This window comes from Geodermatophilus sp. SYSU D00663 (genome assembly GCF_054050655.1).
Window position 1 is genome coordinate 229239 of record NZ_JBJGZT010000002.1, and the last position, 56774, is coordinate 286012.

Consider the following 56774-nt stretch of genomic DNA (forward strand, 5'->3'; position numbering starts at 1 on the left):
GCCGGCGCAGCGCCTGAGCGAGGCCGGGTCGCGCGGAGCTGAGCAGACGGCGTGACCGTTCCCCCGGCGACGGGGGCGAGCCCAGGTCGTCCGGAGGCCCCGCCAACAGCGCTGTCGGCGGGGAGGAGCCCACGGTCTCGTCGTCAGGTCCACCCCGACGTGCCGTCGCCACGCCGATCACCGTGACGAGTGAGGCGGCTGCGCCACCTGGCCATTCGGAACGGTGCGTGACTAGGCGATTGCGAAGCGGAGCCCTAGGCTCAGGTCGGTGCACGGCCCACCGGGGGCCCGCAGCCCCAGGAGGTCGACCATGGAGCCCGCTCGCCGCGCCGAGTTCACCGGCAACACCGCGCTCGCCCAGCCCGAGGTCCGGCCGGCGCCCGCCCCCACCCCGAGCGCCGGCGTGGCGACCTGCAGCGACTGCGGCCACGGCCGGCAGGCGCACCAGCACTACCGCCGCGGCACCGACTGTGCGCTCTGCGACTGCGACCGGTACCGCCGCTCGCTCCTCGCCCGGCTCCTCGGCGCCCGCTGAGCACCGTCCGGCGGACGGTCGGCTGACCGCCCCGCCGGCCAGGCGGCGCGAGCTGCCGTCGGCCCGGCACGCCGGGCGCCGTCAGCGCGGCGACCCCGGCACGCCAGGCACCGTCAGCGCGTCGACTCCCGCAGCGCGGCGTCCATGCGCGCCGCCAGCTCGGGCGTGTGCTCCCCACTGAGCAGGACGTGGTGGGAGCCGGGGATGGAGACGACCCGGAGGTCCGGCGCGACCCGGCGCCACACGTACAGCAGGTTCGCGATCACCGGCACCCGGAAGCGTGCGCGGAAGTACGTGACCGGCCCGGCGTACGGCTCGAGCCGGTAGGCGTTGAACACCCGGTAGGCGGCTGCGAACGTCTGCTTCTCCTCGTCCAGGGGCGTCACCGTCCGGCCGAAGCGCCGGCGCAGCACCCCCAGCACCGTGTCCTCGACCATGCCGGGCACCAGGAGCGCTATCCACCACGCCACGGTCCGCAGGGCGCGGGAGAACCGGGACAGGTGGTCGAAGGGCGGCTCGGTGTCGAGCAGGCCGAGGAAGGTGACCGTCCGGCCGGCTGCGGTGAGCTGCCGCGCCATCTCGTAGGCGACCAGGCCCCCGAACGAGTAGCCGGCCAGCCGGACGTCCCCCTCGGGGACCGTCTCCTGGACGGTGGCCACCAGCGGGGTGGCGATCTCCTCGATGGTGATCCCCTCGGTCGCGGCGATCCGGGGATCGGACGTCAGGCCGTAGACCGAGGCCGAGGTCTGCAGCGCGTCCACCAGGGTGCGGTAGATGTCGACGTCCCCGAGATAGCCGTGCACGAGGACGAGCGGGGTGACGTCCGGATCGCCGCGGCGCAGCACCTCGCACCGGGAGTGGGCCGTGGCCCCGGTGGTGACGGCCTTGGTCACACCGCGCACGGACGGGTCGACCAGGAAGTCCTCCAGGAGCACCGGGCGGTGCAGTTCCATCCGCAGGCGCCGCATCAGCGTCATCGCCTGGCGCGAGGTGCCACCGGCGTCGGAGAAGTGGACGTCGTCGGCCACCGGGCCGCCGAGCACCTCGGCGAACACCCGCGCCACGACGGCGTGGACGTCGTCGTCCCCGTCCGGGACGGCTGCGGCGGTCGCGGCCTCCTCGGCACGCCGGGCCGCCGCGCCGATCGACTCCAGCGACCGCGGGTTCTTCAGCGCCGACAGGTTGCGGACCGGCTGGCCCTGGAGCACGGCCCGCGCCGCGCTCTCCGACCGCTTGCCGTTGTGGGTCAGCGGGATCTCGTCGACCGCCAGGATCACCGACGGCACGTGCGCGGGTGACCCCTCCCGGCGCAGTCTCGCCCGGATGTGCCGGCTCAGCTCGTCGTCGAGCTCCGTGCCCTGCTGCAGCACGACGAGCAGCACCATGCGGCTGCTCCCCGGGGCGGCGGGGTCGTCGGTCTCGACGGCGATCGCGTCGGCGACGCCGGGCACCGCGCGGACGATCGTGTAGACCTCGGAGGGGCCGATGCGGATCCCGTTGACGTTGAGGACGCCGTCCGATCGACCGTGGAGCCGCGAGGAGCCGTCCCCGGCGATCTCGATGCGGTCGCCGTGGGTCCACGTGCCGGGGTGCTGCGTGAAGTACGCGGTCCGGAAGCGCTCCCCGTCGGGGTCCTGCAGGAAGCGGACCGGCCGCGACGGGAAGGGGTTGAGGCAGACCAGCTCGCCGACCTCGTCGAGGACCGGGCGCTCGTGGTCGTCCAGAGCGGCCACGTCCAGGCCCAGGCTGAGCGACTGGCAGCGACCCGGACGCACCGGGACCTCCGGGTGGCCGAGCACGAAGCAGCCGACGATGTCCGTGCCGCCCGAGATCGACTGCAGCGGCACGGGGCCGACGTTCTCGGCGACCCAGGCGAACTGCCAGTCGTGCAGGACCGCCCCGGTGGACAGCACGGCACGGATGGCGCTGACGTCGACGTCGGCCCGCGGGACGTAGCCCTCGTCCTGGCACAGCTGCAGGTAGGCGGGGCTGGTGCCGAGGACGGTCACCCCATACCGCGCCGCCAGGCGCCAGAGCGTCTCCGGGCCGCTGATCGGGCCGTCGTAGAGGACGACGTGCGCGCCGACCGACAGGGCCGACAGCTGCCAGTTCCACATCATCCACGCCGTGGTGGTGTGGAAGTACAGGACGTCGGTCGGGCGGAGGTCGACGTGGAGGCGGTGCTCCTTGACGTGCTCGAGGAGCGAGCCCCCGATCCCGTGCACCATCGCCTTCGGCGGTCCGGTGGTACCCGAGGAGAAGAGGACCCAGAGCGGGTCGTCGAAGGCCATCCGCGGCCAGTCCGGCCCGGGGTCGTCGGCCGGCACCGCCGACACGAGGTCGGTCAGGCGGCTCACGGGGAGCCCGGCCGCCTCGGGCAGCGGCCCGTCGTCGAGCAGGATCACCCGGCGGGTCGCCGGCAGCGCCGACACGACCTCCCGCAGCACCTCGTCGGCGGGCCTCTCGCCGCCCCCGAGGCTCGAGCGGTCGACCAGCAGCGTGGTGGCGCCGACCTGGCCGAACCGCCCCAGCAGGCTGCTGACGCCCATGTCGGGGGTGGCGGTCGACAGTGCGGCCCCGAGACCCGCCACGGCGAGCCCGGCGACGACGATCCGCGCGTTGTTGGCGGAGATCGCGGCCACCGTGTCCCCGGCACGCACACCGGCGTCGGCCAGGGCGCGCGAGGTCCGGCGGACCAGCGCGCGCAGGTCCGACCGGGAGAGCTGTTCGGACGAGCCGTCCCCGTGCACGGAGGTGAGCGCCGGCGACGCGTCGTCGACGCCGGCGAGCGGGCGCAGCAGGTTCTCGGCGTAGTTCAGCCGGACGTCCGGGAAGAAGCGGGCGGTCCACACGTCGTCCGACGTGCTCACCGTGTCCGCGGACCCCTCCCAGGCCAGGTCCGCCCAGTCGAGGAAGGTGCGCCAGAAGTCCCGGTACGAGGCCACCGACCACTGGTGCAGCGCCGTGGCGGTGGGGAGCCGGCGGCCGGCCACGGACTCGCAGCGGGTCCTGAAGTCCGCGACCTGGTGCACCGGTGCCGGCGCGCGCACCTCGTCCGGTGCGGTGCCGAGCTCCGTCATCTCCTACCTCCTGGCGTCAGGGCCACAGGGCTGATCACGTCCGGGTCCAGCGGGACACTCGTCGCCAGGCTGGCGACGTAGCCGGGTCGGACCGGCACCGGGGAGACGTGCAGGCCACCGACCTGCCCGCGGTCGGCGACCGGCGTCGCGAGGTCAACGGGCGACCGCCGGATGCCGGTTCCCCTGGCCTTGACCACGGCCTCCTTCTGCGTCCACGCGCGTGTGACGGCCTCCGGCCGGTCCTCGTCCCGGAGTGCGCGGAGCCGGACCCGTTCGGTCTCGGCCAACCAGTCCTCGTCCGCGGCGTCGCGGACCTCCTCGGGGCGGTGGCGCTGCACGTCCACGCCCACCAGACCGCGGCGCGCCACGGCGACCAGGGCCAGGTCCTCGCTGGCGGAGCAGGAGAAGCGCAGGGTGTCACCGGGCAGGAAGGGCCGGCCGTCGTCGGACCGCAGCGGGACGCCGGCCGGTCCCGTGCCGAGCAGGTCGCCCAGCACCCGTCGCAGGCAGGCCCGGACCAGGACACGTCTCCTCCGCACGGCGGCCGTGCCGCGCTCGGCCCGCGCCCGCTCGACGTCGTCGAGGCACCCGGCCTCCGCCGCGACGTCCCACCGGGGATCGGCGAGGTCGATCACGCGCAGGACGACGGGTGCGGGGCCGGAGGCGACGTCGGGGCGGGCGGACGCACCGCGGACCAACCGAATGACCATCACGCTCCGTGTGTGGCTTCGTCCACCCACCGTCAGGGGACGTCAAGCTAGTGGCTGGCCCGACCACTGCCAAGGGGACGGGGTCCGGCCGCTGACCACCGATCATGGGCTCCCGACGAGCCGCGGTGCCCCTGCGGGACGCGCACTCACCCCGATGGATGACCCCGGGGACGCGCCTCTGGGCGGCGCGAGGACGACGGAACACGATCGGAGGACCGAGGTACGACCTGACGGCGCCGGCCGCTACCGTCGTCGAGTCCAGACACGCAGAAGGAACGGTGTACATGTCTGCCCCTGCGTCCGGTTCGCCCGTGACCGGCCCAGCCCGCCGCACAGGCAGCGTGGCCCCCGTCTTCGAGGCGGTGGTGGCCCAGCGGGGCACTGCGACCGCGCTGTCCGGACCCGACTCGAGCATGAGCTTCGCGGAGCTCGGTTCCCGTGCGCGGGCCGCCGCCCACCGGATCCGCTCCCTCCTGCCGTCGGGCGCTGCGCCGGATGCGCCGGTGGCGGTCCTCGCGACCCCGACCCCGGAGCTCGTGGTCGCCATGTTCGGTGTGGTGCTCACCGGCAGGCCGCTGGTCGTCCTGGACCCGCAGCTGCCGACGGGGCGTCTCCAGCAGATCCAGGAGATGGCCGGAGCGGCGCTCGCCGTGGCCGAGGGCCGGCTCGCGGCGCGTGCCGCGGAGGTCGGGACCTTCCCGGCCCTGACGGACCTGGACGCCCTCATCGCCCTGCCGGGCCCGGAGGACGCCGCGGCGGCCGACGGGGAGCCCGGCGTGGAGCCGGGGCCGGACAGCCCGGCGACCATCGTCTTCACCTCCGGGTCGACCGGCCGGCCGAAGGGGGTCGTCCACGGCCAGGCGTTCGTCGTCGCGGAGGCCGCCACCACCGGCCGGCTCATGGGCCTGACGGCGGGGGAGCGGCTCGGGCTCGTCCTGCCGCCGTCCTTCGCCCTCGGTGAGCACGCCGTCTTCGGCGCCCTGCTCAACGGGGCGAGCCTGCACGTCTACGACCCCCGGGACCGTGGCATGCGGGGCCTCCCCGCCTTCCTGCGGCAGCAGGGGGTCACGGTCCTGTCGATGACGCCGTCCCTCCTGCGTGCGCTGACCGGTGCGCTGTCGCCGGGACAACGCCTGGACGACCTCCGGCTGGTGGTCACCGCGGGCGAGGCGCTGCACGGGCGCGACGTGCGGGCGGCCCGCGAGCGCCTCGGTGCGATCACCATCGCGAACCACCTCGGCTCCTCCGAGACGGGGCAGCTGACGTTCGGGCCCCTCCTGCCCACCGACCCGGTGGGCGACGGCCCGGTCCCCGCGGGACACGTGGTCGAGGGGAAGGAGATCCGGGTCCTCGGCGAGGACGGTCGTGCGGTCCCGCGCGGCGAGGTCGGCACGCTGCTCGTCCTCGGTCCCCACCTGGGGGGATACCTGGCCGGTGGCGTGGACGGCCCGTTCGGCCGCGCCGAGGACGGCCGGGCCACGTTCCGCACGGGCGACCGGGGCCGCTACGACGAGCGCGGCGTCCTGCACCAGCTGGGTCGCACCGACGACGCGGTGAAGGTCAACGGCTACCTCGTCGAGCCCTCCGAGGTCGAGGCGGCGCTGCGCGGTCTGACCGGGGTGGCGGACGCGGCCGTCGTCGCGGTGAAGAACGGCACCGGCACCGGGCTCGTCGGCTACGTCGCGCCCAACAGCGACCAGCGCACCCCCTCGCCGGCGCAGCTGCGTCGCGACCTCGTCGCGCTGCTGCCGAGCTGGATGGTCCCCGCCGAGCTGGTGCTGCTGGACGAGATGCCGCGCAACGAGCGCGGCAAGGTCGACCGCGCGGCGCTCCCCGCTCCCGCCCGGCACGATCCCGAGCCGCCCCAGGGGCACTGGGAGAAGGTCGTGGCCGGGCTGTTCGAGTCCGTCCTGCACCGCTCCGGCGTCGGCCGGGACGAGACCTTCACCGCCCTGGGCGGTGACTCGCTGAGCGTCGAGGAGATGCTGACCCGCCTCGGCGAGGAGCACGGTGTCGTGCTGACCTCGGGGGACGTGGCCGAGAACGCGACGGTGCGCCAGCTGGCGGCGGTCGTGTCCCGGTCCCGGGCGGGTGCCGACGGCGGCGCGCGGGCCGGGACCCGGCGCCGGCACGCCAGCGTCGTGGCGCTGCGGCAGACGGGCTCGCGCCCGCCGGTGGTGTGCTTCGCGGGCGCCGGGGCCGGAGGCCAGGCCTTCCTGCCCCTGACCGAGGCCCTCGGCGAGGACCAGCCCGTGTACGCCTTCCAGCCGCACGGCTTCGAGGAGTGGGGGCTGCCCGACTACTCGATCGGCATGGCGGCGCGCCGGCACCTCCGCCGACTGCGGGAGATCCAGCCGCACGGGCCGTACCGGCTGGTCGGGCACTCCATGGGGGGTCTCGTCGCCCTGCAGGTCGCGCGGCGCCTGGCCGCCGCGGGCGAGGAGGTCGCCTCGGTGACCCTCATCGACACCGTCCTGCCGCAGCGGCTGGTCGAGCAGGCCTGGTCCCCGGAGGCGACGGCGAACGGGGAGCACCCCGCGGTGGCCCCCCTGCCCGGGGACGACAAGTACGGCGCGCCGAAGACGACGCGTGAGCTGTGGCGGCGCCGTGTCCTGGCGCTCGCGGCCGGGGCACTGCCCCCGTCGGGCGCGCGCATGGAGGGCATGCTGGAACTCGGTGTCCGGGTGTCGCTCCTGCACCGCCCGCAGCCGTGGGACGGCCGCGTCGACGTCTACGTCAGCCACCTCAACGAGGCGAGTCTCGTCGTCTGGCGGCAGCTGCTGGTCGGGGACGTCCGGATGACCACCCTCTCCGGCGAGCACAACTCGCTCCTGCGGTCGCCGTTCGTGGAGCAGATCGCGCAGGGCTTCACCACGGCTCCCTGACCGCGCCCCTCGTCCCGGGGCCGATCCGCCGGACGGTGTCCACACGGACACCGTCCGGCGTCGTCTTGCCCGCCGTGACGGACGGCCGGTCCATGATCGCGGTCACGTCGCGGCGATCTCACAGGTGTGTCACAGTTTCACTGGGCAACATCCTCGCCGTGGTCGGAGCGGACGCGTGGGGGAGTGCTCGCGCAGCGACAGAGCGGTCGTCGCCGATCACCGCACGCGGGACGTCCCCGTCCCGCGCGTGACGCCGGCCCCGTTCGGGTCCGGGAGGTCGCAGGAGCCCTGCACCTCCCCGGACGCCGAGCTCTGAGCACTGCGGAGGACGCCCGTGCCGAACCTGCCATCCCCGTCGGCCTGCGAGTCGGTGGTCGCCGTGGCGCACCCGGCGGAGGAGCGCCCCGCCGAGCCGACGGTCTCGGTGGTCATCGCCTGCTACACCGAGGCGCGGTGGGCGGGGATCACCGCCGCCGTCCGGTCGGCGCTCGAGCAGGACCGGCGCCCGCTCGAGGTCGTCGTCGCCGTCGACCACGCCCCCGCGCTGCTGGACCGGGTCCGACGCGCGTTCCCCGAGGTCCGCGTCGTCCCCAACACCACCTCGCGCGGCGCCTCCGGTACCCGGAACGCCGGGGCGAGGGCCGCACGGGGCGACGTCGTCGCCTTCCTGGACGACGACACGCGCGCGGCACGCACCTGGCTGACCAACCTCGTCCGCGGGCTGAAGGAGACCCCCGGGGCCGTCGGCGTCGGGGGGCGGGTCGAGGCGGACTGGCCCGGGGGCGTCGTGCCCCGCTGGTTCCCGCCGGAGTTCCTCTGGGTCGTGGGCGCGTCCTACGAGGGGATGCCGACCGGGCGCAGCGAGGTGCGCAACGTGTGGAGCGAGAGCATGGCCGTCTGGCGTGAGGACTTCGCCCGGGTCGGGGGCTTCCGCGACGGCTTCGGGAAGCTGGGGGCCGCCTCCAGCCCGGAGGACACGGAGTTCTGCATCCGCGCGGCCGCCGTGACCGGCCGGTCCTGGCTGTACGTCCCGGAGGCCGAGATCGTCCACGACGTCCCCGCCGCCCGGGCGAGCTGGAGCTACTTCGTCCGCCGGTGCCACTCGGAGGGGCGCGGCAAGGCCGCGATGACCGCCCTGGACCAGGGGAGCGCGCTTGGGGAGGAGCGTGGTCACGTGCTGGGGGCCATCCCCCGCGGCGTGTGGCGTGACCTGCGCCGGTTCCTCCGCGGGGACGGGTGGGGTCTGGCCCGTGCCGCCACGGCCGGGGTGGGCCTGCTGGCCGCTGCCTCGGGGTACGCCGTCGGCCGGACCGGCGCGGTCCGGGCCGGCGCCTGACGACGGCGGCGCCGGTGACCGCCCCAGGGGGTGGTCACCGGCGCCCGGTCCCGGGTCAGGCCGGCGCGTAGATCGTGACCCAGTCGACCTGCATGGTCGTCGTCCGCGGGTTGCCCACGCCGCAGCCGAAGGCGCCGCCACCGCCCTGGCAGCCGCCCGGCTGGGTCTGGATCGCCAGGTGCATCGGCTCGCTCGGCACGCCCTGGTGGACCGTCGTCGCCCACGGCCGGCCGTCGAGGGTGTAGACGAGGCGGCCGGGGGACCACTCGACGCCCATGGTGTGCCACTGCGTCAGGTCGACGGCGACCCGCTCACCGACCATCGCGTCGTCCCCGCCGTGGTGCAGTGTCGCCGTCGTGCCGCTGCGGTTGCCGCCGGCGTCCTCGGCGAAGTCGATCTCCGGCGGCCAGTTCGGGCCGTCCGGCCAGAGCAGGGCGGCGTACTTGATCTCGTCGCCGGCGTCGATGCGGAACCGCATCTCCCACTTGCCGTAGGTCTGACCGATCCGGCTGGCCAGGCCGCCGCTGACCCACTGGCCGTTCAGCAGCTCGTTGCGCAGCTGGAGGAAGCCGCCGCTCACCTGGACCTGGGAGGGTGACCAGGTCCCGTACGGGGACCCACCGGGCTGGCCGGAGTAGGTGCGCCACTGCGGGCCAAGCGTCGAGCCGTCGAAGCCGTCGGAGAAGACCTGCCGCCACCCGGTGACGTCACCCGTGGGAGTCGGGGTGCTCGCCCCGCTCGTCGTCGTCGACGCCGGCGGCACGGCGGCCGGCTGGGGCGCGGTGGAGGACGGGGGCGTGGCCTGCGGCACCGGGGAGGTGGACGCAGTGGCGGACGGCGTGGGCGCGGTGGCCGGCGGCGGTACGGCGGCCGGCGGAGGCACGGCGGCCGGAGTGGTCGGCGGCGTGGTCGGCGTGACCGCCGGCGCAGGGGGGCCGGACCGCCGGGTGTCGCGGGGGACCTCGTTCCGGAGCCGGCGCTGCGAGGTGTCGCCGTGGCCCCAGGAGTTCCACCAGGAGGCGGCCTCGGCCAGCGGACCGGCGGCCGCGGCGTCCTCCGGCGCCTCCAGTGACAGGGCGACGAGGCTGCTGGCGGCCGTGAAGGCGGCCGTCAGGGCGATGAGGCGGATGGCGAGGCGCCTCCTCACGTCGCGCGGTCGGCCGGATGCACGGTGTGACGACATGGCTCTGAGTAAATATGTCGACACGGTGCGATGTGAAGAGTGCACAGGCGATGGGGACTGGTTCGTCTCTCCCAGGCCCCCTGCGCACCACTGGTCACACGCGCCCCGTCGACCGAGGCCGGCCACGACGACCACCCGGGCCCGCCCGTCCTCCGATCCGGTTGCGTCCACCACATCCGCTGATCTCGCCTGTCCGGGCCCGTATCCTGGACTGACCATGCCGTCGCACGCTCGAGCCGCCGGGTCGCACGCCCGGACCGGCCGGCCCCGCCACGCCCTCCGCAGCCGGATGGGTGGCTGGCTCGCCGCCACCACCGTGCTGGGTCTCCTGGCGTCCTGCAGCACGGACGGCACTGAGGCTCCGGCGCCCGGCCTGAACGACGGGGTGCCCCCCGCGTCGACCGCAGCCGAACGTCTCGGCTGGCAGCAGTTCGACGGCGACGAGTTCGACGGCGCGCAGCTGGACCTCACCGACTGGCGGCTCTACGGGAGCCTGGGCGCCAACGGCATCGGGGTCCGCAGCCCGGATGCGGTCTCGCTCCGCCAGGGCTCACTGGTGATCACCGCCTGGCAGCAGTACTCCGGTGGCCTCGCGTGGCACGGCGAGCCGGCCACCACCTACGGCAGGTGGGAGTTCCGGGCCAGGGTCGAGGAGGGCACGGGTTACGCGCCGGCCATCCTCCTGTGGCCGGACTCGGACAACTGGCCGATCGACGGCGAGATCGACGTGATGGAGATCGTCGCGGGCGACCGGGGGGTCAATCACACGACCGTCCACTACGGCGCCGACGACCAGCGGATCGACAGCACGGTGACCGGCGACTTCACCCAGTGGCACAACTACGCGGTCGACTGGCAGCCGGACAGCATCACCGTCTACATCGACGGCGAGCAGGTCTTCCGGACCACGGAGCCGGCCGCCATCCCGCACGGCCCGATGCACCTGGCGATCCAGCTCGACGTGGGACCTCAGGGCACGTGGATCCCCGCTCCGGACGCGACGACCCCGGAGACGGTGAGCCTCTACGTGGACTGGGTCCGGATGTACCGCTGACTCCCGGGGAGGCCGTGCCGGGTGGACCGGGTGCGGCCAGGCGTCCCTGCGGGCGTCGGCGCGCCCGTCGCGTCGCGGGCCTGGCCGGTGCCCTCGCCGGGCTGTCGGCGGGCATCGGCCTCGCCGCGCACCACCACCTCTCCGGCAGCAGTCTCCTGGTCGCGTTGAGCGCCTTCTCCACCCACCTCCTGGCCCTCGCCCCCGTGTCCGCCGCGCTGCTGGTCGCCGGCCGGCGGTGGATCGGAGCCGGCCTGGCCGCCGCACTGACCGTCGCCGCCGTCGCCGCCGTCGCCCCCACGTACGCGGGCGACCCGGTGGAGGCGCCCGGCGGGCAGCCGCTGACGCTGCTGACGGCGAACGTGAGGCTGGGCGAGGCCGACGCGGAGGGCCTGGTGGCCCTCGTGGAGCGCTCCGGCGCGGACGTCGTGTCCCTCCAGGAGCTGACCCCGTCGCTGCGCCGGCAGCTCGAGGCGGCGGGCCTCGACGAGCTCCTGCCGCACAGCGTCGTCCTGGCCGCCCCCGGCGCGGACGGGATCGGGCTGTGGAGCCGTTCCCCGCTGACCGACGAGACACGCCACGACGAGCTGACCTTCCCCGCGGTGTCGGCCCGGGTCGGCCTGGCCGACGGACAGCCCGGCCCCACCGTGCTCGGGGTCCACGCAGCCGGCCCGTGGCCGCAGGCGGCCGACGACTGGGTCCGCGACCTGGCCAAGCTCCCTGCCCTGCTGCAGCGGCTCGGCCAGGAGGCCGACGAGCACGACTCCGCCGTCCTCGTCGGCGGCGACTTCAACGCGACGTGGGGCAACGCCCAGTTCCGCGGGTTGCTGCAGGACGGGTACCGGGACGCGGCGGAGCAGCTCGGTGCCCGGTGGACGGCGACCTTCCCGGCCGGCGCGGCGATCCCCCCGGTCATCGGCATCGACCACGTCCTGGTGCGCGGCGCCGGTGCACGGGACCTGCGCACGGTGACCGTCCCCGGTTCCGACCACCGGGGGCTGCTGACCACCGTCACCCTGCCCGCGGGGTGACCCGCGCGGCGGCGAGGCCGGCCGACCGGGGCCGCCGGCGGGCGCGGTCCCGGCTGCGCGACGGTCCTCAGACCTCCGACGCGGCCTCGGACCGCCGGTAGCCCGGGTCGTCCACGCGGACCAACTCGGCGGGGACGCCGAGGACGACGCCCCACTCGGGGACGTCCCGCAGGACCAGGGACAGCGCGCCGACCCGCGCGTGCGAGCCGACGTGCACGGCGCCGACGACGACGCACCCGGCCCCGAACTCCACGTCGTCCCCGGCGCTGGCGACGCCCTTCTCCGAGCCGTCCCGCCGGACCACGTTCCCGATCGTGACGTGCTGCCGGAGCACGCAGTCGGCGCCCAGGCGCACGCCGGGGTTGAGCACGATGCCGTGCGGGTGGAAGACGCGCAGCCGGGGTCCCACCTCGAGTCCGGGCGGGAGCTCGACGCCCACGAACAGCGAGGTGAACAGCGAGTAGCCGAAGGCCAGGACCCTGCCCGGGAGACCCCACCGCCGCACCGCCCACTGCGCGGTGCGGAACGCCACGAGCAGCAGCTGCGAGTCCGGGTAGCCGGCGTTGGCCTTCCAGTCCTGCGTCGCCCAGCGGAGGAACCCCCCGCCGGGGACGGCGTCGCTCACGGCTGGACGCCGTCGAAGCGGACGATCAACGCGTCGTCGTTCTCGTAGACGGTGGTCCACCCCGGCGCGCCCGTGACGGCCTCCTCGAGCCGCTGGAAGGAACCGTCGGTCACCAGGCCGTAGTACTCGGCGTACGCGATCATGCTGCGGGTGACGACCAGGTACGGCCGCTCGCCCTGGGTCGCCATGAACTCCTCGACCGCGGGCAGCCCGCCCTCGTCGAGCAGCTCCCCGCCCAGGCCGGCGAACGTGACGAGGTCCGGGTCGCCGCCGGAGGACGGCACCCCGAAGGCGTTGTAGTCGGCTGTGAGGCGCCCGGGCGCGTTCTGGGCCGCGATGACCAGCGTGCGGCCCGGTTCGCCGTTGTCGTAGATCCACTGCATGGCCTCCACCTCGTCCTCCGAGAAGGTCGACCAGGCCAGGGTGCCGTGCAGCCCCTGGATGCTGGCCAGCGAGACGGCGACCAGGACGACGGCCAGCGCCGGGGCGACGACGCGCCTCCACCGGATGCGCACCACCGCCTGGGCGATCAGGAAGGCGGTGAAGGGCAGGGAGAACAGGTAGACGCGGTAGATGGCCTCGCCGCCGTAGCTCTGCCCGAGCAGGATGAGGAACGGCGCGAACGCCAGGGCGGCGGGCACGAGCACCCGGCCGGGCCTGCGCCAGGACGCCAGCACGGCGACGGCGCCGGCGAGCCAGACGCCGAGCGCGAGCGCGGAGGCGACGGTGCTCGTGAACACCTGGCCGGCGCTCCCGGTCGTCGTCGTCACGACGCCGCCGGCGTTCTCCCAGAACCGCAGGCTGTCGAGCAGGCCGTAGGCGCTGTTGATGAAGTCGAAGCGCGGGAGCAGGTAGGCGACGGCGATGAGCAGACACCCGAGCACCGTCCAGCGGGGCCGTACCGTCCCCAGCACCGTGAGGAGCACGAAGGCCACGACCAGCATGTACGGCGACAGCTGGTGGGCGATGGTGACGGCGGTGAAGAGCCCGTACAGGAGGGCCAGGGCGACCCACCGGCTCCTCCGCGACACCGGTGGCACCGGCTCCGCACCCCGCACCGACCAGGCCTTGAGCCGCCGCAGCCGCGACGGCCCGCGGCGCCACTCCGTCGGGGTCCGGCGCAGCCAGGTGAGCACCACCAGCACGCAGCCCAGGCTCAGGTGGAAGGCGTACGCCTGCGGCGACAGGTAGGCGGTACCCACCCACAGTCCCGCGTGGAAGAGGAAGACCGTCAGGAACGCCACCCGGCGGTCCTCGGACAGGGTCCGGGCGATGGCGAAGACGGGCAGGCACACCAGCAGGCTGGAGGCGAACGGGGCCCAGGTCGCCAGGGTCAGCGTGCTGACGCCGGTGAGCTCGCCGAGGGCGGCCACCGCCGTGAAGAGGGCCGGCCACTGCTGGTAGATGTCACGGGGGTCGGTGACGCCGTTGCCCTCGCGGAACCACTCGACGACGCCGAGGTGCTTGTACGTCCAGGCGTACTCGGGGTTGGTGTAGAGGATCGGCACCGTCGCGTCGACGACCGCCACGAGACCGACCACCCCCGCGACCAGCACCCAGGTGCGCCGCTGGTCGAAGAGCTCCACGACGAACCCGGCGCACACCAGCGCCAGGCCGACGTGGAACAGCGGACCGACCAGGGCCAGCAGGCCGTAGTCGGAGTGCGTCGCGGTGTCGACCTGCGTGAGGCTCACCGCCCACGCGACCAGGCCGGCGAGGACCACCAGGGGCGCCAGTGCCCGGCGGAGGAGCGACGGCCGGTCCCGGTGGGGGCCGCTCTCGTCGGGGACGCCGGGGAGGGCGTCGGGCGTCCCGGCGTCGGCGAAGGCGCGGGTCATCGGCCGGCCCCCCGCACCCGGAGCAGCGCGACCGCGCAGGACGCGACGGTGCCGGCGGCGAGGACCAGCAGGAGGGTGGTCGGTGACCAGACGTCGAGCCAGGCCGTGACCGCGGAGGCGATGCCCCAGACCGCCAGCGAGACCACGTCGGTCAGCGCCCACGACGTCGACTGCCGGGAGGTCGGCACGTGGGCCAGGACGGCCGCGCCGGGACCCGCGCAGACGAAGGCGAGCACGGTCACTAGGCGGACCGCCTGCGGGGCGTCCACGGCGACCGCCAGGGCCGAGGCCACGGACGTGCCGATGCCGGCCCAGGCGACGAGCGTCCGGGTCCGGGCGCCGGTGCGCTCGTCGGTCCGGAGGGACACGTCCGGCACTCCCGTCGGTGCACTGGTGGAACTCATGTGGTCGCCTCTCCTGCGCCGATCCTGCTGGGTCCGACCTCGCGGACACGACGGGCGGGGACACCGGCGTAGACGCCGCGGGGCAGGCAGTCGGCCGCCACGACCGCTCCCGCCGCCACGACCACGTCGTCGCCGATCGTCACGCCGGGCAGGACGGTGACGCGGGCGCCCAGCCACACGCGGTCCCCGATCACCACGGGCAGACCACTGGCCTGCGACCGCCACGTCCCGCCCGGACCGCGGTGGTCCGAGGTGATGATCATCGTCTGCATGCCGACGGCGCAGTCGACGCCGATCTCGACCGGCGCGACGGCCTCGATGTAGCACTGCAGGTTCAGGTAGCTCCGCGCCCCGATCCGGACGTTGCGCGGATCCCCCTCGAAGCGGCAGGCGGGGCTCACCACGAAGGAGTCGACCGCCATGCCGCCGAGCCGGTAGAGCGTGCGGCGCAGCACCTTGGGGACGGCGAAGGAGGCCGCCACCCGGTTGAACCAGAGGTTGCGCCGGAAGACGCGCGCGTCGAGGCGCAGCGACTCCACCAGCAGCCGGAGGTCGGACCGGCGCGGCGTCCCCCGGCCGGCGGGCAGCTCCGTGGTCACGACGCGGCCTCGGGCCGGGCGGGCACCTCGGTCTCCGCCTGCCGCGGCCGGCCCGCGCTCGCCACGAGCTCCCGGTACAGCCGCCGCCCGATCGGCAGGACGGCGAGCGCCGTGACGACCTCGGCGGCCAGGTACACCAGCGCGAGCCCCTCGAGGCCGAAGTCGGTGAGGCCCACGGCGGTGACCGCGAGGAACACCACCGCCTTGACCGCGAGGGCCGTCACCAGCGGCCGCAGCCGCTTGCGCGCCACGCTCAGGGCGGTGAAGATCACGAACCCGGCGCTGAAGGGGAAGGACAGGGCGATGATGCGCAGCAGCGTGGTCCCCTGGTCGGCGTACTGGGAGCCGAGGAGGGCGAGCAGCAGGGGCGCGGCGGCCACGGAGACCGTCGTCGCCGCGACGCTCACCAGCGCGGTGAGGCGCATCGACCGCTTGATCAGCCGGCGGAAGGCGGCCGCGTCGTTGGCGTACTCGACGACGAAGGCCATGGCGATGCTCCACACCAGCGTGCCGAAGGAGACGCTGACGTACCACGGGACGTAGAAGTAGGCGGCCGCCTCGCTGCCGAGCTCCGCGGAGACGAGCACGGGCGGGAGCAACGCGACGCAACTGGCCAGCGCGCTGGCCGCGTAGTCCCCGGCCACGAACCCCTTGATGGAGCTCCAGCCGACGTCGGCCGACCCGGTGGACGTCGCCACGTGCCGGGGGACCAGCCGGCGGAACACGAAGGTGTTGACCACCAGGACGGCCAGCAGGGTGGGCACCACCAGCGCGGCGAGCGCACCCCAGCGGCTGGACAGGAGCACCAGCGGGAACAGGAGGGCCACGCGGAGCAGCCCGGCCACCAGGTTCTCCAGGGGCACCCACACGGCTCCGCCGAGGGAGGTGAGCGCGCCGTCCTGGACCAGGAACAGGGCGTAGCACAGCGTCGCGCCCACGAAGACCAGCGGGACGAACCACTCGTCGCCGAGGATGGCGCTGCCGAAGCCCAGTGCGACGAAGCCGAGGGTGACCACCAGGCCCATGCCCAGCGCCAGGCCGTAGGCCCGGGCGATGAAGCCCCCGGTCGCGCGGCCGGCCTGCGGGACGAAGCGCAGCAGCACGCTGACGATGTTGAGCTGGGCCAGCCCCGCCAGGAAGGTGATGGCGGACAGGGCCGACGACGCCTGACCGACCGCCGAGGCCGGCAGCAGGCGGGCGGCCACGATCCAGAACACGATGCCCAGGACACCGGTGAGGACCGTGGAGGCCATCAGCGCCACGGCGTTGAGCTCCATGGCCCGGCGCTTGCGCGGGGCCGCGGTGGCGGTCACGAGGTCTCCTTCGCGCGGGCTGCGAGGTAGGCGCGCGGCCCGGACACCATGCCCCGGAGGCGCAGCCGGCGGAGCTCCGCCGGGAGGCCCTCGAGCAGGGTGGTCACGCCGGGGTCCCGGGGGCGGAGCCGGCTCCGTGCCACGGTGAGCGCTGCGTGTGCCAGCCCCACCAGGTGGCGGGGGTCGCGCGCGACGACGGCCGTCAGCAGCGCGGTGAACCCCGTTCCGTAGCCGGCCATCTGGCGGGCGAGCTCCGCGTCGGTGCGGCGGTGCGCGTGGCTGGTGATCGCCGAGGGCTCGTACCCGAGCGCGCGGCCGGACGTCAGCATCCGGACGACCATGTCGACGTCCTCGCCGCCGCGGCTGGGGGTCCCGGTGCCGAGGGCCTGGTCGAACGGCCCCTGGGCACGCAGGGCCGCGGTCCGGAAGGCCATGTTCGCGCCCATGAAGGTGCCCAGCTGGTAGAGCGAGTGCGTGCGGACGGTCCGGAGGGCGCCGTCCACGCGTCGCTGCACCAGGACCCGGTAGCGCGCCGGGTGCCAGGACCGGGCGCGCGGGCGCTCAAGGCGGAGGGTCTCGGCGACGAGCACCTTCGCCGCCCCACCGCTGTGCTGCTCGAACAGCTCCTGCGCCGGGGTCTCCAGCTCGCTGGGGACGACCAGGCCGCCCAGCCCGTCGAGGGCCGGCTCCGTCGCGAACCGCTCCGCCAGGGCCCGGACCCAGTGACGATCGGCCTCGACGTCGTCGTCGGTGAAGGCGACGACCTCCCCCACGGCCTCGTCGACGCCGCGGTTGCGTGCCGCCGAGATCCCGGGGACGGGCTGGCGGAGCAGGCGCACCCGCGGGTCGCCGAGCTCCGGCACGGCCGCGGCGGCGTCGCCGTCGGGTGTGCCGGGGCGGTTGTCGACGACCAGCACCTCGACCGGCGGGAGCTCCTGGTCCAGCAGGGCCCGCAGGCAGCGGGAGAGCCCGGCGGGCCGCTCGAGCATCGTCGGGATCACCACGGAGACGCTCGGCAGCGCACCCCCGGCCGCGACCGGGGCGTCCTCCGGCGCGGGCTCCACCAGCCGCTGCACCGCGGCGTCGCGGGCGTCGCGGTCGAGCGCCTCGGGGAGCGGGAGGGTGAACAGCCCCACCGGCCGGGCCCCGCGCCGGGCGACGACGTGCACCGCCCCGTAGCGGGCGACGTCCTCGTCGGCCAGGACGGGACCGTCGGTCTCGTCGAGGTCCCAGTGGACGACCTTGGTCGGCCGCCACCCGCCGTCCCCGGCGGGCGACGCCGCGGGGACGGCGCCGGCCTCCCGGTCCAGCCGCCGGTCCAGCCGCCGCTGCCGGATGTAGGCGCCGGGTCCGCGGAGCATCCCGGCCCGGTTCGCCGACAGCAGCTCGGCGGGGAAGTCCGCCGCGAGACCGGAGACGCGCAGGCTGTCGGAGCTGGTCATGTCCCGCACCGCCCTGCCGGCCAGCGCGGCCAGCCGGAGGATGACGGGCGGCGAGTCGACGACCAGGGAGGTGTAGAAGGCGGTGAGGCCCGTGCCGTAGCCCTCCATCTGCCGGCGGAGCCCGACCACGTCGCGGCGGTGGAAGTGCCGGGTGACCGCGCTGGGGCGGTAGAGGGTCGGGAGGCCCGAGCGCAGCAGGTCGGTGAAGACCCGCGTGTCCTCGGCGCCGTGCGTCAGGGTGCCGGCGCCGAGCGCGGCGTCGAAACCGCCGACGGCCCGCAGGGCCGACGTGCGGAACGCCATGTTGGCGCCGACCCCGAAGGGGGGCAGGGGGTACAGGGGGCTCTGGCGGTCCCCGCTGCCCGGCCCGAAGTCGGCCGGCGTGAACCCGCGTCCCTTGCTGTGCCCGCCGAACTGCTCGAACCAGACCTGCGCACGGGTCGCCAGCTCGGCGGGGACGACCAGCCCGGACACGGCGGCGGCCTGCGGCCGCTCGGTCAGGGCACGGGTCAGCTCCGACAGCCACATGGGGTCGGCGACCTCGTCGTCGTCGATCCAGGCGACGACCTCACCCTCCAGCGGCTCCTGCAGGGCCCGGTTGCGTGCCCGGGACAGGCCGGGCCGCGGCTCGACGACGTACCGGATGTCCAGGCGGCCGGCGAAGCCCGCGACCACGTCCGCGGTGGCGGTGGTGACCGGCGCGTTGTCGACCACCCAGACCGCGAAGTCGGGGTGGTCCTGCGCGGTCAGGCTCTCGAGGCAGCCGGCCAGCGCCTCCGGCCGCTCCCGGGTGCACAGGACGACGCTGGCGCGGGGAGCGACGGCGAGGTGGCGGGCGTGCACCTCGGCGAAGCCGGGACCCGCGGCGCGACGGCGGCGCACGACGTCGCCCCACCGGCTGTCCAGGAGCCACTGGAGCTCGTCGGCCCGCATCCCCTGATCGGGGAGCGGCACGACCTCCCACCCCACGGGCTCGCCGTCCAGGCGCAGCAGCAGCCACGCCTCGTCCGCGGTCGTCCCGTCCGGAGCCGTGCGCTGCAGCGGACCCACCGGGTCCGAGAGCTCGACGTCCAGGACGTGTGCCGCGGCGGTGTCGACCGCCGGGGCGGTGTCGTCGACCAGCGCCATCTCAGTTCGATCCGTCCGTTCCCCCGGTGGAGCTCATGTCAGCTCGCGGCCCAGCACGTGCTTGGCGGCGCGGCGAGCGGTGCGCCAGGCCGGCGCGGCGACACGCTTGAGGTGCGGCGCGAGCCCGGGCTCGCCCTTCTCGACGAGCGCCCGGAAGGCGTCGCCGGTGTCCCCCGGCCGGACGTGCAGGCGGGGAACACGGTACGGATCATCCGCAGACGTGGCGATCCTCCGCCCGACGATGCATCCGTTCGAGTAACCCGCCTCGGCGACCGCGCGCGCGACCCGGCGGCTCGAGTAGCCGTGGGGGTAGCAGAAGGAGACCACCGGCCGGCCGAGGGCGTCCTCGAGGGCCCGCCGGCTGTCGACCACCTCGGTGCGCAGGTCGCGGGAGGAGAGCGTGTCGAGCGTCCGGTGGTTGACCGAGTGGCTGCCGATCTCGACGCCGGCGTCCGCGGCGTCGGCCAGCTCCGACCAGCTCAGCCGTGACCCGTGCGGGTCGCCGGGCGGCAACCGGAGTCCGACGTCGCCGGTGGGGACGTACATGGTGGCGCGGGCGCCCAGCGAGACCAGCACCTCGACCGCGTTCGTGAAGTCGAGCAGGCCGTCGTCGAAGGTCACGCCCACGACCCGGGCGTCGGGGTCGGCGGCGCGGGCCGCGAGCGCCTCGGTGAGGCCGAGGAGGCGCCATCCCTCCGCGGCGAGTGCGCCGAGCTGCTCGGCGAGCTCACCGACGGGGACGGCGTGCTCGTTCGGTGCGGCCGGCGGTGTCGCCGGGGTCGAGTGGTACATCAGCACGGGCATCCGCCACCGCACCGACGGGCGCAGGAGGTCCCCGGCCACGGCGAGGGCGCTCACCGTGCGCCTCCGGCCCGGGGACGGCGCGCCGGCGTGGCCCTGCCCTCGTCCGGGGTCCCGCGGCCCAGGTCGTCGACGACGGCCACGGGGGCGGCCGGCCGGGAGGAGCCCGGCCGTGCGGTGAGGTACCCGAGCCCTGCCGCCGCGACCCCGGCCACGATGGCGGCAGCCCGGCCGAGTCCGCCGACGACGTCCCCCCGGAGCGCCGCGGCGAGGTTGCGGCCCACGCCGGCCAGCAGCACCGAGCGCACGTAGGCGGCCTCCTCGGCCAGGACGTGCTCGCCGGCGGTCGGGAGCGCCGCCATGTGCCGCTTGCCGGCGCCCTCCAGGTGGCTGCGGCGGAGGAAGAAGCGGAACGTCCGGCGCTCCGGCGGCACCTCGTGCCACACGACCGCGGAGGGGGTGAACCGCCAGCGGGAGCCCGGGCCGTTGTGCGCGTTGAGGCGGAGGCACAGCTCGGTGTCCTCGGGCTGGGAGGCGTCACCGACCTTGCCGAAGTCGTTGCTGAAGCCCCCGACCGCCAGGAGCGCGGTCCGGCGGACCAGCAGGTTGGCGCCCCAGACGTTGCGGACGTCGGTGCCCCCGCGCCGGGGGATCGAGCCGCCGACGACCCAGGAGAACTCCTCGGGGAACCACCGCGGCGCACCGCCCGGCCAGCGGGCCTCGATCGCCCCGCCGACCCCGGTGGCGAAGGGGGCCGCCCGGTGGGCCCGCAGCAGCTCCTCGATCCAGGTCGGCTCGGCCACCTCGTCGTCGTCGAGGAAGGCGATGAGCTCGGCCGTGCTGACCATCGCCCCGGTGTTCCGCCCGCCGGACGCACCCCGGGAGTACTGGTTGGCCACGACGCGCGCCCGGTCACCGATCTCGCGGCGCAGCCGGTGCAGGAGGGTGTCGTTGTGGTCGACGACCACGATCAGCTCGACCGGGACGGTCTGCGCTGCCGCGGAGTCCACCGCGCGCAGGATGTCGGTCCAGCGGGCCTCGCTGAAGCAGGGCACGACCACGGCGACGGTGGTCATGCCACCTCCTCGACGCCGACCACGCCGGCGCGCGGCCGCAGCGCCGCCCAGTCCCCGGCCGACGGCTGGTGCCCGGTGCCGAGCGGGGACGGAGCCGTCGTCGCGGACGTGACCGACGCCGGCCGGGTGACCGGTCCCCGCGTGCCGTTGACCCGCTCGACGAGCAGGGCGCGCAGGACCCGCAGGCCGTCCCGCCAGGTGTTGAGGTTGCTCTGCCCGTGCAGGCGGGGGAACTCGAAGCTGGGGACCTCGGCGATGGTCAGCCGGGCCTTCGCCACGCGCGTGTTGATGATCGTCTCGATCTCGAACCCGTCACCCCAGGCCTTGTGGTCGCGCTCGCCGTCGGAGGCGTCGAGGGCGAGCACCGGCAGGCAGTGCGTCCAGAAGGCGTTGTACCCGTAGCAGAGGTCGCTGTAGGAGGTGCCGTAGAGCACGTTGACGATCCGGTTGAGCCAGCGGTTGCCCCAGGCCCGCAGCTTCGTGATGTCGGCACTGCCGCCGCCCGGGGCGAAGCGCGTGCCCTTGGCGAAGTCGGCACCGGACGTGAGCGCCGCGACGTAGGCCGGGATCTCCCGCGGGTCGGCCGAGCCGTCGGCGTCCAGCATGACCACGATGTCGCCGGTCACCGCCCGGAAGCCGCACGCCAGGGCGTTGCCCTTCCCCCGCCGGTTCTGGCGGACCACCACGACGTCGGGACGGAGCCTGCGGGCCACCTCGACGGTGTCGTCGACGCTGCGCCCGTCCACCACGATGACCTCGTGCAGGTCCTCCGGGAGCAGGGCGAAGACGTGCGGGAGGTTCTTGGCCTCGTTGTACGTCGGGATGACCACGCTGATCCGGGGCGCGGTGCCGGGGTGGTGGTGCAGTGCGGTGCCCTCGTGTGGGCGCATGCCGGTCCTCTCGTTGCGGAGTCGGGTCCGGTTTCGCCTCTGCTCGCCGTCGGGTGGATGGCGACCAAGTCGCCCGACGGGTCATCGCTACCCGTGGTGCTGCTGCTGAGTGGTGTCCTCGCTGGCCGGTCAGTCGGCGCAGGGGAACCCGGGACGCGTGACGGCACATCGGTGTGCTGGTCCCCCGTGCCACCTGGCCGGCGTCGCACTCCCATGCTGACGGAGAGTCGTCGCCGTGTCCACAGAGTGATGGGTGCGTCACGTCATCGGGTGAACACCGCTGACGGTCGAGGACCCACGGTAGCCGATCGCCGGAGCCGTCCACCCACCCGGGTGGACGACCCCACCCGGGCGGGTGTCCCGGCCCCGGCGGGATCAGCCGAGTCGGTCGTCGACGATCTCGGCGGTCCCGGACTCCTCGACGGCCGACCGCATCTGCGTCAGCGCCTCCGGGTCGGCGTCGAGCGCCCACTCGAGGTAGTCGGTCGTGGCCTCGGCGATCACCGGCCAGGTCGGGGAGCTGTCGTCGTCGTAGGCACGGCTGTGGTCGGCGTCGGGGACCTCGATGAAGGCTTTCGGCTCCGGGGCCCGGCCGTAGAGCTCCGCGCCCTGCTCCAGCGGGATCGCGTCGTCGTTGCCGCCGTGGACGAACAGGACGGGGGTGCCGGCCTCGGCGAACGGCCGGGTCAGCTGCTGCCCGAGCTCCGGGACGAGGTAGGTCAGCTCGCCGCCGGCGAGGACGAGCGCGGCGTCGAAGCGGTCGTCGAGGTCCCCCTCGCTGCGCAGCAGGGCCGTCGTCAGGGCGCCGAGGGAGTGCCCGGCCGCGGCGAGCCGCTCCTCGTCGATGACGCCCTCCACGTCGCTGCCCTGCGTCCGGCCGAGCTCGAGGACCCGGTCGAGGACGAAGGACACGTCCGCGGGCTGCTGCAGCACGTCGGCGCGGATCTCCTCGGTCCCCTCCGCGCTCAGCGGGAACCGCGGCGCCGCGACGACCATGCCGGCCGAGGCCCAGCGGCTCAGCAGCTCCTCGTAGGCCTCGGGCGAGGCCAGGTAGCCGTGGCTGAACACGACCAGCGGGTAGGGGCCGTCACCGCCGTCGGGGTACCAGATCGTGGTCTCCAGCGTCCGGCTCGCCGCCAGCTGGTCGCCCTGGTCGTCCACGGTCGGCCTCGACGGGTCCTCGAAGGTGACCGTGGTGCTCGTCACCTGCAGCGCGGTGGGCTCGGCCGGCGTCGCGTCCTCGGGCGTCGCGTCGTCGGGCGTGGCGGAGGAGCAGCCGGTGACGAGCAGGGGAGCCACGAGTGCGAGGAGGACGCGGTCGCGCCAGCGGTTCGCCATGACCCCAGTCTCCGGCATCGGGCTGGAGCACCCCGGGACCAGGGCGCCCGGTGGGAGGTCTCACACGCCGCCGCCCGACCGGTCACCGGGGTCCGTGGTCCGCGCTCAGCCGGCGGTCCACTCCAGCAGCTCGTCGGCGGTCCAGGTGTTGACCACCCGGTCGGGGTCGACGCCGGTCTCGACGGCGCGCTCGCAGCCGTTGCCCTGCCAGTCGAGCTGGCCGGGGGCGTGCGCGTCGGTGTCGACGGCGAACCGACAGCCCAGCTCGACGGCGAGGGACAGCAGCCGCAGCGGCGGGTCCAGCCGCTCGGGCCGGGAGTTGATCTCGACGGCGGTGTCGTGCTGCGCGCAGGCGGTGAACACGGCCTCGGCGTCGAAGGCGCTCTCCGGCCGCGGCCGCTGCCGCCGTCCCTCCCGCTGCTCGCGGGGGATCAGCAGCCGCCCGGTGCAGTGCCCGAGGACGTCGGTGTGCGGGTTGGCGACCGCGGCGAGCATCCGCTCGGTCATGGCCGCGGACTCGGCGCGCAGGTCCGAGTGGACGCTGGCCACCACGACGTCGAGGCGGCCGAGCAGCTCGTCGGTCTGGTCGAGGCTGCCGTCGACGTTGATGTCGCACTCGATGCCGGTGAGGATCCGGAACGGCGCGAGCTCCGCGTTGAGCTCGGCGACGACGTCGAGCTGGCGCTCCAGCCGCTCCGCCGTCAGCCCGTTGGCCACGGTCAGCCGCGGGGAGTGGTCGGTCAGCGCCATGTACTCGTGGCCCAGCCCGATCGCCGCCTCGGCCATCTCGCGGATCGGGCTGCCGCCGTCGGACCAGTCCGAGTGCGTGTGCAGGTCGCCGCGGAGGGTGGCGCGGAACTCGGCGACGTCGTCGGCCAGCGGCACGAGCTCGGAGTGGGCCTCCTCGAGCCGGGCCAGGTACTCCGGCACCTCGCCGGCGTGCGCCTGCACGATCGCGGCGCCGGTCTTGGGGCCGATGCCGCGCAGGTCGGTGAGCGTGCGCGTGCGGATCCGCCGGTCGAGCTCCTCGGGCCCGATCGTGTCGACGACGGCCGCCGCGGTGCGGAACGCGGCGACCCGGTGCGTGGGCTCGCGGGCGCGCTCCAGGAGGAAGGCGATCCTCCGGAGCGCGGCCGCGGGTCCGAGGGGTGTGCTCAGCTGGCCTTCCTCGCCTTCCTGGCGGCCTTCTTCTGGGCCTTGGCCGCGCGCCGGGTCGCCTTCTCGTAGTTCTTCTCCGTCGACTCGGCGGCGCGCCTGGCCGCGCGGCGGGCCCGGTAGCCGACCGACGGGCGGCCCTCGGTGTCGACGGCGGCGATCAGCAGGCCGCCGAGCAGGCCGGCGTTCTTGAGGAAGTTCGACAGCTGGCCGAAGCGCTCCTCCGGGTCCTCGTGCTCCCAGAAGCGGTGGCCGGCGAAGGTGGTCGGGACGATGCTCCCGGCCAGCGCGAGCGCGCTCAGGCGGGGCAGCTTGCCGAGCGCGAACAGCGCGCCCGCGCCGACCTTGATGCCGGCGTCGATCTTCACCCACTGCTCGGTGTCGCGCGGCACCTGGACCGGCAGCTGCTGGTCCGCCGTCCTGGTGATCGTGTCGACCACCGGCTGGGCCCCCGGCACCCGGGTCTGCGGGTTGCGCAGGGTGTCGACGCCGCCGTAGAGGAACGACGCTGCGAGCAGGGGCCGGGCGATCCGGCGGACCAACATGGATGACCTCTTCCGTCGATGGGACCTCAGGCGTGTCCCTTGCCCAGGCAGCGGTTCGGGACACCTGATCGGAACCTAGTGATCAGCACCTCTCCGCGCTCGGTCAGTGCAGGGGCCGCCCGCAGCGCGGGATGATCGGCCGGTGCACCCGTCGGCCCGTCCGCAGTGGCGGCCCGCGTGGTGGGTGCTCCTGCTCGGGCTGGCCGCGATCGTCCTCTTCGGGACCGCCTTCGCGGTGCGGCTGAGCTGCGTTCTCGGGCACTGTGCGGTCCCGTCGGTGCGGCACCTGCTCGACCTCGACGCGGTCGGCGGGCTCCCGCGCCTGTTCACCACCGGCGTCTTCGTCGCCGTGGCGGCACTCGCGGGCCGCGCGTGCCGCTCGGCCACCGGCCGGGCCCGGCCGTGGTGGGCGGCGGTCGCGGCCGCGGGGCTGGCGCTCGCGGTCGTGAAGCTGGCGAGCGCGCACTCGCTCGCGGAGGCCGGGACGTCCCCGCTGACGACGCTGCTCCTCGGGCTCGCCGTCGCCGTGCCGTCGCTGTGGCTGCTCGCGGTGGCGGGCCGGGCGTGGGACGTCCCCGCGACGGTGCCGGTGGTGGCCGCGCTCGCGGGCTACGCCCTCGCCGCCCTGGGCCTCGACGTGCTCACCCACCTGGCCGGGCTGCTCGCCGGTGGTGCCGGGGCGGCGTCGGCGACGTTCGTCGAGGAGCTCGGCGAGGCGCTCGCCGCGGTGGCGGTCCTGGCGGTGGTCCGGTCCGGGACGTCGGCCGCTCGCCCCGGCCGGTGAGCGGACCGCGTGGGGGTGTTCCCCGTGCGTCGCGGGTGCCGCCGGGCCGGCAGGGCGCGAGGAACGCCCGCGACGGGGCGCGGGGTCAGGCCGTGCGGCTGCAGTACACCGTCAGCGGCGCGCGCTTGCCGAACACGAACGACGACGCCGCCTCGCCCGTCTCGCCGTCGTAGGCGACGCGCTGCGGGCCCGACCACAGGTGCACGTGCAGCTCCGGCGTCGCGGAGGTGGCGTAGCCGGAGCTGCGGTCACTGATCCCGAGCAGGGCGCCGAGCACCGCGCGGGTGCGGCTGAACGGGACGTCGGCGCGCAGGTACTGCACGTCGAGCAGGCCGTCCTCCAGCCGCGGCCGCCACGCCGGCGCCAGGCCGCGCGGGGTGTAGCGGCAGTTGCCGACGAACAGGATCCAGACCTCGACCGGCCGCCCGTCGAGCACCATCGACACCGGCGTCCCGGCGCGCAGCACCTGCGCCGCCGCCACCGCCGTCGCGGTCCACCGGCCGAGCCGCCGCTCGAGCGCGTCGCGGCGCCGCACGAGCTCCGGGTAGACGCCGATGCTCGCGGTGTTGAGGAACGGCACCCCGTTGACGTCGGCGACGTCCACGCGCACCGCCTGCCCGGCCGTCACCGCGTCGGCGGCGTGCTCGAGCGTCTCGACCCCGAGGTCGCGGGCGAAGTGGTTGAGCGTCCCCGCCGGGAGGACGGCCAGCGGCAGCGCGGCCTCCAGCGCCACCGCTGCGGCGGCCGCCACGCTGCCGTCCCCGCCGGCCACGCCGAGCGCCGTGGCCCGCCCCGACCGAGCGGCCTCCTCGAGCAGGTCGCCCACGCCGCACCCATCGGACGCCGCCAGCACCTCGGCGCGGGGCAGCAGGCGCCGGATCTCCTCGGCGGGGTCGTAGCCCTCCGGCCCCGACCGCGGGTTGACGGCGACGACGAGGCCCTCGCCGTCGGGCAGCGCGGGGGCGCTGCTCCCGGGCCGCACGCGCGCCGGCTCGGTCGGGCGCACGGGCCACCACCGCCGGCCGGCCAGCGCCACGCCGGCCCCGATGGCCAGCCCCGAGACGACGTCACCCGGGTAGTGCACGCCCACGTGCACCCGCGAGTACCCGACCGCCACCGCGAGCGGGGCCAGCGCGGCGCCGGCCAGCGGGTCCTCCATCGCCACGCCGGTGGCGAAGGCGGCCGCCGACGACGAGTGGCCGCTGGGGAAGGAGAGGGTGTGCGGCGCCCGGCGCAGCCGACGGTCGGCCGCCAGGTTCGCCAGGTCCGGCCGCACCCGGCCGAACAGCCGCTTGAGGACGGCGTTGACCACGCCGCTGGCCACCGCCAGCGAGCCCAGGCCCCGCACCGCGCCCCGCCGCGGCGCCCCGCGGCGCAGCCCGAGCACCAGGGCGATCATGAACCAGAGCTTGCCGTGGTCGGCCGCCCGCGACAGCCGCCGCAGCCAGCGGTCGGCCGGGCTCGCGGGCAGCGCGCCGACGGCGGCGTGCAGCCGGGCGTCCCAGTGGCGCAGCCGCAGCGGGGTCACCCGCGGGACGCTAGCCCTCCTCAGGCCTTGCGGCGGGCCCGGTAGGCGGCGACGGTCGAGCGGCTGGCGCAGGTGTTCGAGCAGTACCGGCGGCTGGCGTTGCGCGAGGTGTCCACGTAGACGTCGTCGCAGCCCTCGGCCGAGCAGACGCCGAGCCGCTGCCACCCGTGCTGGGCCACCACCTGGGACAGCCCCATCGCCACCGTCGTCGTCAGCTGCTCGAGCGCGGAGGCGTCGGGGCGCGCGTAGTGCAGGTGCAGCTCGCCGTCGTGGTCGGTGGCGTAGGGGTGCGGCCGGGCCAGGGCGAGCAGCTCGTTGAGCCGGGCGATGACGTCGTCCTGCGTCCCCGCGACGGCGACCGCGCGGACCAGGTCGGAGGTCGCGGCGGCGCGGCGGGTCTCGGCGGGGGAGAGCTCCAGCGCCGTCTCGGGGGTGAACCACTCGTCGTGGGCGCGCAGGAACGCCACCGCCCAGTCCGGATCCGCCGCGCGGTCGGCGTTGGCCAGGTCGATGGCCAGCTCCACGGCGTTCGACCCGTAGGTGTCGTAGTCCATGTGACTCCCTACCGCCCTGCTATCGTCGTAGGGGGTCAACGACTCTTGACCCCCTACTGTTCCTCTTCCTCGATCTTCTGAAGTGAGTTCCGTCGTGCGTGCGTACCTGTCCGTCTGGCGCCTGCCGTCCGCCCCCGTGCTGCTGCTCGCCGGCTTCGCCGGCCGGCTGCCCTCGGCGATGGTCCCGCTGGCGCTGCTGCTCATGGTGCAGCAGCAGACCGGTTCCTACGCCGCCGCCGGCCTCGCGTCGGCGACCTACGGCCTCGCGATGGCCGCCATGGCGCCGGTGCTCGGCCGGCTCGCCGACCGGCGCACCCCGCGCCCGGTCCTGCTCGGCCAGGCCGGCGCCTACCCCCTCCTGCTCGCCGTGCTGGTGGCCGTCGTCCTCGGCGGCGCGCCGATCGCGGTCGTCGTCGCCGCGTCGGCGGCGGCCGGTGCGGCGACGCCGCTGGTGTCGGGCACCGTGCGGGCGCTGTGGTCGCGGGTCGACCCGCGGGTGCGCGGCACCGCCTTCGCCCTCGACGCCACCGCCACCGAGCTGGTCTTCGTCGCGGGCCCCACGCTGGTCGCGACGCTCGCCGTCCTCACCGGCCCGGCCTGGGCGCTCGGCGTCGCCGGCCTGCTCGCGGTGGCCGGCGCGCTGGGCATCGCGACGTCGAGGGCGCTGCGCGGCTGGACGCCCGTGCCGGCCACCCAGCGCACCAGCCCCTTCGCCACCGTGCTCGCCCCCGGCATGCCGCGGGTGCTGGTCAGCGGATCGGCGCTGATGCTCGGCTTCGGCGCGCTGGAGGTGGCCATCCCGGCGTTCGCCGACGCCGCCGGCTCGCCCGGCATGTCGGGCCTGCTGCTGGCGCTGTGGTCGCTGGGCTCGGTGGCCGGCGGCCTGTGGTTCGGTGCCCGCGTGGTGAGCGCCTCGCTGCCGCGCCAGTACCGGTGGCTGCTGCTCGGCGTCACGATCGGCCTGGCGCCGCTGGCCGCGGCGTCGAGCCCGTGGGTGCTCGGCGCGCTGCTGTTCCTCGGCGGGACGGCGATCGCGCCGACGCTCACCGTGCAGAACTCGCTGGTCGGCGCCCTCGCCCCGGCACACGCCACCACGGAGGCCTTCACCTGGCTCTCCACGATGGCCACCGGCGCCTCGGCGGTCGGCGCGGCGCTCGGCGGGGCGCTGATCGACGGCCCGCACGGGGTGACCGGCAGCCTGGTGCTGGCGGTGGCCGGCGCCGCCGTCGCGGTGCTGGTGACCCTGCTGCCGGGGCGTCGCGCAGTGTCGTCCCCGCGGGAGCGGGTGGCCGTCTGAGCCCTCCCTCCCGGCCCGGACCCCCCGGGCTGGGAGGGCCGCGGAGGCCGCTGGTAGTCTCTTCTCCGGTGGTTCCGGGGGGACTCGGACCCCGGGAGGCTTCGCCTAGTCCGGTCTATGGCGCCGCACTGCTAATGCGGTTTGGGTTAATCCCCATCCCGGGTTCAAATCCCGGAGCCTCCGCGCACGACAACTGCACAGCACGCACCCGTAGCTCAACGGATAGAGCATCTGACTACGGATCAGAAGGTTAGGGGTTCGAATCCCTTCGGGTGCACGTCTTGGTTGAGACACCGCCACGGCCCCGCTCCTCGCGCAGGAGCGGGGCCGTGGTGTTCCTCACGCCCGCGCCCGCCGCTCCGTCCGCGCCCGGGCCCGGGCGTGCGCCCGGGTCAGCAGGTCGCGCACCGTCGCCTCCGTCCGCGGCCCCGGGTCGACCACGCAGACCCAGCCCAGCTCGCCGTGGACCGGGTGCGCCGGCACGGTGTCGGTCGCGTCCGGGGCGGGCTCGTCGTCGCCGGCCGGCTCCCGCGGCGCCCGGCCGACCAGCGCGGTGAACTCCTCCCGCCCGACGCCGACGTCCACCCGGAACGTCCCGGGCCGGTCCAGCCGCGACGACCGGTCGCCGGGTACGTCCTTGGTCGCGACCGTCGCGAACGGCTGGGTCCGCGGCACGACGCCGTCGGGCGCCCAGTAGAGGAAGACGTCGCCCCAGGCCGCCTCCGGCGAGCCGTCGCCCGGGCCCGGCCGCAGGACCAGGACGCCGCCTGGCGAGGTGGCGTGACCGATGATCTCGTCGATGTCCACGCCTTCGAGCGTGGCATCCAGGTCCCTGTGGAGGGTCGGGCCCGAGGAGACGGGGAGGAACCGGTGCGGAGTCTCCAGTCGGGCCTGCGGACGGTCGACGTCGCCCGGCGGGCCGGGTGCTCGGTGCAGCACGTGCGCGACCTCGAGGCCGCGGGCGTGCTGCCTCCGGCCGGGCGCACCGCGTCGGGGTACCGCACCTTCGCCGAGGAGCACGTCCGCGCGGCGCAGGCCCACCGCGCTCTCGCGGCCGCCGTCGGGCCGGTGCACGCCACGGAGCTCCTCCGCACCGCCCACCGGGACCCGCCGGGGCTGCTCCGCCTCCTCGACGCGGCCCACGCCCGGCTCGACGCCGAGCGGCGCGGCCTGGCCCTCGCCCGCGAGGCCGCGGAGCTGATCGCCGGTGAGCCGATCCGGGACGTGCGGCCCTCGGACGCGATGGGCGTCGCCGAGCTCGCCGCGGCCCTCGGCGTGCGCCCGTCGACCCTGCGGCACTGGGACGCCGAGGGGCTGGTCAGCCCGAGACGGGGAGCCGGCGAGGCGCGCCGCTACTCGCCGGCCGACGTCCGGGACGCCCGGATCGTCCACCAGCTCCGCCGGGCGGGGTACCGCATCGGCCCGCTCCGGGAGCTCGTGCCGCGGTTCCGCGAGGCGGGGCGGCACGACGACGTCCGCGCCGCGCTGGCCGCCCGGGACGCCGACGTCGACGCCCGGTCCCGGGCGCTGTTCGAGGGGACCGCCGCGCTCGCCGCGCTGCTCGGCGCGGGCGTCGGGGGAGGGGATCGAGGGGCGGGGGGCCGGTCCTGACGGTCTGGCCGCGTTGGTCGGTCCACCGAGCTGTCGGTGGCCACTCGATTGCCGGCTGCCCCCGCCCACGTCCACTGTGAGCCGCATCACAGGAGCCGTCAACCCCGCCCGGGCGTGTCCCTCAACCCTCCGTGCCGCGCGGGACCACGACCACCGGGACCGGCGCCGCGCGCACGATGCGGGTCGCCGTCGAGCCGAGGAACACCCGGGCCAGCGGACCCAGCCGGGACGAGCCCACGACCAGCAGGTCGCCGTCGGACCACCCCGCGGCGGACACCGCACCGGGCCACCCCGGGCCCCGCGCCACCGCGGTCCCCGGCGGGCCGGGCAGGCCGGCGGCCACCCGGTCCAGCTCCTCCCGCGCCTGCCGGGCCCACGCGGAGGCCACCTCGCGCTCGACGTGCAGGCCGGTCTCCGAGGGCAGCAGCGGGTCGCGCTCGGGCGCGAAGGTGACCAGGCGCAGCGGCACCTCCCACGCGGCCGCGGTGCGCTGCGCCCAGGCCAGCGCGGCGCGGGAGCGGTCGGTGCCGGCCCACGCGCAGGTCAGCCGCGTCACGCGCGGCCCCGGCGCGCCCGCCCGCGCGGCCAGCGCCAGCGGCACGGGGGAGGAGCGCAGCAGGTGCTCGGGCACCGCGCCCTCCCGGCCGAGGACCAGCAGCGTCCCGCCGACCTGCCCGACCACGGTGACCAGCCCGGCCGGCACCGACGGCGCCTCGAGGGCGACGGTGCGCACCTCGGCCACCCCGGCCTCCCGCAGGTCGTGCGCCGCCCGGCCCTGGCGGGAGCGGACGACGTCGGCGACCCACGTCCGGTACTCGTGGTCCACCCGCGGGTCGGGGAAGCCGCGCGGGACCACCGTGGCCACCACGACGTCGTCCCCGCCCGTGCGGGCGAGCGTCGCGGCCAGCCGGAGGTGGGCCGCGCCGCCGTCCTCGAGGTCGGCGGGGTGGCCGACGACGAGGGTCACCGGGGCGTCCGCAGCGCCGAGTGGGTGCGGGCGTAGGTGACGTAGACGACCGCGGCGATCGCCAGCCAGCCGGCGAACAGCGCCCACGTGACGCCGGGCAGCCCCCAGATCAGGTAGAGGCAGAAGAGCACCGACAGCAGCGGCACCACCGGGAAGCCGGGCACGCGGAAGCCGCGCGGCAGGTCCGGCTGCGTGCGGCGCAGCACGACCACCCCGATCGACACCACGGTGAAGGCGACCAGCGTGCCCATGCTGGTGAGGTCGACGAGGAAGTCCAGCGGGACGAACCCGGCCAGCAGGCCGACGAACAGCGCGACGGCGACCGTGCCGCGCACCGGGGTCAGCGTGCGGCGGTCGACCCGGCTGAACAGCGACGGGATCATGCCGTCCCGGCTCATCGCGAACAGGATCCGCGTCTGGCCGTACATGGTCACCAGCGTCACCGAGAAGATCGAGACGACCGCCCCGGCGGCCAGGACGACCGCGGGCCAGCGCGACCCGGTGACGTCCTCGAGGATCACCGCGAGCCCGGCCTCCTGCCCCTCGAAGGCGCCGGCGGCCTGGGCGCCGACCGCGGCGACGGCGACCAGCAGGTACACCGCCGTCACCACGACGAGGGCGCCGACGATCGCCCGCGGCAGCGTCCGGCGCGGGTCGCGCACCTCCTCGCCGGCGGTGGAGACGGCGTCCAGGCCGATGAAGCTGAAGAAGATCGACGACGCCGCGGCGCTGATCCCGGCCACGCCGAGCGGGGCGAAGGGCGCGAGGTTGCCGGCGTCGAAGGCGGTGAACGCGACGGCGGCGAAGAACAGCAGGACGCAGACCTTGAGCACGACCATGACGGCGTTGGCCCGCGCGGACTCGCTGGCCCCGCGGACCAGCAGCAGCGCGCACAGGGTCACCAGCACGATGGCCGGGAGGTTGACCGCGCCACCCGCGCCGGGGGCGAAGGCCAGCGCGTCGGGGATGCGCACGCCCAGCAGGTCGTCGAGCAGCTCGTTGAGGTACTCGCTCCAGCCCACCGACACCGCCGCCGAGCTGACCGCGTACTCCAGCACCAGGCACCAGCCGACGACGTAGGCGACGACCTCGCCGAGCGTCGCGTACGCGTAGGAGTACGACGAGCCCGCGACCGGGATGGTGGAGGCCAGCTCCGCGTAGCAGAGCGCGGTGAACCCGGCGGTGATCGCCGCCAGGACGAACGACACGACGACGGCGGGGCCGGCCTCGGGCACGGCCGTGCTCATCACGAAGAAGATCCCGGTGCCGATCGTGGCGCCGATGCCCAGCCCCATGAGCTGGCCGACGCCGATGCGGCGGGCCAGCGCCCCGCCCTCGGGGTCGCCGGCGCCGGTCTCCTCGACCATGAGCGCGACCGGCTTGCGGCGGAACAGCTGGGAGCGCACGGAGGGAGCACTCACGCGGACCTCCTCGACGGCGGGTCGACCGCGCCCACCCTCCCGCCTCGGCACGGGGGCGGCGAGTTCAGCCCACCCGGCGGAGCACCTCCGGGCCCAGCTCGGCGACCGAGGTGTGACCGGTGAGGCCGAGCGTCAGGTCGAACTCGCCGAGGACGTCGGAGACGACCTGCCGCACGCCGGCCTCCCCGGCCAGCCCCAGGCCCCAGGCGTAGGGCCGGCCGAGCAGCACCGCCCGCGCGCCGAGGGCGACGGCGACCAGCACGTCGGCGCCGCTGCGGACGCCGCTGTCGAGCAGCACCGGCGCGCGGTCGCCGACCGCCGCGACGACGTCGGGCAGCGCGTCCAGCGCGGAGATCGAGCGGTCCACCTGCCGGCCGCCGTGGGTGCTCACCACCACGCCGTCGACGCCCTCGTCCAGCGCCCGCCGGGCGTCGTCGGGGTGCAGGACCCCCTTGAGCAGGATCGGCAGCCGGGTGCGGGCCCGCAGCCAGGCGAGGTCGGCCCAGGTGATCGAGGGCCGGGAGTAGGTGGCCAGGAACGTCTCGACGGCGGCCCGCGGCAGCGGCGAGCGGAGGTTCTCCCGGAGCGGGCCGGGCCAGGCGCGGGCCATCCCGACCATCGCCAGCACCGCGGCGAGCGTGGGCCGGGGCTGGCGGTCGCGCCCGGCGGCCTCGCCCGCCTGCGCGGGGGCGACGTCGCCGGCCGCGGCGACGCGGGCCTCGACCAGCCGCCGGAACGCCGGGTCGGAGGTGTACTGGGCGATCCCCTTGCCGAGCGCGAACGGCAGGTGCCCGAGGTCGAGGTCGCGCGGGCGCCAGCCGAGCATCGTGGTGTCGAGGGTGACCACCAGCGCCTCGCAGCCCGCGGCCTCGGCCCGGCCGACCAGGCTCTCGACCAGCTCGTCGGAGGTCGACCAGTACAGCTGGAACCAGCGGGGCGCGTCGCCCATGGCCTGCGCGCACGTCTCCATGGGCACCGACGCCTGGTTGGAGAAGACGAACGGCACCCCGAGGGACGCCGCGGCGCGGGCCACCGCGAGGTCGGCCTCCCGGTGCACCAGCTCCAGCGCCCCGACCGGGCCGAGCAGCACCGGCGCGGGGATCCGCCGCCCGAGCAGCTCCACGGAGGTGTCGCGGTCGCTCACGTCGCGCAGCACCCGGGGGACGACGGCCCACCGGTCGAAGGCGGCGCGGTTGGCCCGCTGCGTGTGCTCCTCCCCGGCGCCGCCGGCCACGTAGGCGTAGGCCCGGGCGGTCAGCCGCGCCCGCGCCCGGCGCTGCAGGGGCTCCGCGGTGGTGGGGACGAGCGGCGAGCGCCCGTACACCCCGGCGCGGTAGACCTCGTTCTGGCGGCGGCGACCGGTCCCGGCTGCTGAGTCCACGAGGCCACCGTAGTGATCCGGCTCACCGGCCCCGCCCGGCCCTCGCGGCCCCCGCGGTCCCGACACGCCGGGCCGTTCGCCGCGACGCGCCGTCGGCCCGTCGTCAACGGGCGTCCACGGACCGCATGATGGGGGAGCGCCGCCACCGGAACCACCGGTGCCGCGGCGTGCACGACCGCTCGAGGGGGAAACGTGCCGGTCGGGTCCGTGCCGAGGCACACGCCCCGCCCCGTCGTGCCGACGGGGCCCGCTCTCCTGTTCGCCGTGTCCGGCCTCCTGGCCGGCTGGGTGGCGCTGGCCGGCCCCGCGCTGGCCGCCGACGACCCGGCCCGGCCCGACGCGCGCGTCACCCACGGGCCGAGCTGCCGCCCCGGCGGGGTCGCGGTCGAGGTGACGGCGGGGACCGTGGCCTACGCGGTCACGCTGGCCACCACGCGCAGCCCGGACGGCGAGGACTCCGCCGAGCTCGCCCCCGGCGAGACGGTGGTGCTGCGGACCGGTGACGTCGACTGGGGCGAGACGATCGACAGCCGGCTGGAGTACGCCGCGCTCGACGGCTCGGGGACGGCGTACACCGACGAGCTCGACGGCTTCTCCTTCACCCGCCCGGCCGAGGAGGACTGCGCCGCGATCACCGCGCCGCCGCCCGCGGAGGTCCCGCCGGCCCCGATGCCGACCCCCGTCCCGGAGCCCGGTGCCCCGGCGGGCGAGGCCGTGCCGATGCCGGTGCCCGGCCTGCCCGCCCCGGAGACCGCCCCGGGAGCTCCCGCCGACGGCCCGGACGCCGGCGCCTCGGTGTCCGCCTCGGCCGAGCAGGTGGCCGCCGGCGGCGAGGTCGTGCTGAGCGCGGCGGGCTTCGGCGCGGGGGAGCAGGTCACCGTCAGCGGCCCCGACGGCACGGTGCTCGGGACCGCGGTGGCCGCGCCGGACGGCACGGTCGAGGTGGTCGTCCGCATCCCCGACGGCGGGGTCCCCGGGCCGACGACGCTCGAGGTGGTCGGTGCCGACAGCGCGCGCACCGCCGCGGTGGACCTGCGCGTCGCCGCGGCGCAGGGGCCGGTCGACCCCGACCCGCTGCCGCTGCCGCTGGTGGCGGCCGGCCTGGCGCTGGTCACCACAGCCGCGGGGCTGGTGCTGGCCGCGGGCCGGCGGCACCCCGCGGACCCGACCGGGAGCGCCTGACGCGGACCTGGGCGACGATGGTGCGGTGACCCCCGACGACGTGCTGACGACCGGGATCCCGGCCGACCCCGCGGCACTCGCCGGAGCCGCGCCGGGCGCCGCGGAGACCTGGCTGCGGATCGTGCAGGTGCACGACCGGATCACCCACCGGGTCGACTCCGCGCTGCACCGCGAGCACGACCTGTCCCTCACCGGCTTCGAGGCGCTGCGGCGGATCGCCGAGGCGCCGGGCGAGCGCGCCACGATGGGCGAGGTCGCCGAGGCCCTCGGGCTGTCCCGCGCCGGGGTCACGAGCACCGTCGGCCGGCTGGTCGACCAGGGGCTGGTCGTGCGCGAGCGGCGGCCGGGGGACCGGCGGCTGCTGCACGCGCGGCTCACCGAGGCGGGCCGCGAGCGCGTCCGCGCCGCCGCGGTCACCCACGACGAGCTCGTCGCGCACCTGCTCACCCTCCTGGGTGACGACGCCGCGGTCGTCACCGACGCGCTCGCCCGGGTCTCCGCCGCCACCCGCATCCGCCGATGAGCTGAGGACCCTCCCGTCCCCCGGCCGGAACGACGTCGTCCGGGGGAACTTCAAGCCCGTAGTGTTTGCGGGCGGTCGCGCCCGGGCAGGGCGCGATCATGTCCGTGAGCTGCACCGTCGTCGTGCCGACCATCGGCCGGCCCTCGCTCGACGTGCTGCTCGACGCGCTGGCCGCCATGCCCGGCCCCCGCCCGGCCGAGCTGGTCGTCGTCGACGACCGCCCCGCCGGGTCCCCCCTGGCCGTCGACCGGCCCGGCCTCCCGCCGGTCCGCGTCGTCCGCACCGGCGGCGGCGGGCCGGCCCGCGCGCGCAACCTCGGCTGGCGCACCGCCCGCACGGAGTGGATCGCCTTCCTCGACGACGACGTCGTCCCCGACCCCGACTGGTACGAGCGGCTGGCCCGGGACGTCGCCGACCTGCCCGCCGACGTCGCCGGCAGCCAGGGCCGGGTGCGGGTGCCCCTGCCGGAGGACCGCCGGCCCACCGACTGGGAGCGCGGCACCGCCGGCCTGGCCACCAGCTCCTGGATCACCGCCGACCTCGCCTACCGCCGCGCCGCGCTGGCCGCCGTCGGCGGGTTCGACGAGCGCTTCCCCCGCGCCTTCCGCGAGGACTCCGACCTGGCGCTGCGCGTCATGGACACCGGCAGCCGGCTGGTGCGCGGGCAGCGCCGGATCACCCACCCGGTCCGGCCCACCGACCGGTGGGTGAGCGTGCGCGTGCAGGCCGGCAACGCCGACGACGTCCTCATGCGCCGGCTGCACGGGCCGGGCTGGCGCGAGCGCGCCGACGCCGCGGTCGGCCGCCGTCCGCGGCACCTCGCCGTCACCGCCGCCGGGCTCGCCGCGCTCGGCCTGGCCGCCGCCCGCCGTCCCCGCGCCGCCGCGGCCGCGGCGCTGGCCTGGGCCGCCGGCACCGCCGAGTTCGCCTGGGCCCGCATCGCGCCGGGCCCGCGGGACCGGGCCGAGGTGACCACCATGGCGCTCACCAGCGCGGCCATCCCGCCGCTGGCCACCTGGCACTTCCTGCGCGGCGCGGTGCGGCACCGCCGCGTGGCGCCGTGGCGCGGGCTGCCCGACCTGGTCCTCTTCGACCGCGACGGCACGCTGGTGCACGACTTCCCCTACAACGGCGACCCCGACTGGGTCCGCCCGGTCGACGGCGCCCGCGAGGCCCTCGACGCCCTGCGCTCCCGCGGCGTCCGGGTGGGGGTCGTCAGCAACCAGTCCGGCGTCGCCCGCGGGATCATCACCCGCGGCCAGGTGGACGCCTGCATGGCGCGGCTGGCCGAGCTGCTGGGCCCCTTCGACACGCTGCAGGTCTGCCCGCACGGCCCCGAGGACGGCTGCGACTGCCGCAAGCCGGCACCGGGGATGGTCAAGGCCGCCTGCGCCGAGCTCGACGTCGACCCGGCGCGGACCGTCGTGATCGGGGACATCGGCGCCGACGTCGAGGCCGCCGCGGCCGCCGGCGCCGGCGGCATCCTGGTGCCCACACCGGTGACCCGGCGGCAGGAGGTCGACGCCGCGCCGCGCGTGGCCGCCTCGCTGACCGCCGCGGTCGACGACGTCCTGGCCGGCCGGTGGTGAGGCCCCGCCGGGGCACCGTCCTCGTCGCCCGGCTCGACAACGCCGGCGACGTCCTCCTGCAGGGGCCGCTGGTCCGCGCCGTGGCCGCGTCCGCCGAGCGCGTCGTGTTCCTCGCCGGCCCGGCCGGCGCCGAGGCCGCCGCGCTGCTGCCCGGTGTCGACGAGGTCTGGACCTGGGCCTGCCCGTGGATCCTCGGCGACCCGCCGCCGGTCGACGCCGCGGACCTGGCCGCGCTCACCGACCGGGTGCGCGCGCTCGCCCCCGACGAGGCGGTCGTCAGCACCTCGTTCCACCAGTCCCCGCTGCCGCTGGCGCTGCTGCTGCGTGCCGCCGGCGTCCCGCGGATCTCGGCCACCAGCGTCGACTACCCCGGGTCGCTGCTCGACGTCCGGCACCGGGTCGGCCAGGACGACGAGGTGGACCTGCCGGAGCCCGAGCGCGCGCTCTCGCTCGCCCGGGCGGCCGGCTTCGACCTCCCCGACGGCGACGACGGCCGGCTCGCCGTCCGCCGCCCGCTCCCGGCCGTCGGTCACGAGCCGGGCTACGTGGTCCTGCACCCCGGCGCCTCGGTGCCCGCCCGCGCCTGGCCCGCCGAGCGCTGCGCCGAGGCGGTCGAGGCGCTCGCCGACGCGGGCCACCGCGTGCTGGTCACCGGCGGGCCGGGGGAGCGGGCGCTCACCGCCGCGGTCGCCGGCACCCGCGGCACCGACCTCGGCGGGGCCACGAGCCTGCCGGAGATGGCCGCGCTGCTCGACGGCGCCGCGGCCGTCGTCGTCGGCAACACCGGCCCCGCGCACCTGGCCGCCGCCGTCGGCACCCCGGTCGTCTCGCTGTTCAGCCCGGTCGTGCCGGCCGTCCGGTGGGCGCCCTACGGCGTCCCGACCGTGCTGCTCGGCGACCAGGACGCGCCCTGCCGGGACACCCGGGCCCGCGTGTGCCCGGTGCCCGGCCACCCCTGCCTCTCGTCGGTGAGCGCCGCCGACGTCGTCGCCGCCGTCGAGAAGGTGATCGCCGCATGAGGGTCCTGGTCTGGCACGTGCACGGCTCCTGGACGACGGCGTTCGTCCAGGGCCCGCACGAGTACCTGCTCCCGGTGACCCCCGACCGGGGTCCCGACGGGCTCGGCCGCGCGCGCACCTGGGACTGGCCGGCGTCGGCCCGCGAGGTGACGCCGGAGCAGCTGCGCGACGAGCACGTCGACGTCGTCGTGCTGCAGCGGGTGCGGGACCTGGAGCTGGTCCGCGAGTGGCTGGGCCGCGAGCCCGGCCGGGACCTGCCGGCGGTGTTCCTCGAGCACAACGCCCCCGGGCTGGAGGAGGGCGCCGCGCCGGTGCCGTACACCCGGCACCCGCTGGCCGACCGCGACGACGTCCCGATCGCGCACGTCACCCACTTCAACCGGCTCTTCTACGACAACGGCCGCGCCCCGACGACGGTCGTCGAGCACGGCATCGTCGACCCCGGCGAGCGCTGGACCGGCGAGCTGGCCCGCGCCGCCGTCGTCACCAACGAGCCGGTGCGCCGCGGCCGCACGGTGGGCGCCGACCTGCTGCCCGGGCTGGCCGCCGCCGCGCCGGTCGACGTGTTCGGGATGGGCCTGTCCGGCCTGCACGAGCGGTACGGCCTGGACCCCGGCCGGGTGGCGCTGCACGACGACCCGCCGCAGGCCGCCATGCACGCCGAGCTGGCCCGCCGCCGGGTCTACGTGCACCCCGTCCGCTGGACCTCCCTCGGGCTCTCCCTGCTCGAGGCGATGCACCTGGGCATGCCGGTGGTCGCGCTGGCGGCCACCGAGGTGGTGGAGGCGGTGCCCCAGGGCGCCGGCGTGCTGTCCACCCGGCCCGAGGTGCTGTGGGACGCGGTCCGCACCTACCTGCACGACGAGGACGCCGCCCGGCTGGCCGGCAAGGCGGCGCGCGCCGCCGCGCTGGAGCGGTACGGGCTTCCCCGGTTCCTCTCCGACTGGGACACCCTGCTGGAGGAGGTCACCCGATGAGGACGCACCGGGGCACCGGCGCACCGCTGCGCATCGACCTGGTCAGCGAGCACGCCTCGCCGCTGGCGGCCATCGGCGGCGTGGACGCCGGCGGCCAGAACGTGCACGTCGCCGCCCTGGCCGCGGGCCTGGCCGCGCGCGGCCACGAGGTCATCGTGCACACCCGCCGCGACGACCCGGACCTGCCCGACGAGGTGCCCACCGCCGACGGCTACGCGGTCAGCCACTTCACCGCGGGGCCGGCGCGGGCGCTGCCGAAGGACGACCTGCTCGGCCACGTGCCGGAGCTGGCCGCCGCGCTGCGGGCCCGCTGGGGCGTGCGGCCGCCCGACGTCGTCCACGCCCACTTCTGGATGAGCGGGCTGGCCGCCGTCGAGGCCGCCGGGAGCCTGCTCACGCCGGTGCCGGTGCTGCAGACCTTCCACGCCCTCGGCTCGGTCAAGCGCCGCCACCAGGGCGACGCCGACACCTCCCCGGCCGGGCGGATCGAGCTCGAGCGGGACCTGTGCGCGGCGGTCGACCACGTGGTGGCCACCTGCAGCGACGAGGTGTTCGAGCTGCGCCGGCTGGGCCTGTCGCGCGACCGCGTGTCGATCGTCCCGTGCGGCGTCGACACCGCCGTGTTCACCCCGCGCGGCCCGGTGGCGCCGCGCTCGGGCCGGCCGCGGCTGCTCGTGCTCGGCCGGCTGGTGGAGCGCAAGGGCCAGGAGGACGCCGTCCGCGCGCTGGCCGCCGTCCCGGACGCCGAGCTGGTCGTCGTCGGCGGCCCGCCGGCCGACGCGGTGGACGCCGACCCCGAGGTGCGCCGGCTGCTCGCCGTCGCCGCGGAGGTCGGCGTGGCCGACCGGGTGTGCTTCGCCGGGTCGGTCGCCCGCGCCGACGTGCCCGCCTGGGTGCGCTCGGCCGACGTCGTCCTGGCCGTGCCCTGGTACGAGCCGTTCGGCATCACCCCGCTGGAGGCGATGGCCTGCGGCCGCCCGGTGGTCGCCACCGCCGTCGGCGGGCTGCAGGACTCCGTCGCCGACGGCGTCACCGGCGACCTCGTGCCGCCCCGCGACCCGGCCCGGCTCGGCGAGGTGCTCGCCGCGCTCCTGGCCGACGACGCCCGCCGCGCCGCCTACGGCGCGGCCGGGGTCCGGCGCGCCCGCGCCCGCTACCGGTGGGCCCGCGTGGCCGCCGACACCGAGGCCGTCTACCGGCAGGTCCTGTCCACCCGGCGTCCCGTCGAGGCCGTCCGATGAGCGCCCCTGGAGGTCGCCGCGTGAGTGTCGCTCCCCACCATGCCCACGAGAGCACTGCCGGCGAGGTCGTCTCGCCCGACTCCTGCACGCACCTCACCGGCCGCGACCACGTCGCGTCGCTGCAGGCGGCCGTGCGCAGCCTCGACGCCTCGGTCGACACCCTCGACCGCTGGGGCCGGCTGCTGGCCGACGTGCTGTGCGGGGAGTCCCGCGGGCGGCTGCTGGCGGCCGGCAACGGGGGCAGCGCCGCGCAGGCGCAGCACCTCACCGCCGAGCTGGTGGGCCGCTACCGCGCCGACCGGCCGCCGTTCTCGGCGATCTGCCTGACCGCGGAGACCTCCTCGCTCACCGCGATCGCCAACGACTACCCGGCCGACGAGCTGTTCGCCCGCCAGGTCGAGGCGCACGGGCGGGCGGGCGACGTCCTGGTGCTGCTGTCCACCTCCGGGCGCAGCCCCAACGCCGTCGCCGCCGCCCGCCGGGCCCGCGAGTGCGGCATCACCGTCCTGTCGATCACCGGTCCCGCGCCGAACCCGCTGGCCGCGGCGTCGGACGAGGCGGTCTGCATCGACTCCCCGTGGACGGCGACCGTGCAGGAGTGCCACCTGGTCGCGCTGCACCTGCTGTGCGCCGCCTTCGACGCCGCGGTGCTGGCCGAGCCCGCCCGCGTGCCGCAGACCCGCCTCGGGATCGCCAGGTGAAGCCGCTGGTGGTCGTCGGCGACGCGCTGCTCGACGTCGACCTGGTCGGCACCGCGTCCCGGCTCACCCCTGACGCGCCGGTGCCGGTGGTCGAGGACCTGGAGACCCGCGAGCGCCCCGGCGGCGCCGCGCTGGCCGCGGTGATCGCCGCCCAGGCGACGAACCGCGAGGTCGTGCTGGTCGCCCCCCTCGCCGACGACGACGGCGCGGCCCGGCTGCGCGCGCTGCTGGCCGGGCGGGTGCGGCTGGTCGCCGTCCCGGCCACCGGCGGCACCGCGGTCAAGCGGCGGGTGCGCGTGGGCGACCACTCCGTCGTGCGGCTGGACAGCGGCGCGCCCACCGTCACCCTCGGCGAGCTGCCCGAGGAGGCGCGCGCGGCCGTCCGCGACGCCGCCGCGGTGCTGGTGGCCGACTACGGGCGGGGCACCACCGCCGACCCCGCCGTCCGGGCGCTGCTGGCCGAGGCCGGCGGGCCGGTCGTGTGGGACCCGCACCCGCGGGGCGCCGACCCGGTGCCGTCGGTCCGGCTGGTCACGCCCAACGGCTCCGAGGCCGCCCGCGTGGCCGTGGACGTGCCCGCCGACGGCGACGGCCTGGCCGCCGTCGGGGCGCGGGCCGAGGCGCTGATCCGGCACTGGGGCGTGGGCGCGGTCGCGGTGACCCTCGGCGCGCGCGGCGCGCTGCTGTCCTACGGCGAGGGCGCGCCGATGGTCGTGCCCGCCGTGCCGGTGACCGGCGGCGACCCCTGCGGCGCCGGCGACTCCTTCGCCGCCGCCGCGGCGCTGGCCCTCGCCGACGGCGCGGTGACCGGCGAGGCGGTGGCCGCGGCGGTCGCCTTCGCCGGCCGGTTCGTCGCCGCGGGCGGGGCCGGCAACTGGAGCGGGGCGTGGGACGCCGCCGCGGTGCCCGAGCCGGACGTGGCCGCCGAGGACGACGTGTCCGCCCTGCTCGCCCGCGTGCGCGCCGCCGGCGGCACCGTGGTGGCCACCGGCGGCTGCTTCGACCTGCTGCACGCCGGGCACGTGGCCACGCTGCGCGCCGCCCGCGGGCTCGGTGACTGCCTGGTCGTGTGCATCAACTCCGACGACTCGGTGCGCCGGCTCAAGGGCCCCTCGCGGCCGCTGGTGACCGCCGCCGACCGCGCGCGGGTGCTCGAGGCGCTGGAGTTCGTCGACGCCGTCGTGGTGTTCGACGAGGACACCCCGGCGGAGGTGCTCGACCGGCTGCGGCCCGACGTCTGGGCCAAGGGCGGCGACTACGCCGGTGCCGACCTGCCCGAGGCCGCGGTGCTGCGGCAGTGGGGCGGCCAGGCCGTCGTCCTGCCCTACCTGGACGGCCACTCGACCACCGCCCTGGTCGAGCGCTCCCGCGTGTGATGGAGGACCCCCTCGCCCCCCACCGCTCGCGAGCTCGCGGCGGGCCCCTGCGAGGGAGCCGTGCCAGCAGTCCTGTGGCCGTCGTCCTGCGGCCGCTGGGGCTCGGTGACCTGCTCACCGGGGTCCCGGCGATCCGGGCCGTGCGGGCGGCCGTGCCCGGTCACCGGCTGGTCCTGGCGACGACGACCGCGCTCGCGCCGCTGGCCGGGCTGGTCGACGCCGTCGACGAGGTGCTGCCCGCCCGTGAGCTCGAGCCGCTGGACTGGCCGGGGCCGCCGCCGGAGCTCGCCGTCGACCTGCACGGGAAGGGACCGGCCTCGCACGTCGTCGTCGCCGACCTGCACCCGCGGCGGCTGCTGACCTTCGCCAGTCCCGGCTACCCGGGCCCGGCCTGGTACCCCGACGAGCACGAGGTCCGGCGCTGGTGCCGGCTGGTGTCCGAGGGCCTGGGCGTGGCCGCGGACCCCGACGCGCTCGACCTCGCCGTCCCGGACGTGCCCCCCGCGGTGCCGGGCGCGGCGCTCGTCCACCCCGGCGCGGCGTTCCCCGGTCGGCGCTGGCCGCCGGAGCGCTTCGCCGCCGTCGCGCGGTGGCTGGCCGACGCCGGGCACGACGTCCGCGTCACCGGCGGCCCGGCCGAGCGCGAGCTGGCCTGCGCCGTGGCGCACGGGGCGGGGCTCTCCGACGACGCGGTGCTCGCCGGGCGCACCTCCACCCTGGAGCTGGCCGCCACGGTCGCCGCGGCGCGGGTGGTGGTCAGCGGCGACACCGGCGTCGCGCACCTGGCCACCGCCTACCGCCGGCCGTCGGTGGTGCTGTTCGGCCCGGTGTCACCGGCGCTGTGGGGCCCGCCCCCGCGCGAGCAGCACGTCGTCCTCTGGCACGGCGACGGCACCGGCGACCCGTGGGCCACCGAGCTGGACCCGGCACTCGCGCGGATCAGCGTCCCGGAGGTCACCGCCGCGCTGGAGCGGCTGGGCCCCTACCTCTGACGCAGCGCGTCGAAGAGCACGCCCTGCAGGTCGTTGGGGTCGACGGCGGAGTAGGCGGCGCCGCCGGTGGCCTGCGCGATCTGCTCGAGGGCCGCGACGTCGGCGTCCGGGCCGAGCGCGACGCCGATGACCTTCACCGGCCGCTGCGGGTCGGCCTCGTCCTGCAGCGTCTGCACCAGCTCGTCCAGCGCGATGCCCGACGAGTCCTCGTTGGTGCCGTCGGTGACGAGGACGACGCTGCTCACCGCGTTGGGGTCGTACTGCTCGCGCGCGGCGCGGACGGCGGCCAGCGCGGTGTCGAACAGGCCGGTGCCGCCGGGGGACAGCCGCCCGGGGAGGGTGTCGAGCTGCTCGTCGAGCGCGTCGCGCTGCGTGCCGCCGTCGACCTCCTCGTCGAGGGTGCGGATGGGTGCGAGCTCCACCCAGTCCTGCTCGCCCTGCAGCTGGTAGGCGAACACCCACAGCCCGATCGACGAGGTGCCGGGGATGAGGGTCAGCGCGCTCTTGGCGGCGTCCCGGGCGAGCGTGGCGCGGGTGCCGTTCCCGGCGGGGGCCTCCATCGACTGGGACACGTCGATGACGGTGAGCAGCCGCGACGGCGCGGCGAGCCGGGCGAGCTCGGCCAGCAGGCCCTGCACCTGCTCGGCGTCGACCGGCAGCACCTCGGGCGCCTGCTCGCGCACGCCGGGTCCGGGGTCGGTCGGCGCGGTCCCGTCCGCGTCGCGGAAGCCGGCGGCGAGGACGGCGGTGCGCGCGGCCTCCGACGTCAGCGCCCGGACGACGGCGTCCACGGCGGCCCGGTCGTCGTCACCGGGGGAGCCGACCCGCAGCACCGGGTAGTCCAGCTCGGGCGAGCCCTCGGCCGGGTACACGGCGACCAGCTGGGGGTCCTCGGCGCCGCGGTTGACGCTGATGACCTCCTGCTCGCTCACCGGCACCAGCGGGGACCCGGGGTCGCCGGACTGCGCCGTGGCCAGCGCGTCGGCGGGGCTGACGGCCGGCCCGCGGCGGGCGGCCAGCACCGCCTGGACGACGGCGTTGTCCGCCGCGTCGCCGCCGCCCAGGGACGTGCGGACGGCGGCCAGCGCGGCGACGCCCTCGGCGCTGGCGGCGAGGTCCGGGACGGCGACCGGGCGGGCGCCGGACAGGGCCTCGCTCCACTGCGGCGCCTGCTCGCTCCAGCCGAGCGCGTCGGCGGCGGCCCGGCTGGTGCCCAGCACGACCGGCGAGGTGGCCATGGAGCCCGACGGGTCGAGCGGCGCGTCACCGGCGCGCACGGTCCACAGCGAGCTGTCGGGCACCCAGACCTGGGGCAGCGCGGAGCCCTCGAGGGCGGAGAGGTCGCCGACGGTCTGCAGCGGCTCCTGGGCGGCGACCTCGGCCGCCGCGCAGGCGCCGCCGCCGAGGTCCTGCGGCTCGGCGAGGAGGTCCTGGGCGACGTCGCCCAGCTCCGGGGCGACGGTCACCCGGACGGTGCGGGTGGTCCCGCACCCGTCGCTGCTGCCCGAGCCGGCCAGCCACCACACCACGCCGCCGGCCACGAGGGCCACCACGAGGAGGGCCACGACCAGGGCGATCGGGGCCGGGCGCTGCACGCGGCGCGCAGAGGTGGTGTCGGCATGGCGGCCCATGGGTTGCTCTCCGTCAGTGTCCGGTTCCTCGGCGTGCCCCTAGCCGCCGGTCCCAATGTAAACGTGAACCAGGACACCGAGGAGAGGTGCCGCCGGAGAAGTGGCCCAGGACACCCGCCGGGCTCAGCCGGCGCGCAGCGCGGCGGCCTCCCGCTGCTCGGCGAACCAGGCCACCGTGCGGCGCAGACCCTCCTCGGAGGGGACCGTGGGCCGCCAGCCGAGCAGCTCCTCGGCGCGGCGGGTGTCGGGCCGGCGGACCTTCGGGTCGTCGACGGGCAGGTCGACGTACTCGATCCCCGACGACGACCCGGTGAGCTCGATGATCCACTGGGCCAGCCGCAGCATCGACAGCTCGTCGGGGTTGCCGACGTTCACCGGGCCGGGCTGGTCGGAGCAGGCGAGGGCGAGGATGCCGCGGACGGTGTCGTCGACGTAGCAGATCGAGCGGGTCTGCGAGCCGTCGCCGGCCACGGTCAGCGGCCGCCCGGCCAGCGCCTGGCCGACGAAGGCGGGGATGGCCCGGCCGTCGTCGGGGCGCATGCGGGGGCCGTAGGTGTTGAAGATCCGCACGATGGCGGTGTCGGTGCCCTTGGACGTGCGGTAGGCGGTGGTCATCGCCTCGCTGAAGCGCTTGGCCTCGTCGTAGACGCCGCGCGGACCCACCGGGTTGACGTTGCCCCAGTACTCCTCGGGCTGGGGGTGCACCAGCGGGTCGCCGTAGACCTCCGAGGTGGAGGCCAGCACGTAGCGGGCGCCCTTCTCGTGGGCCAGGCCCAGGGTGTGCAGGGTGCCCAGGCTGCCGACCTTGAGCGTCTCGATCGGCATCCGCAGGTAGTCCAGGGGGCTGGCCGGCGAGGCGAAGTGCAGCACGAGGTCGACGGGGCCGGGGACGTGCACGAAGTCGGTGACGTCGCAGCGGACCAGGCGGAAGCCGGGGTGCTCCATCAGGTGGACGACGTTCTCGGGCGAGCCGGTGAGGAAGTTGTCGAGGCACACCACCTCGACGTCGCGGTCGAGCAGGTGCTCGCACAGGTGGGAGCCGAGGAACCCGGCCCCGCCGGTCACCACCGCCCGCCGGATCGTCCGCGCCGCGTGCACCATGCCGTGCTCCTCGTCTCGCCGTCGTGCCCCGGACGGGGGCCTGCGCAGAGCCCTACCCGGAGATCAACTGCCGACACTTCGGGAGCTGAGTGTTCTCGCGGAGGTCACCCGGGACGGCGAACGGGCCGCCGACCCTGGTGGGGGTCGACGGCCCGTCGCCGTGCGGGGAGTCCTAGTTGACGGGCTCCTCGTCCGGGATGCCGTTCTCCGGCGGAGTGGCGGCCTGGCCGTCGTACTCCTCGATCTCGGCGTCGCCGTTGTCGGTGACGAGCACGGGGGTCAGGTCCTCCGAGCCCTCGCCGACGATCCGGCTGACCGACATGCCGCTGTAGCCGGCGTGGCGGTCCTCCGAGTAGCGGAAGGGCGCGAAGCCCGGGCCCTCCCACTCGGAGCCGGCCTGCTCGACGGCGGCGACGAGGTCGTCACGCGTCGGGTTCTGGCCGGCGGACTGCAGGGCCTGCACCATCGTGTAGGCCTGCGACATGCCGTAGACCCGGTAGTTGGTGAGCTCGCCCTCCTGGCCGGACTCGTCCCAGACCCGCTGGAACAGCTGGATCCAGGGGTTGTCCGGCTGGTCGACCGTCGGGATGTACTCGGTGGTCAGGACGCCGTCGAGCAGGCTGGCGTCGCTGACCTGGCCCTCGGAGAAGCGGGCCAGCAGCGAGCCGACCAGCTGCGGGTCCGAGCCGATGTTCGAGTAGAACCACTGCGGCCGGTAGCCCAGCTGCAGCGCGGTCAGCTGCGAGAGCGCGGTGTAGCTGGGCACGTTGAAGCCCAGGACGAGGTCCGCGCCGGCGGCCTGGAGGGCCGAGATCTGCGGACGGACGTCGGTGTTGCCGGGGACGTAGGTCTCCTCGGCGACGATCTGGTCCTCGAGGTACCGGCGGGCACCGGCGGCGCCGTCCTCGCCGAGGTCGTCGGCCTGCAGGAACAGGCCCACCTTGGCGTCGGGGAAGTTCTCGGCCACGTACTGGCCGATGATCTTGGCCTCGATCTCGTAGTCGGGCTGCCAGCCGAAGGTGTACGGCTTCTCCTCGACGTCGTCCCACAGCCGCGAGCCCGACGACACGAACAGGTCGGGCACGCCCTCGCTGTTGAGGAAGTCGGTGACCGCGTTGTGGGTCGGCGTGCCCAGACCCGACATGAGCGCGAACACCTCGTCCTCGAGGACGAGCTGGTTCACGACCTGGCTGGTGTTGGTCGGGTTGTACGCGTCGTCCCGGTAGACGAACTCGATCTGCCGGCCGTTGACCCCGCCGTTGGCGTTGACGTAGTCGAAGTACGCCTGGACGCCGGTCGGGATCTCGCTGTAGCCGGGCGCCGCGACACCGGTGAGCGGGTAGTGCGCACCCAGCTTGATCGAGTCCTCGGTGATGCCGACGTCCGAGGCCTCGTTCTCCTCGCTGCCGCCACCGCCGCCGCCACCACCGGAGTCCCCGCCGCCACAGGCGGCCAGGGTGGTGGCGACGGTCGCCGCGGCCACGAAGCTGACGAGGCGTCGTGAGGATCGTGTCAAGGGTTCTCCTCTGGAGGGACCCGGGCGCCTTCGCCCGGGGGTCTGGTGGGGGGTGGGGAAGCTGAGATGCGGCCGCTGGCCGGGGTGGGGGACAGCCGTCGGGTCCCGGCTCCTCACCCCCTGGCGCGGGCGGCGGTGCGCCGCGCGCGCTGCTTCATCCAGGCCAGCCGGACGGACCCGACCAGCCCCGCGGGGGCGAAGAGCATGACCAGCACGAGGATCACGCCGTAGACGACGTAGGAGATCTCGGCGGCCTGGGCGGCGTCCATGTCGAAGGACTCCCCGAGGTCCCGCAGGTACCGCGGCAGGAAGACCAGCAGCGCCGAGCCGATCAGCGCGCCGAAGAGGCTGCCCAGACCGCCGATGACGATCGCGGTCAGCAGGGACAGCGACAGGACGATCGTGAACGCCGTCGGCGCGGTGAGCCGGACGACGAGGGCGAGCACCGCGCCGGCCAGGCCCGCGGCCGCGGCGCTGACGACGAACGCCGTCACCCGCCAGGCGCCCAGGTTGATGCCGGCCAGCTCGGCGGCGACCTCCTGGTCGCGGACCGCGCGCCAGGTGCGCCCGACCCGGCTGCGCATGAGGTTCGCCAGCAGGAAGTAGGTGAGCAGCAGGCAGGCGACCGCGATGTAGGCGATCCACTTCACGCCCGAGGCCGAGTTGCCCGACAGGGTGCGGATCGTCTCGACGAACCAGTCCGGCCGGTCCGGGGTGGAGACCGTCAGGCCCTGCTCGCCGCCGAGGGTGTCGGAGAAGTACAGCGCCAGGCCGGGCAGGCCGACGGCGAGCGCGAGCGTCGCGCCGGCCAGGTAGGGGCCGTGCAGGCGGGCCGCGGCCACGCCGACGATCGCGCCGACGATCGAGGTGAGCGCCACCGCGATCAGGAAGACCACGGCCAGCGGCAGCGGCTCCTCGGCGTCGAGCAGCAGGGCGGTGGTGTAGCCGCCGACGGCCATGAGCGCGCCGTGGCCGAGCGAGATCTGCCCGTTGAGGCCGGTCAGCACCGTCAGCCCGCCGGCGGCGATGGCGTAGAAGGCCACGTAGCCGATCTGGGCGTTGAAGCCGAGGTCGGTGGACTCGAGCAGCAGCACCGCGAGGACGGCGCCGATGACGAGCACGACCAGGTGCCGCAGCAGCGTGTTCCGCGGCAGGAACGTGCGGCCGCCGGTGGCCTGGGCCGAGCTCGCGTCGGCCGCGGCCGTGGCCAGCGACGGCGCGTCGGAGGACGCGGCGCCGGCCTGCGGCGGGGATGCGGGGGTCTGCAGGTCGCTCATGCCGCTCACGCCCTCCGGGTCTGGGTGGTCGAGAAGAGGCCGCCGGGCCGGACGAGCAGGACGATCACGAGGACCACCAGGGCGGCCAGGCCGACCAGCTCGTCGGCGACGTAGCCGCGGACGTAGCTCAGCAGGAGGCCGAGCAGCAGCCCGCCGACGACGGCGCCGACCGGCGAGTCCAGCCCGCCGAGCACCGCGGCGACGAAGCCGAACACGATCAGCGAGTCCATGAACGTCGGGGTGACGAAGGCGGTCTCGGCGGCGATGAGCATCCCGGCCAGCGAGCCGACGACGGCGGCCAGCGCCCAGCCGAGGGTGAGCATCCGGCCGACCCGCACGCCGAGCAGCCGGGCGACCTCCTGGCCGAACGCCGAGGCGCGCATGGCCAGGCCGACGCGGGTGAACCGGAACAGGGCGGTCAGGCCGGCCATGACCACCAGCACCGCGAGGAGGGTGAACACGGTGTTGGGGCTCAGCGCCAGGTTCGAGTCCCCGACGGTGAAGCCGATGTTCGAGAACGGCGGGACGAAGGCCCGCTGGTTGACGCCGAACAGGACCGAGATCAGCGCCTGGATCGCGATGAACAGACCGAGGGTGACGATGACCGCGTTGAGCTCCGGCCCGCCCTCGACCGGGCGGATGACGACCCGCTCGACGACCGCGCCGATGAGCAGGCCGGCCAGCAGGGCGACCACGAGACCGACCCAGTAGGACTGGCCGTTCTCGATGAGGGCGAGGGCGATGAAGGTGGTGAGCGCGGCCATCGCGCCCTGCGCGAAGTTGACGATCCGGGTGGACCGCCAGATGAGCACGAGGGCCAGGGCGAACGCCGCGTAGACCGCTCCGTTGATCACCCCGCCGAGGGTGAGGTTGACGAACTCTCGCACGTGGCTGCCTTCCTGGTGCTGCGGGGGAGCGGGGTCTAGAAGCCGAGGTAGGCGTGCCGGAGGTCCTCGTCGCCGGCGAGCCGGGCGGCGTCGTCGGTGACCACGACCCGGCCCAGGTTCAGCACGACGCCGGTGTCGGCCACCGACAGCGCGCTGCGCGCGTTCTGCTCGACCAGCAGCACCGAGAGGCCCTCGGTGTCGACCAGGTGGCGGACCAGGCCGAAGATCTGCGCCACGATCCGCGGGGCCAGGCCCAGGGACGGCTCGTCGAGCAGCAGGACCTTCGGCCGGGCCAGCAGCGCGCGGCCGATGACGAGCATCTGCCGCTCGCCGCCGGACAGCGTGTGCGCCGTCTGGTTGCGCCGCTCCCGGATCCGCGGGAAGAGGTCGTAGACGCGGTCGAACTCGTCCTGCGCGACCTTGCCGCGGAACAGCGAGCCGACCCGCAGGTTCTCGTCGACGGTGAGCTCGGCGATGACGCCGCGGCCCTCGGGCACGTGCGCCATGCCCTTGGTGACCATCGCCTCGACCGGGGCGCGGGTGACGTCCTCGCCGTTGAGGGCCACCCGGCCGGCGGTGGGCCGGACCAGGCCGCTGATGGTGCGCAGCAGCGTCGTCTTGCCCGCGCCGTTGGCCCCGAGCACCGCGGTGATCCGGCCCTGCTCGGCGCGCAGGGTCACGCCGTCGAGCGCCTTGACCGGGCCGTAGGAGGCCGACAGGCCCTCGACGTCGAGGACGGCGGTGGCGGTCGCCGTGCCGCCGGCGGGGGCCGTCGCGCCCTTGGTCAGGCCGGTCCCGGCGGTGCTCCCGGCGGTGCCCGCCGCCGTGCTGCCGTGCGCCTCAGCCACGGGTCGTCCCCCCGTCGGTCGCGGCCAGCTCGCTGGCGTCGATCGTGTCGTCGACGGCGTCGCCGAGGTAGGCCTCGGTGACCGCCGGGTCGTTCTGCACCTGCTCCGGGGTGCCGGCGGCGATCAGCTGGCCGGAGTCCAGGACGGTGATCTGGTCGCACACCCGCATGACCAGGTCCATGTGGTGCTCGACCAGCAGGACGCTCATCCGGCCGCTCAGGTGCTGGATGAGCTCGCCCAGCTCGTGCATCTCGTCCTCGCTGAGGCCGGAGGCCGGCTCGTCGAGCAGCAGCAGCTCGGGCTCGGAGACCAGCGCGCGGGCCAGCGCGACCCGCTTCTGCACCGGGTACGGGAGGCTGCCGGGGTAGCGGCCGGCGTAGTCCGCGGCGTCCAGCTCGCCGAGCGCGGCCGTGGCCCGCTCGCGCAGCCGGGCGTCGTCCTTGTCGGCGGTCGGGATCGCGAACAGCGCGGAGAAGAAGCCGGCGCGGGCGTGCTTGTGCGCGCCGACCATCACGTTCTCGAGCACCGTCAGGCCGGGGAACAGGCCCACGCCCTGCAGGGTGCGCGCGATGCCGAGCTTCGCGAGCTGGTTCGGCCGCAGCCGCCGCAGCTCCTGGCCGCGCCAGACGATCCGGCCCTCGGTGGGGCGGACCAGCCCGCAGGCCACGTTGAACATCGTCGTCTTGCCGGCGCCGTTGGGGCCGATGAGCCCGTGCACCTGACCCGGCTCGACGGTCAGCGACACGTCGGTGAGGGCCTTCACGCCGCCGAAGGCGACGCTGATCCCGGTCATCTCGAGCCGGGCGGTGGGCGATCGGTCCTGGTGCCGGGTGCTGCTGCCTGCGGTTTCCGGCGGCTGCGCCAAGGTGCCCACGTCTCCTCTGCGTCGGGGAGGTCGCCGCGCTGCCGACCGCCGCCCGGAGGGCGACGATTGGGTCACGGCTACGTCCGTATGACTCTGCGGGCCGGTGAAGACCGTCACAATGGGCGCACCGCACAGTGATCGGTGCCACGTGTTGTGCTCTGTGCGATGAACACAGGAGGTGAGCGCGTGCGGACGGCCCCCTGGGGTGTGGAGGAGCGACTCGCCGAACTGGTCCCGGCCCTGCTGGACCGGCTCGACGAGATGACCGACCGGATGGTGGAGGTGCTGGTCGAGACCGAGCCCGCCTACCGCGAGGCCCTGCTCGGGGGCGACCAGCAGATGCGCGCGACGCTGCGGCGCAACCTCGAGGTCGGCGTCCGCGGCCTGCGGCCCGACGTCCCCGCGGCCTACCACCAGAGCCACGCGGAGGGCGCCCGCGCCGTCGGCCGGCTGCGGGCCGCGCAGGGCATCCCGCTGGAGGCCGTGCTCCGCGCCTACCGGCTCGGTGGTCAGATCACCTGGGAGGCGCTGGTCGCGCTGTCCCGCCAGGGTGACCGGCACGACGACGGGCTGCTGCTCGAGGTCGCGGGCTCGCTGTGGCGCACCAACGACCGCGGCTGCAGCGCCGCCGCGGAGGGCTACCGGGACGAGGAGCGGCGCCGCTCGGGGCTCGACGCCGCCGAGCGCCAGCGGCTGCTCGACGGGCTGCTCGACGGCCGCGGCGGGGACCCGGCCTACGCCCGCACCGCCGCCGACCTGCTGTCGGTGCCGCTGGCCGGCCGGCTGGCGGTCGTCGTCGCGCCGGCCGGCGAGGAGGGGGACGCGCTCCCCGAGCCGACGTCCGCGCTGCTCAAGCGCGGCATCCGCTCGGCGTGGGGCACCCGGTCGCAGGCCGCCGTCGGCCTGGTGGCGCTGGGGACCCGCCGGTTGCCGGAGCTCCTGACCTGGCTCGGCGCCGTGGCCACCGGCCCGGTCGGGGTGTCCTCCGTCGTCGAGGGCGCGGCGGCCGTGGCCGGCGCCTACCGGCTGGCCGAGACCGCCGCGCGCACCCTGCCCGAGGGCGTCGCCCGGGTCGTCACCATCGACGACCGGCTGCCCGAGGCGCTGCTGAGCAACTCCCCGGAGATCGCCGCGCGGCTGGTCGGCCAGACCCTCGGCCGGCTGCTCGAGCTGCCCGGGGACGAGCGCGAGGTGCTGCTGGAGACGCTGTCGGCCTTCCTCGACGCCGACGGCTCGCCGACGCGCGCGGCCGACCTCCTGTACTGCCACCGCAACACGGTCATGCACCGGCTGCGGCGGATCGAGTCGGTGACCGGCCGCAAGCTCACCGACCCGCGGGCCCGGCTGCTGTGGCAGCTGGCCCTGCTGGGCACCGGCCACCACGACGCCGGGCACCGCCGGCCGGTCCGCGACTCCGCCTAGCGACCTGCTGGAACGGCCCCCTCGCAGGGGCCCGCCGCGAGCTCGCGAGCGGTGGGCGGCGAGGGGGCCCTCCGACTACTGCAGGTAGCCCTCGACCTCGGACCTCGGGCGCACCTCGGCGGTGTCGGGGTCCTCGTCGTACTGCCGCTTGGCGTCCCGCTGGCGGACCAGGTCCCAGAGCTGGTCCCGCTCCTCCTCGATCTGACGGAGCCGGGTGCGCTGGTCGGCGGTGTGCTCCCCGCCGTCGCGGAGCCGGTGCTCCTCCTCGACCAGTGCGTCGATGCGGCTGCGGATCTCGCTGTCGTCCATGGGCGCTCCCTGCCCGCCGCGACGGAGGCGAAACGGTCAGGCCTCGGGGACCCAGCCCTCGACGAACGCGGCCAGCCGCCGGGTCACCGCGCCGCCGGCCCGGCCCAGCGCCAGCAGCGCCGGCCGGTCCAGCGGGACCCGGACCGGCCGGCGCCCGGGGACCGCGCTGCGCACCGCGTGCCCGGCGGCGACCAGCTCCGGCCACGGGCGGCCCAGTTGCGCGCGCACCCGCGCCAGCGCGGCCGCCGTCGGCCCGGCGTTGCCCTCCACCATCGCGGTGACGAGCGCCGGGTCGCTGCCGGCCACCCGGGTGCCGTCGCGGAAGCTGCCGGCCGCCAGCGCGAGCGCCAGCGGGCCGGCCTCACCGGCGGCGGCGGCGAGCGCGGCGGCGAGCAGGTGCGGCACGTGGCTGACCGCGGCGACGGCGTCGTCGTGCTCGGCGGCGGTCACCGGCACCACCTCGGCGCCGGCGTCGAGCGCGACCTCGGCGGCGCGCAGCCAGCGCCGCAGGTCGGTCCCCGGCTCCAGGCACAGCGCCCAGCGCGCGCCGCGGAACAGCCCGGGGTCGGTGGCCCCGTGCCCGGACCGCTCGGTCCCGGCCATCGGGTGCCCGCCGACGAACCGGCCGCCGAGCGCCGCGCCCACCGAGGCGAGCACCGGGACCTTCACCGAGCCGAGGTCGGTGACGGTGGCGTCCGGGTCGACGTCGAGGCCGTCGAGGGCCGTGGCCGTCGCCGGCAGGGGGACGGCGAGGACGACGACGCCGCCGAGCTCGCGGCCGACCCGCACGCCGCGGGCCGCGGCCGCCTCGCGCGCGGCCGGGTCGACGTCCCACCCGGACACCTCGCGGCCGGCGGCGACCAGCGCGGCCGCCAGGGACCCGCCCAGCTGGCCCAGGCCGACCACCCCGACCGGCGGCGCCGGCATCGTCGGGACGGGGAGGCTCATGCCGGCGACCCCCAGGGCCGGTCGGTGCGGAAGACGCGGGCCAGTGCGGTGGCCACCAGCCGGCCGTCCTCGCCGCGGGCGTCGATGCGGTAGACGGCGGTGCGGCGGCTCCGGTGCAGCTCGCTGCCCTCGGCCACCAGCCGCTCCCCGGGCCGGCCCGCGACCAGGAACTCGGTGTGCACGTCCTGCGCGACGGCCACCGTGCCGTGGCTGTTGCCCACCGCCGCGTGGACGACGTCGAGCAGCGCCATCGTCGCGCCGCCGTGCGCGGTGCCGACGGCGTTGAGCAGCCTCGGGCCGACGGTCATCGCCGCCCGCGCGTACCCCGGCCGCACCTCCTCGAGCTCGATGCCGAGCAGCTCCGCGAGCGGGTCGGCGGCCAGCCGGGCGAACAGCGCGGCGTCGACCTCGGCTCCGTCGGAGGGTTCGGGATCGGCCATGATCAGAGGCTATGCCGCACTCCCCGCGCTCCTGGCCTCCGGCATGACCCCCCGGTCGTTCCTCCTCCCGCAGGAGGTCTCCGACTACGTCCGCGCCAGCTCCGAGCCGCTGGACGAGGTGGCCGCCGCGCTGGTCGCCGAGACCGCGGCGCTGGCCGACCGGGGCGAGGTCCCGGCCACCTTCCAGATCGCCGTCGAGCAGGGCGTGCTCATGCAGCTGCTCACCGCCGCGCTCGGGGTCCGCCGGGCGGTCGAGATCGGCACCTTCACCGGGTTCTCCGCCCTGTGCATCGCCCGTGGCCTGGCCGAGGGCGGCTCGCTGCTGTGCCTGGACCGCAGCGCGGAGTGGACGGCGATCGCCCGCCGGTACTGGGAGCGGGCCGGCGTCGCCGACCGGGTGGAGCTGCGGCTGGGGGAGGCGCTGGACCTGCTGCGCGCGGTGCCCGCCGAGCCCGCGTTCGACCTGGCCTTCGTCGACGCCGACAAGGGCGGCTACCCCGCCTACGTCGAGGAGCTGCACCCGCGGATGCGGCCCGGCGGCCTCGTGCTGCTGGACAACACCCTGCGCAGCGGCCGCGTGCTGGCGCCCGAGAGCGACGAGGACCGCGTGATCGCCGACCTCAACGCCTCGCTCGCCACCGACCCCCGCTTCGAGACCGTGCTGCTGCCGCTGGCCGACGGCCTGACCGTGCTGCGGGTCCGGTGAGCGCCCCGGGGACGGCCGCCCCGCCGAGCTGGGCGGTGCGGGTCGCCCGCCGCGGCGGCCGCTGGCGGGTGGAGCTGCTGGCCGCCGACGCCTCCGACGAGCTGCCGGTGCTCGAGCGGGCGCTGGGCGACCCCGGCACGGAGGAGTGGCCGGGGCCGTTCGTGGTCGTCGTCGACTCGCGGCTGTACTTCGTCGTGCTGCGGCACGGCCCCGGGGGCATGGTCCGCGCGCTGATCTCGGACGCGACCATGCAGGAGTGGGTGCTCGGCGCCGAGGTGGTCGAGCGCTACGGCATCGCCGTCGACGAGGACGGCGCCTTCGACGACGACGAGACCGGATGGCCGGGAGGGGACCTGGACGTGTTCGCCGACGACGGACTGCCCGCCGACGAGCTGCGGCCGATCGTGACCGCCGACGACCTGTGGGCCGACGAGATGGTCGCGCGGATCGCCACCCGGCTGGGCTTCGCCGACGAGCTGGCCGCGGCGGTGCGGGCGTGAGCGCGACCGCCGTGGTGTTCGACCTCGGCGGGGTCATCACCGAGAGCCCGATGCTGGCCTTCGCCGCCTACGAGGCCGAGGCCGGCCTGCCCGAGGGGCTGATCCGGCGGCTCAACAGCACCGACCCCGACACCAACGCCTGGGCGCGGTACGAGCGCAACGAGCTCGACGTCGAGGGGTTCGTCGACACGTTCGAGGCCGAGGCGCTGGCCGCCG

At 76.0% G+C, this 56774-nt stretch carries 53 protein-coding genes and 2 tRNA genes (2 of these 55 cut by a window edge); 24 read left to right on the forward strand and 31 right to left on the reverse strand.

Annotated elements, in window-relative coordinates; all coding sequences use genetic code 11:
* Positions 1-55: the 3' portion of a glycosyltransferase family 2 protein gene (locus ACI79Z_RS02555; protein WP_387988483.1), read on the forward strand. Its footprint begins 815 nt before the window's first position; the window shows 55 of its 870 coding nt (coding positions 816-870); its start codon lies off the left edge, out of view; its stop codon occupies positions 53-55.
* Between the two features lie 255 nt (positions 56-310).
* Positions 311-535, forward strand: a complete 225-nt coding sequence (locus ACI79Z_RS02560) for a hypothetical protein (RefSeq protein ID WP_456901602.1) — start codon at positions 311-313, stop codon at positions 533-535.
* Positions 536-648: 113 nt separating this feature from the next.
* Here the strand turns inward: ACI79Z_RS02560 and ACI79Z_RS02565 are convergent, their stop codons facing one another.
* Complete coding sequence (locus ACI79Z_RS02565; RefSeq protein WP_456901603.1) at positions 649-3615, reverse strand: acetoacetate--CoA ligase; 2967 nt, start codon at positions 3613-3615, stop codon at positions 649-651.
* Positions 3612-4313 carry a 4'-phosphopantetheinyl transferase family protein gene (locus ACI79Z_RS02570; RefSeq protein WP_456901604.1) on the reverse strand — a complete coding sequence of 234 codons (702 nt, stop codon included), beginning with the start codon at positions 4311-4313 and terminating at the stop codon, positions 3612-3614. Before ACI79Z_RS02570 ends, ACI79Z_RS02565 begins: the two co-directional genes overlap by 4 nt.
* 296 nt (positions 4314-4609) lie before the next feature.
* Between ACI79Z_RS02570 and ACI79Z_RS02575 the strand changes: the two genes are divergently transcribed.
* Both ACI79Z_RS02575 and ACI79Z_RS02580 read left to right on the forward strand, forming a co-directional pair.
* Positions 4610-7210: an alpha/beta fold hydrolase gene (locus ACI79Z_RS02575; protein ID WP_456901605.1), complete on the forward strand. Its 2601-nt coding sequence runs from the start codon at positions 4610-4612 to the stop codon at positions 7208-7210.
* A 334-nt stretch (positions 7211-7544) separates the two neighbouring features.
* Positions 7545-8546 (forward strand): glycosyltransferase, encoded by a 1002-nt coding sequence (locus tag ACI79Z_RS02580; protein WP_456901606.1) that lies wholly within the window; start codon positions 7545-7547, stop codon positions 8544-8546.
* Between the two features lie 55 nt (positions 8547-8601).
* On the opposite strand, the gene ACI79Z_RS02585 is transcribed toward ACI79Z_RS02580, so the two are convergent.
* Positions 8602-9693, reverse strand: coding sequence for a glycoside hydrolase family 16 protein (locus ACI79Z_RS02585; RefSeq protein WP_387988477.1), 1092 nt, complete (start codon positions 9691-9693; stop codon positions 8602-8604).
* 421 nt (positions 9694-10114) lie between these two features.
* On the opposite strand from ACI79Z_RS02585, the gene ACI79Z_RS02590 reads away from it, so the two are divergent.
* Both ACI79Z_RS02590 and ACI79Z_RS02595 read left to right on the forward strand, forming a co-directional pair.
* Complete coding sequence (locus ACI79Z_RS02590; RefSeq protein ID WP_456901607.1) at positions 10115-10783, forward strand: glycoside hydrolase family 16 protein; 669 nt, start codon at positions 10115-10117, stop codon at positions 10781-10783.
* A gap of 164 nt (positions 10784-10947) precedes the next feature.
* Entirely contained in the window at positions 10948-11811 is an 864-nt protein-coding gene (locus ACI79Z_RS02595; RefSeq protein WP_456901608.1) for an endonuclease/exonuclease/phosphatase family protein, read from the forward strand.
* Positions 11812-11878: 67 nt separating this feature from the next.
* Here ACI79Z_RS02595 and ACI79Z_RS02600 read toward each other — a convergent pair whose 3' ends face one another.
* From ACI79Z_RS02600 to ACI79Z_RS02655, 12 genes are all read right to left on the reverse strand, one after another.
* Positions 11879-12436: a serine acetyltransferase gene (locus ACI79Z_RS02600; RefSeq protein ID WP_456901609.1), complete on the reverse strand. Its 558-nt coding sequence runs from the start codon at positions 12434-12436 to the stop codon at positions 11879-11881.
* The gene (locus tag ACI79Z_RS02605; protein ID WP_456901610.1) at positions 12433-14274 is read right to left on the reverse strand and encodes a hypothetical protein; all 1842 of its coding nucleotides are present in this window, start codon (positions 14272-14274) and stop codon (positions 12433-12435) included. The genes ACI79Z_RS02600 and ACI79Z_RS02605 overlap by 4 nt, the downstream gene beginning before the upstream one ends.
* Positions 14271-14642 (reverse strand): hypothetical protein, encoded by a 372-nt coding sequence (locus tag ACI79Z_RS02610; RefSeq protein WP_387988472.1) that lies wholly within the window; start codon positions 14640-14642, stop codon positions 14271-14273. The genes ACI79Z_RS02605 and ACI79Z_RS02610 overlap by 4 nt, the downstream gene beginning before the upstream one ends.
* A 32-nt stretch (positions 14643-14674) precedes the next feature.
* Entirely contained in the window at positions 14675-15277 is a 603-nt protein-coding gene (locus tag ACI79Z_RS02615; RefSeq protein WP_456901611.1) for an acyltransferase, read from the reverse strand.
* Positions 15274-16590, reverse strand: coding sequence for a lipopolysaccharide biosynthesis protein (locus tag ACI79Z_RS02620; RefSeq protein WP_456901612.1), 1317 nt, complete (start codon positions 16588-16590; stop codon positions 15274-15276). Before ACI79Z_RS02620 ends, ACI79Z_RS02615 begins: the two co-directional genes overlap by 4 nt.
* Positions 16587-19160, reverse strand: coding sequence for a glycosyltransferase family 2 protein (locus ACI79Z_RS02625; RefSeq protein ID WP_456901613.1), 2574 nt, complete (start codon positions 19158-19160; stop codon positions 16587-16589). Before ACI79Z_RS02625 ends, ACI79Z_RS02620 begins: the two co-directional genes overlap by 4 nt.
* Before the next feature lie 33 nt (positions 19161-19193).
* Positions 19194-20018, reverse strand: a complete 825-nt coding sequence (locus ACI79Z_RS02630) for a polysaccharide deacetylase family protein (protein WP_456901614.1) — start codon at positions 20016-20018, stop codon at positions 19194-19196.
* Complete coding sequence (locus ACI79Z_RS02635; protein WP_387988467.1) at positions 20015-21037, reverse strand: glycosyltransferase family 2 protein; 1023 nt, start codon at positions 21035-21037, stop codon at positions 20015-20017. The genes ACI79Z_RS02630 and ACI79Z_RS02635 overlap by 4 nt, the downstream gene beginning before the upstream one ends.
* Complete coding sequence (locus ACI79Z_RS02640; RefSeq protein WP_387988466.1) at positions 21034-21927, reverse strand: glycosyltransferase family 2 protein; 894 nt, start codon at positions 21925-21927, stop codon at positions 21034-21036. The genes ACI79Z_RS02635 and ACI79Z_RS02640 overlap by 4 nt, the downstream gene beginning before the upstream one ends.
* A 375-nt stretch (positions 21928-22302) precedes the next feature.
* A complete protein-coding gene (locus tag ACI79Z_RS02645) occupies positions 22303-23265 on the reverse strand; it encodes an alpha/beta hydrolase family protein (RefSeq protein WP_456901615.1) in 963 nt (320 codons plus the stop codon).
* A gap of 105 nt (positions 23266-23370) precedes the next feature.
* Positions 23371-24423 (reverse strand): PHP domain-containing protein, encoded by a 1053-nt coding sequence (locus ACI79Z_RS02650; RefSeq protein ID WP_387988563.1) that lies wholly within the window; start codon positions 24421-24423, stop codon positions 23371-23373.
* Positions 24420-24965, reverse strand: coding sequence for a DoxX family protein (locus ACI79Z_RS02655; protein WP_456901616.1), 546 nt, complete (start codon positions 24963-24965; stop codon positions 24420-24422). Before ACI79Z_RS02655 ends, ACI79Z_RS02650 begins: the two co-directional genes overlap by 4 nt.
* A gap of 142 nt (positions 24966-25107) precedes the next feature.
* Between ACI79Z_RS02655 and ACI79Z_RS02660 the strand changes: the two genes are divergently transcribed.
* A complete protein-coding gene (locus tag ACI79Z_RS02660) occupies positions 25108-25749 on the forward strand; it encodes a hypothetical protein (protein WP_456901617.1) in 642 nt (213 codons plus the stop codon).
* Between the two features lie 85 nt (positions 25750-25834).
* Here the strand turns inward: ACI79Z_RS02660 and ACI79Z_RS02665 are convergent, their stop codons facing one another.
* Both ACI79Z_RS02665 and ACI79Z_RS02670 read right to left on the reverse strand, forming a co-directional pair.
* Complete coding sequence (locus ACI79Z_RS02665; RefSeq protein WP_456901618.1) at positions 25835-27277, reverse strand: phosphatase PAP2 family protein; 1443 nt, start codon at positions 27275-27277, stop codon at positions 25835-25837.
* A 20-nt stretch (positions 27278-27297) separates the two neighbouring features.
* Positions 27298-27831, reverse strand: a complete 534-nt coding sequence (locus tag ACI79Z_RS02670; RefSeq protein WP_387988461.1) for a CGNR zinc finger domain-containing protein — start codon at positions 27829-27831, stop codon at positions 27298-27300.
* Between the two features lie 136 nt (positions 27832-27967).
* Here ACI79Z_RS02670 and ACI79Z_RS02675 point away from each other — a divergent pair, with 136 nt between their 5' ends.
* From ACI79Z_RS02675 to ACI79Z_RS02685, 3 genes are all read left to right on the forward strand, one after another.
* Entirely contained in the window at positions 27968-29128 is a 1161-nt protein-coding gene (locus tag ACI79Z_RS02675) for an MFS transporter (RefSeq protein ID WP_387988460.1), read from the forward strand.
* 94 nt (positions 29129-29222) lie between these two features.
* Positions 29223-29311, forward strand: a tRNA-Ser gene (locus tag ACI79Z_RS02680).
* Positions 29312-29332: 21 nt separating this feature from the next.
* A tRNA-Arg gene (locus ACI79Z_RS02685) sits at positions 29333-29405 on the forward strand.
* A gap of 62 nt (positions 29406-29467) precedes the next feature.
* Here the strand turns inward: ACI79Z_RS02685 and ACI79Z_RS02690 are convergent.
* Entirely contained in the window at positions 29468-29935 is a 468-nt protein-coding gene (locus ACI79Z_RS02690; protein ID WP_456901619.1) for a DUF6194 family protein, read from the reverse strand.
* A gap of 63 nt (positions 29936-29998) precedes the next feature.
* On the opposite strand from ACI79Z_RS02690, the gene ACI79Z_RS02695 reads away from it, so the two are divergent.
* Positions 29999-30739: a MerR family transcriptional regulator gene (locus ACI79Z_RS02695; protein ID WP_456901620.1), complete on the forward strand. Its 741-nt coding sequence runs from the start codon at positions 29999-30001 to the stop codon at positions 30737-30739.
* Between the two features lie 121 nt (positions 30740-30860).
* On the opposite strand, the gene ACI79Z_RS02700 is transcribed toward ACI79Z_RS02695, so the two are convergent.
* From ACI79Z_RS02700 to ACI79Z_RS02710, 3 genes are all read right to left on the reverse strand, one after another.
* Positions 30861-31706, reverse strand: a complete 846-nt coding sequence (locus ACI79Z_RS02700; protein ID WP_387988457.1) for a universal stress protein — start codon at positions 31704-31706, stop codon at positions 30861-30863.
* Complete coding sequence (locus ACI79Z_RS02705) at positions 31703-33127, reverse strand: amino acid permease (protein ID WP_387988456.1); 1425 nt, start codon at positions 33125-33127, stop codon at positions 31703-31705. Before ACI79Z_RS02705 ends, ACI79Z_RS02700 begins: the two co-directional genes overlap by 4 nt.
* 64 nt (positions 33128-33191) lie before the next feature.
* Positions 33192-34508 (reverse strand): alpha-hydroxy-acid oxidizing protein, encoded by a 1317-nt coding sequence (locus ACI79Z_RS02710; protein WP_456901621.1) that lies wholly within the window; start codon positions 34506-34508, stop codon positions 33192-33194.
* A 264-nt stretch (positions 34509-34772) separates the two neighbouring features.
* On the opposite strand from ACI79Z_RS02710, the gene ACI79Z_RS02715 reads away from it, so the two are divergent.
* The 9 genes from ACI79Z_RS02715 (at position 34773) to ACI79Z_RS02755 (ending at position 44108) form a co-directional block, all read left to right on the forward strand.
* Positions 34773-35690 carry a hypothetical protein gene (locus tag ACI79Z_RS02715; RefSeq protein WP_456901622.1) on the forward strand — a complete coding sequence of 306 codons (918 nt, stop codon included), beginning with the start codon at positions 34773-34775 and terminating at the stop codon, positions 35688-35690.
* A gap of 25 nt (positions 35691-35715) precedes the next feature.
* Positions 35716-36213: a MarR family winged helix-turn-helix transcriptional regulator gene (locus ACI79Z_RS02720; RefSeq protein ID WP_387988453.1), complete on the forward strand. Its 498-nt coding sequence runs from the start codon at positions 35716-35718 to the stop codon at positions 36211-36213.
* Between the two features lie 98 nt (positions 36214-36311).
* Positions 36312-37802 carry an HAD-IIIA family hydrolase gene (locus tag ACI79Z_RS02725; protein WP_456901623.1) on the forward strand — a complete coding sequence of 497 codons (1491 nt, stop codon included), beginning with the start codon at positions 36312-36314 and terminating at the stop codon, positions 37800-37802.
* Complete coding sequence (locus tag ACI79Z_RS02730; protein WP_456901624.1) at positions 37799-38821, forward strand: glycosyltransferase family 9 protein; 1023 nt, start codon at positions 37799-37801, stop codon at positions 38819-38821. Before ACI79Z_RS02725 ends, ACI79Z_RS02730 begins: the two co-directional genes overlap by 4 nt.
* The gene (locus tag ACI79Z_RS02735) at positions 38818-39798 is read left to right on the forward strand and encodes a glycosyltransferase (RefSeq protein WP_387988450.1); all 981 of its coding nucleotides are present in this window, start codon (positions 38818-38820) and stop codon (positions 39796-39798) included. Before ACI79Z_RS02730 ends, ACI79Z_RS02735 begins: the two co-directional genes overlap by 4 nt.
* The gene (locus ACI79Z_RS02740; RefSeq protein ID WP_456901625.1) at positions 39795-41039 is read left to right on the forward strand and encodes a glycosyltransferase; all 1245 of its coding nucleotides are present in this window, start codon (positions 39795-39797) and stop codon (positions 41037-41039) included. The genes ACI79Z_RS02735 and ACI79Z_RS02740 overlap by 4 nt, the downstream gene beginning before the upstream one ends.
* Before the next feature lie 20 nt (positions 41040-41059).
* The gene (locus ACI79Z_RS02745; RefSeq protein WP_387988448.1) at positions 41060-41740 is read left to right on the forward strand and encodes a D-sedoheptulose-7-phosphate isomerase; all 681 of its coding nucleotides are present in this window, start codon (positions 41060-41062) and stop codon (positions 41738-41740) included.
* Positions 41737-43116, forward strand: coding sequence for a D-glycero-beta-D-manno-heptose 1-phosphate adenylyltransferase (gene rfaE2 / locus ACI79Z_RS02750; RefSeq protein ID WP_387988447.1), 1380 nt, complete (start codon positions 41737-41739; stop codon positions 43114-43116). The genes ACI79Z_RS02745 and rfaE2 overlap by 4 nt, the downstream gene beginning before the upstream one ends.
* A 74-nt stretch (positions 43117-43190) precedes the next feature.
* On the forward strand, positions 43191-44108 hold the full coding sequence (locus ACI79Z_RS02755) for a glycosyltransferase family 9 protein (protein WP_387988446.1): 918 nt from the start codon (positions 43191-43193) through the stop codon (positions 44106-44108).
* Here ACI79Z_RS02755 and ACI79Z_RS02760 read toward each other — a convergent pair.
* The 7 genes from ACI79Z_RS02760 to ACI79Z_RS02790 all read right to left on the reverse strand — a co-directional run bounded on the left by ACI79Z_RS02760 (position 44099) and on the right by ACI79Z_RS02790 (position 52161).
* Positions 44099-45739: a VWA domain-containing protein gene (locus ACI79Z_RS02760; RefSeq protein ID WP_456901626.1), complete on the reverse strand. Its 1641-nt coding sequence runs from the start codon at positions 45737-45739 to the stop codon at positions 44099-44101. The genes ACI79Z_RS02755 and ACI79Z_RS02760 overlap by 10 nt on opposite strands.
* Before the next feature lie 123 nt (positions 45740-45862).
* Complete coding sequence (locus ACI79Z_RS02765) at positions 45863-46840, reverse strand: UDP-glucuronic acid decarboxylase family protein (RefSeq protein ID WP_387988444.1); 978 nt, start codon at positions 46838-46840, stop codon at positions 45863-45865.
* A 172-nt stretch (positions 46841-47012) separates the two neighbouring features.
* A complete protein-coding gene (locus tag ACI79Z_RS02770; RefSeq protein ID WP_387988443.1) occupies positions 47013-48356 on the reverse strand; it encodes an ABC transporter substrate-binding protein in 1344 nt (447 codons plus the stop codon).
* Positions 48357-48469: 113 nt separating this feature from the next.
* On the reverse strand, positions 48470-49633 hold the full coding sequence (locus ACI79Z_RS02775; RefSeq protein WP_456901627.1) for a branched-chain amino acid ABC transporter permease: 1164 nt from the start codon (positions 49631-49633) through the stop codon (positions 48470-48472).
* A gap of 5 nt (positions 49634-49638) precedes the next feature.
* Positions 49639-50520, reverse strand: coding sequence for a branched-chain amino acid ABC transporter permease (locus tag ACI79Z_RS02780; RefSeq protein ID WP_387988441.1), 882 nt, complete (start codon positions 50518-50520; stop codon positions 49639-49641).
* 35 nt (positions 50521-50555) lie between these two features.
* A complete protein-coding gene (locus tag ACI79Z_RS02785; RefSeq protein ID WP_387988440.1) occupies positions 50556-51368 on the reverse strand; it encodes an ABC transporter ATP-binding protein in 813 nt (270 codons plus the stop codon).
* Complete coding sequence (locus ACI79Z_RS02790) at positions 51361-52161, reverse strand: ABC transporter ATP-binding protein (RefSeq protein ID WP_387988439.1); 801 nt, start codon at positions 52159-52161, stop codon at positions 51361-51363. The genes ACI79Z_RS02785 and ACI79Z_RS02790 overlap by 8 nt, the downstream gene beginning before the upstream one ends.
* A gap of 258 nt (positions 52162-52419) precedes the next feature.
* On the opposite strand from ACI79Z_RS02790, the gene ACI79Z_RS02795 reads away from it, so the two are divergent.
* A complete protein-coding gene (locus ACI79Z_RS02795) occupies positions 52420-53655 on the forward strand; it encodes a PucR family transcriptional regulator (protein ID WP_456901628.1) in 1236 nt (411 codons plus the stop codon).
* A 75-nt stretch (positions 53656-53730) separates the two neighbouring features.
* On the opposite strand, the gene ACI79Z_RS02800 is transcribed toward ACI79Z_RS02795, so the two are convergent.
* The 3 genes from ACI79Z_RS02800 to ACI79Z_RS02810 are packed head-to-tail and all read right to left on the reverse strand — an operon-like array spanning position 53731 to position 55352.
* Positions 53731-53964 carry a DUF2630 family protein gene (locus ACI79Z_RS02800; protein ID WP_387988437.1) on the reverse strand — a complete coding sequence of 78 codons (234 nt, stop codon included), beginning with the start codon at positions 53962-53964 and terminating at the stop codon, positions 53731-53733.
* Between the two features lie 36 nt (positions 53965-54000).
* On the reverse strand, positions 54001-54912 hold the full coding sequence (locus ACI79Z_RS02805; RefSeq protein WP_456901629.1) for a prephenate dehydrogenase/arogenate dehydrogenase family protein: 912 nt from the start codon (positions 54910-54912) through the stop codon (positions 54001-54003).
* Positions 54909-55352, reverse strand: coding sequence for a PaaI family thioesterase (locus ACI79Z_RS02810; RefSeq protein ID WP_456901630.1), 444 nt, complete (start codon positions 55350-55352; stop codon positions 54909-54911). Before ACI79Z_RS02810 ends, ACI79Z_RS02805 begins: the two co-directional genes overlap by 4 nt.
* On the opposite strand from ACI79Z_RS02810, the gene ACI79Z_RS02815 reads away from it, so the two are divergent.
* The 3 genes in view from ACI79Z_RS02815 to ACI79Z_RS02825 are tightly spaced (each overlapping or abutting the next) and all read left to right on the forward strand, a layout consistent with a single transcriptional unit that may run on beyond the window.
* The gene (locus ACI79Z_RS02815) at positions 55351-56058 is read left to right on the forward strand and encodes an O-methyltransferase (protein WP_456901631.1); all 708 of its coding nucleotides are present in this window, start codon (positions 55351-55353) and stop codon (positions 56056-56058) included. The two genes, ACI79Z_RS02810 and ACI79Z_RS02815, sit on opposite strands and share 2 nt — an antisense overlap.
* Entirely contained in the window at positions 56055-56558 is a 504-nt protein-coding gene (locus ACI79Z_RS02820) for a tRNA adenosine deaminase-associated protein (RefSeq protein ID WP_387988433.1), read from the forward strand. Before ACI79Z_RS02815 ends, ACI79Z_RS02820 begins: the two co-directional genes overlap by 4 nt.
* Positions 56555-56774 carry the 5' end (the start) of an HAD-IA family hydrolase gene (locus tag ACI79Z_RS02825; protein ID WP_456901632.1) on the forward strand. 431 nt of this gene lie beyond the right edge of the window, so only the first 220 of its 651 coding nucleotides appear in the window; its start codon is at positions 56555-56557; its stop codon lies off the right edge, out of view. The genes ACI79Z_RS02820 and ACI79Z_RS02825 overlap by 4 nt, the downstream gene beginning before the upstream one ends.

What these genes read in the sequence shown, in the direction of transcription:
- ACI79Z_RS02560 (WP_456901602.1), top strand. Translation starts at nt 311, where the DNA reads ATGGAGCCCGCTCGCCGCGCCGAGTTCACCGGCAACACCGCGCTCGCC.
- ACI79Z_RS02565 (WP_456901603.1), bottom strand. Translation starts at nt 3,615, where the DNA reads ATGACGGAGCTCGGCACCGCACCGGACGAGGTGCGCGCGCCGGCACCG.
- ACI79Z_RS02575 (WP_456901605.1), top strand. Translation starts at nt 4,610, where the DNA reads ATGTCTGCCCCTGCGTCCGGTTCGCCCGTGACCGGCCCAGCCCGCCGC.
- ACI79Z_RS02605 (WP_456901610.1), bottom strand. Translation starts at nt 14,274, where the DNA reads ATGACCCGCGCCTTCGCCGACGCCGGGACGCCCGACGCCCTCCCCGGC.
- ACI79Z_RS02625 (WP_456901613.1), bottom strand. Translation starts at nt 19,160, where the DNA reads ATGGCGCTGGTCGACGACACCGCCCCGGCGGTCGACACCGCCGCGGCA.
- ACI79Z_RS02635 (WP_387988467.1), bottom strand. Translation starts at nt 21,037, where the DNA reads ATGACCACCGTCGCCGTGGTCGTGCCCTGCTTCAGCGAGGCCCGCTGG.
- ACI79Z_RS02640 (WP_387988466.1), bottom strand. Translation starts at nt 21,927, where the DNA reads ATGCGCCCACACGAGGGCACCGCACTGCACCACCACCCCGGCACCGCG.
- ACI79Z_RS02645 (WP_456901615.1), bottom strand. Translation starts at nt 23,265, where the DNA reads ATGGCGAACCGCTGGCGCGACCGCGTCCTCCTCGCACTCGTGGCTCCC.
- ACI79Z_RS02655 (WP_456901616.1), bottom strand. Translation starts at nt 24,965, where the DNA reads ATGTTGGTCCGCCGGATCGCCCGGCCCCTGCTCGCAGCGTCGTTCCTC.
- ACI79Z_RS02670 (WP_387988461.1), bottom strand. Translation starts at nt 27,831, where the DNA reads ATGGACTACGACACCTACGGGTCGAACGCCGTGGAGCTGGCCATCGAC.
- ACI79Z_RS02725 (WP_456901623.1), top strand. Translation starts at nt 36,312, where the DNA reads ATGTCCGTGAGCTGCACCGTCGTCGTGCCGACCATCGGCCGGCCCTCG.
- ACI79Z_RS02735 (WP_387988450.1), top strand. Translation starts at nt 38,818, where the DNA reads ATGAGGGTCCTGGTCTGGCACGTGCACGGCTCCTGGACGACGGCGTTC.
- ACI79Z_RS02740 (WP_456901625.1), top strand. Translation starts at nt 39,795, where the DNA reads ATGAGGACGCACCGGGGCACCGGCGCACCGCTGCGCATCGACCTGGTC.
- ACI79Z_RS02760 (WP_456901626.1), bottom strand. Translation starts at nt 45,739, where the DNA reads ATGGGCCGCCATGCCGACACCACCTCTGCGCGCCGCGTGCAGCGCCCG.
- ACI79Z_RS02765 (WP_387988444.1), bottom strand. Translation starts at nt 46,840, where the DNA reads ATGGTGCACGCGGCGCGGACGATCCGGCGGGCGGTGGTGACCGGCGGG.
- ACI79Z_RS02775 (WP_456901627.1), bottom strand. Translation starts at nt 49,633, where the DNA reads ATGAGCGACCTGCAGACCCCCGCATCCCCGCCGCAGGCCGGCGCCGCG.
- ACI79Z_RS02790 (WP_387988439.1), bottom strand. Translation starts at nt 52,161, where the DNA reads ATGACCGGGATCAGCGTCGCCTTCGGCGGCGTGAAGGCCCTCACCGAC.
- ACI79Z_RS02800 (WP_387988437.1), bottom strand. Translation starts at nt 53,964, where the DNA reads ATGGACGACAGCGAGATCCGCAGCCGCATCGACGCACTGGTCGAGGAG.
- ACI79Z_RS02805 (WP_456901629.1), bottom strand. Translation starts at nt 54,912, where the DNA reads ATGAGCCTCCCCGTCCCGACGATGCCGGCGCCGCCGGTCGGGGTGGTC.
- ACI79Z_RS02815 (WP_456901631.1), top strand. Translation starts at nt 55,351, where the DNA reads ATGATCAGAGGCTATGCCGCACTCCCCGCGCTCCTGGCCTCCGGCATG.
- ACI79Z_RS02810 (WP_456901630.1), bottom strand. Translation starts at nt 55,352, where the DNA reads ATGGCCGATCCCGAACCCTCCGACGGAGCCGAGGTCGACGCCGCGCTG.